At 57.7% G+C, this 57,671-nt stretch carries 51 protein-coding genes (1 of these 51 only partly in view); 32 read left to right on the top strand and 19 right to left on the bottom strand.

The window, feature by feature from the left end:
• Positions 1–33 precede the first annotated feature (33 nt).
• Positions 34–1,440 (bottom strand): helix-turn-helix domain-containing protein, encoded by a 1,407-nt coding sequence (locus tag RLO149_RS06460; protein ID WP_013961276.1) that lies wholly within the window; start codon positions 1,438–1,440, stop codon positions 34–36.
• A gap of 175 nt (positions 1,441–1,615) precedes the next feature.
• Between RLO149_RS06460 and RLO149_RS06455 the strand changes: the two genes are divergently transcribed.
• From RLO149_RS06455 to RLO149_RS06430, 6 genes are all read left to right on the top strand, one after another.
• Entirely contained in the window at positions 1,616–2,593 is a 978-nt protein-coding gene (locus tag RLO149_RS06455) for a tripartite tricarboxylate transporter substrate binding protein (protein ID WP_013961275.1), read from the top strand.
• A gap of 93 nt (positions 2,594–2,686) precedes the next feature.
• Positions 2,687–3,172, top strand: coding sequence for a tripartite tricarboxylate transporter TctB family protein (locus RLO149_RS06450; RefSeq protein ID WP_245538132.1), 486 nt, complete (start codon positions 2,687–2,689; stop codon positions 3,170–3,172).
• Positions 3,173–3,184: 12 nt separating this feature from the next.
• The gene (locus RLO149_RS06445; RefSeq protein WP_013961273.1) at positions 3,185–4,693 is read left to right on the top strand and encodes a tripartite tricarboxylate transporter permease; all 1,509 of its coding nucleotides are present in this window, start codon (positions 3,185–3,187) and stop codon (positions 4,691–4,693) included.
• 37 nt (positions 4,694–4,730) lie between these two features.
• A complete protein-coding gene (locus RLO149_RS06440) occupies positions 4,731–6,254 on the top strand; it encodes an acyl--CoA ligase (protein WP_013961272.1) in 1,524 nt (507 codons plus the stop codon).
• 115 nt (positions 6,255–6,369) lie between these two features.
• Complete coding sequence (locus RLO149_RS06435; protein ID WP_013961271.1) at positions 6,370–7,347, top strand: 2-dehydropantoate 2-reductase; 978 nt, start codon at positions 6,370–6,372, stop codon at positions 7,345–7,347.
• Between the two features lie 12 nt (positions 7,348–7,359).
• Entirely contained in the window at positions 7,360–8,193 is an 834-nt protein-coding gene (locus RLO149_RS06430) for a universal stress protein (protein WP_013961270.1), read from the top strand.
• Positions 8,194–8,249: 56 nt separating this feature from the next.
• Here RLO149_RS06430 and katG read toward each other — a convergent pair whose 3' ends face one another.
• Positions 8,250–10,430 carry a catalase/peroxidase HPI gene (katG, locus tag RLO149_RS06425; protein ID WP_013961269.1) on the bottom strand — a complete coding sequence of 727 codons (2,181 nt, stop codon included), beginning with the start codon at positions 10,428–10,430 and terminating at the stop codon, positions 8,250–8,252.
• Positions 10,431–10,535: 105 nt separating this feature from the next.
• On the opposite strand from katG, the gene RLO149_RS06420 reads away from it, so the two are divergent.
• The 6 genes from RLO149_RS06420 to RLO149_RS06395 all read left to right on the top strand — a co-directional run bounded on the left by RLO149_RS06420 (position 10,536) and on the right by RLO149_RS06395 (position 16,814).
• Positions 10,536–11,477: a hydrogen peroxide-inducible genes activator gene (locus RLO149_RS06420; protein WP_013961268.1), complete on the top strand. Its 942-nt coding sequence runs from the start codon at positions 10,536–10,538 to the stop codon at positions 11,475–11,477.
• A gap of 205 nt (positions 11,478–11,682) precedes the next feature.
• Positions 11,683–11,976, top strand: coding sequence for a ribbon-helix-helix domain-containing protein (locus RLO149_RS06415; RefSeq protein ID WP_013961267.1), 294 nt, complete (start codon positions 11,683–11,685; stop codon positions 11,974–11,976).
• Between the two features lie 107 nt (positions 11,977–12,083).
• The gene (locus RLO149_RS06410; protein WP_013961266.1) at positions 12,084–12,479 is read left to right on the top strand and encodes a VOC family protein; all 396 of its coding nucleotides are present in this window, start codon (positions 12,084–12,086) and stop codon (positions 12,477–12,479) included.
• Positions 12,480–12,496: 17 nt separating this feature from the next.
• Positions 12,497–13,021, top strand: a complete 525-nt coding sequence (locus RLO149_RS06405) for a twin-arginine translocation signal domain-containing protein (protein WP_013961265.1) — start codon at positions 12,497–12,499, stop codon at positions 13,019–13,021.
• A 15-nt stretch (positions 13,022–13,036) separates the two neighbouring features.
• Complete coding sequence (locus RLO149_RS06400; RefSeq protein ID WP_013961264.1) at positions 13,037–14,608, top strand: GMC family oxidoreductase; 1,572 nt, start codon at positions 13,037–13,039, stop codon at positions 14,606–14,608.
• Between the two features lie 160 nt (positions 14,609–14,768).
• Positions 14,769–16,814 carry an NADH:flavin oxidoreductase gene (locus tag RLO149_RS06395; RefSeq protein ID WP_013961263.1) on the top strand — a complete coding sequence of 682 codons (2,046 nt, stop codon included), beginning with the start codon at positions 14,769–14,771 and terminating at the stop codon, positions 16,812–16,814.
• Positions 16,815–16,842: 28 nt separating this feature from the next.
• Here RLO149_RS06395 and RLO149_RS06390 read toward each other — a convergent pair whose 3' ends face one another.
• From RLO149_RS06390 to RLO149_RS06360, 7 genes are all read right to left on the bottom strand, one after another.
• Entirely contained in the window at positions 16,843–17,718 is an 876-nt protein-coding gene (locus RLO149_RS06390) for an isocitrate lyase/PEP mutase family protein (protein WP_013961262.1), read from the bottom strand.
• 4 nt (positions 17,719–17,722) lie between these two features.
• Entirely contained in the window at positions 17,723–18,997 is a 1,275-nt protein-coding gene (locus RLO149_RS06385; RefSeq protein WP_013961261.1) for a TRAP transporter large permease, read from the bottom strand.
• Positions 18,994–19,437, bottom strand: coding sequence for a TRAP transporter small permease (locus RLO149_RS06380; RefSeq protein ID WP_013961260.1), 444 nt, complete (start codon positions 19,435–19,437; stop codon positions 18,994–18,996). Before RLO149_RS06380 ends, RLO149_RS06385 begins: the two co-directional genes overlap by 4 nt.
• Positions 19,438–19,550: 113 nt before the next feature.
• Positions 19,551–20,540: a TRAP transporter substrate-binding protein gene (locus RLO149_RS06375; protein ID WP_013961259.1), complete on the bottom strand. Its 990-nt coding sequence runs from the start codon at positions 20,538–20,540 to the stop codon at positions 19,551–19,553.
• Positions 20,541–20,645: 105 nt separating this feature from the next.
• Complete coding sequence (locus RLO149_RS06370) at positions 20,646–21,383, bottom strand: amino acid ABC transporter ATP-binding protein (RefSeq protein WP_013961258.1); 738 nt, start codon at positions 21,381–21,383, stop codon at positions 20,646–20,648.
• On the bottom strand, positions 21,370–22,182 hold the full coding sequence (locus RLO149_RS06365; RefSeq protein ID WP_013961257.1) for an amino acid ABC transporter permease: 813 nt from the start codon (positions 22,180–22,182) through the stop codon (positions 21,370–21,372). Before RLO149_RS06365 ends, RLO149_RS06370 begins: the two co-directional genes overlap by 14 nt.
• A gap of 4 nt (positions 22,183–22,186) precedes the next feature.
• Entirely contained in the window at positions 22,187–22,996 is an 810-nt protein-coding gene (locus RLO149_RS06360; protein ID WP_013961256.1) for an ABC transporter substrate-binding protein, read from the bottom strand.
• 197 nt (positions 22,997–23,193) lie between these two features.
• On the opposite strand from RLO149_RS06360, the gene cobO reads away from it, so the two are divergent.
• From cobO to RLO149_RS06345, 3 genes are all read left to right on the top strand, one after another.
• The gene (gene cobO, locus RLO149_RS06355) at positions 23,194–23,802 is read left to right on the top strand and encodes a cob(I)yrinic acid a,c-diamide adenosyltransferase (protein ID WP_013961255.1); all 609 of its coding nucleotides are present in this window, start codon (positions 23,194–23,196) and stop codon (positions 23,800–23,802) included.
• Positions 23,803–23,812: 10 nt separating this feature from the next.
• Positions 23,813–25,258: a cobyric acid synthase gene (locus RLO149_RS06350; protein ID WP_013961254.1), complete on the top strand. Its 1,446-nt coding sequence runs from the start codon at positions 23,813–23,815 to the stop codon at positions 25,256–25,258.
• 116 nt (positions 25,259–25,374) lie between these two features.
• A complete protein-coding gene (locus tag RLO149_RS06345; protein ID WP_013961253.1) occupies positions 25,375–26,970 on the top strand; it encodes a gamma-glutamyltransferase family protein in 1,596 nt (531 codons plus the stop codon).
• 10 nt (positions 26,971–26,980) lie between these two features.
• Here the strand turns inward: RLO149_RS06345 and RLO149_RS06340 are convergent, their stop codons facing one another.
• Entirely contained in the window at positions 26,981–27,853 is an 873-nt protein-coding gene (locus RLO149_RS06340; protein ID WP_013961252.1) for a MurR/RpiR family transcriptional regulator, read from the bottom strand.
• Positions 27,854–27,968: 115 nt separating this feature from the next.
• On the opposite strand from RLO149_RS06340, the gene RLO149_RS06335 reads away from it, so the two are divergent.
• The 14 genes from RLO149_RS06335 to RLO149_RS06265 all read left to right on the top strand — a co-directional run bounded on the left by RLO149_RS06335 (position 27,969) and on the right by RLO149_RS06265 (position 45,950).
• Positions 27,969–28,733, top strand: a complete 765-nt coding sequence (locus RLO149_RS06335; RefSeq protein WP_013961251.1) for an N-formylglutamate amidohydrolase — start codon at positions 27,969–27,971, stop codon at positions 28,731–28,733.
• Positions 28,721–29,290, top strand: coding sequence for a TRAP transporter small permease subunit (locus RLO149_RS06330; protein ID WP_013961250.1), 570 nt, complete (start codon positions 28,721–28,723; stop codon positions 29,288–29,290). Before RLO149_RS06335 ends, RLO149_RS06330 begins: the two co-directional genes overlap by 13 nt.
• The gene (locus RLO149_RS06325) at positions 29,290–30,615 is read left to right on the top strand and encodes a TRAP transporter large permease (RefSeq protein ID WP_013961249.1); all 1,326 of its coding nucleotides are present in this window, start codon (positions 29,290–29,292) and stop codon (positions 30,613–30,615) included. The genes RLO149_RS06330 and RLO149_RS06325 overlap by 1 nt, the downstream gene beginning before the upstream one ends.
• 47 nt (positions 30,616–30,662) lie before the next feature.
• Positions 30,663–31,694 (top strand): TRAP transporter substrate-binding protein, encoded by a 1,032-nt coding sequence (locus RLO149_RS06320; protein ID WP_013961248.1) that lies wholly within the window; start codon positions 30,663–30,665, stop codon positions 31,692–31,694.
• Positions 31,695–31,755: 61 nt separating this feature from the next.
• Positions 31,756–33,120, top strand: coding sequence for a glutamine synthetase family protein (locus tag RLO149_RS06315; protein ID WP_013961247.1), 1,365 nt, complete (start codon positions 31,756–31,758; stop codon positions 33,118–33,120).
• Between the two features lie 3 nt (positions 33,121–33,123).
• Positions 33,124–34,494, top strand: a complete 1,371-nt coding sequence (locus tag RLO149_RS06310) for an aldehyde dehydrogenase family protein (protein ID WP_013961246.1) — start codon at positions 33,124–33,126, stop codon at positions 34,492–34,494.
• A 4-nt stretch (positions 34,495–34,498) separates the two neighbouring features.
• Positions 34,499–35,644, top strand: a complete 1,146-nt coding sequence (locus tag RLO149_RS06305; RefSeq protein WP_013961245.1) for an iron-containing alcohol dehydrogenase — start codon at positions 34,499–34,501, stop codon at positions 35,642–35,644.
• 826 nt (positions 35,645–36,470) lie between these two features.
• Positions 36,471–37,745, top strand: coding sequence for an urea ABC transporter substrate-binding protein (gene urtA, locus RLO149_RS06295; RefSeq protein ID WP_013961243.1), 1,275 nt, complete (start codon positions 36,471–36,473; stop codon positions 37,743–37,745).
• Between the two features lie 73 nt (positions 37,746–37,818).
• Complete coding sequence (gene urtB, locus RLO149_RS06290) at positions 37,819–39,780, top strand: urea ABC transporter permease subunit UrtB (RefSeq protein ID WP_013961242.1); 1,962 nt, start codon at positions 37,819–37,821, stop codon at positions 39,778–39,780.
• 3 nt (positions 39,781–39,783) lie between these two features.
• A complete protein-coding gene (gene urtC / locus RLO149_RS06285; protein WP_013961241.1) occupies positions 39,784–41,040 on the top strand; it encodes an urea ABC transporter permease subunit UrtC in 1,257 nt (418 codons plus the stop codon).
• On the top strand, positions 41,037–41,777 hold the full coding sequence (gene urtD / locus RLO149_RS06280) for an urea ABC transporter ATP-binding protein UrtD (protein ID WP_013961240.1): 741 nt from the start codon (positions 41,037–41,039) through the stop codon (positions 41,775–41,777). Before urtC ends, urtD begins: the two co-directional genes overlap by 4 nt.
• On the top strand, positions 41,767–42,474 hold the full coding sequence (gene urtE, locus RLO149_RS06275; protein WP_013961239.1) for an urea ABC transporter ATP-binding subunit UrtE: 708 nt from the start codon (positions 41,767–41,769) through the stop codon (positions 42,472–42,474). Before urtD ends, urtE begins: the two co-directional genes overlap by 11 nt.
• Positions 42,475–42,733: 259 nt before the next feature.
• On the top strand, positions 42,734–45,277 hold the full coding sequence (locus tag RLO149_RS06270; RefSeq protein WP_245538131.1) for a methyl-accepting chemotaxis protein: 2,544 nt from the start codon (positions 42,734–42,736) through the stop codon (positions 45,275–45,277).
• 271 nt (positions 45,278–45,548) lie between these two features.
• A complete protein-coding gene (locus RLO149_RS06265) occupies positions 45,549–45,950 on the top strand; it encodes an ACT domain-containing protein (protein WP_013961237.1) in 402 nt (133 codons plus the stop codon).
• Here the strand turns inward: RLO149_RS06265 and RLO149_RS06260 are convergent.
• The 8 genes from RLO149_RS06260 to RLO149_RS06225 form a co-directional block, all read right to left on the bottom strand.
• On the bottom strand, positions 45,947–46,996 hold the full coding sequence (locus RLO149_RS06260; protein WP_013961236.1) for an AbrB family transcriptional regulator: 1,050 nt from the start codon (positions 46,994–46,996) through the stop codon (positions 45,947–45,949). The two genes, RLO149_RS06265 and RLO149_RS06260, sit on opposite strands and share 4 nt — an antisense overlap.
• 73 nt (positions 46,997–47,069) lie before the next feature.
• Positions 47,070–49,313 (bottom strand): phosphoenolpyruvate--protein phosphotransferase, encoded by a 2,244-nt coding sequence (ptsP, locus tag RLO149_RS06255; protein WP_013961235.1) that lies wholly within the window; start codon positions 49,311–49,313, stop codon positions 47,070–47,072.
• A gap of 45 nt (positions 49,314–49,358) precedes the next feature.
• Positions 49,359–50,597, bottom strand: coding sequence for an aspartate kinase (locus tag RLO149_RS06250; RefSeq protein WP_013961234.1), 1,239 nt, complete (start codon positions 50,595–50,597; stop codon positions 49,359–49,361).
• Positions 50,598–50,710: 113 nt separating this feature from the next.
• Positions 50,711–51,349, bottom strand: a complete 639-nt coding sequence (locus RLO149_RS06245; RefSeq protein WP_013961233.1) for an SDR family NAD(P)-dependent oxidoreductase — start codon at positions 51,347–51,349, stop codon at positions 50,711–50,713.
• A gap of 3 nt (positions 51,350–51,352) precedes the next feature.
• Positions 51,353–51,778, bottom strand: a complete 426-nt coding sequence (locus RLO149_RS06240; protein ID WP_013961232.1) for a DUF1178 family protein — start codon at positions 51,776–51,778, stop codon at positions 51,353–51,355.
• Between the two features lie 71 nt (positions 51,779–51,849).
• The gene (locus RLO149_RS06235) at positions 51,850–52,311 is read right to left on the bottom strand and encodes an NUDIX hydrolase (RefSeq protein ID WP_044025237.1); all 462 of its coding nucleotides are present in this window, start codon (positions 52,309–52,311) and stop codon (positions 51,850–51,852) included.
• Between the two features lie 156 nt (positions 52,312–52,467).
• Entirely contained in the window at positions 52,468–53,229 is a 762-nt protein-coding gene (locus RLO149_RS06230) for an EcsC family protein (RefSeq protein WP_013961230.1), read from the bottom strand.
• A 42-nt stretch (positions 53,230–53,271) separates the two neighbouring features.
• Positions 53,272–53,763: a GNAT family N-acetyltransferase gene (locus RLO149_RS06225; protein ID WP_044025236.1), complete on the bottom strand. Its 492-nt coding sequence runs from the start codon at positions 53,761–53,763 to the stop codon at positions 53,272–53,274.
• A 93-nt stretch (positions 53,764–53,856) separates the two neighbouring features.
• On the opposite strand from RLO149_RS06225, the gene RLO149_RS06220 reads away from it, so the two are divergent.
• Positions 53,857–54,462: a flavin reductase family protein gene (locus RLO149_RS06220; protein ID WP_013961228.1), complete on the top strand. Its 606-nt coding sequence runs from the start codon at positions 53,857–53,859 to the stop codon at positions 54,460–54,462.
• 98 nt (positions 54,463–54,560) lie between these two features.
• Here RLO149_RS06220 and RLO149_RS06215 read toward each other — a convergent pair whose 3' ends face one another.
• A complete protein-coding gene (locus RLO149_RS06215) occupies positions 54,561–56,189 on the bottom strand; it encodes a SulP family inorganic anion transporter (RefSeq protein ID WP_013961227.1) in 1,629 nt (542 codons plus the stop codon).
• Positions 56,190–56,462: 273 nt separating this feature from the next.
• On the opposite strand from RLO149_RS06215, the gene RLO149_RS06210 reads away from it, so the two are divergent.
• Positions 56,463–57,335 (top strand): S-methyl-5'-thioadenosine phosphorylase, encoded by an 873-nt coding sequence (locus RLO149_RS06210; protein WP_013961226.1) that lies wholly within the window; start codon positions 56,463–56,465, stop codon positions 57,333–57,335.
• 17 nt (positions 57,336–57,352) lie between these two features.
• Positions 57,353–57,671, top strand: partial view of a LysE family translocator gene (locus RLO149_RS06205; protein WP_013961225.1) — the 5' portion only. 317 nt of this gene lie beyond the right edge of the window; only the first 319 of its 636 coding nucleotides appear in the window; the start codon lies at positions 57,353–57,355; its stop codon lies beyond the right edge, outside the window.

Genomic DNA, 57,671 nt, shown 5'->3' with positions numbered 1-57,671 from the left:
CCGCCGGGGCTTTTTTGTGCCCACCCCGTGCAGTTAGCTTTCATAGCGGGTGGAGCCGCGCCGGTTGGCATCCACCGGCAGATTGATGTGAAGCGGCTCATGTGCGCGTTCCGAGCAAGCCTGCCGCGGACAAATGTGGCAATTGATGCCGATCTTAGCGATGTTCGTACGATCTTCGATGTTCAGCGGTGCTGCATATCCGATCTGACCCACATGCGCGCGCTCGCAGCCCAAGGTGACCACCCGCCGCCGGTCCGGGGTGTGGCGGCTGACCACGGGTCTGTCCGACGTTCGGCTGATGGTGAAAAACTGACCCGCATCCGGCAATTCCACCAGTTGCGCCACGATGCGACCGGGCGAAATAAACGCGCTGTGAATATTCCACACGGGGCATGCGCCCCCTTGCTCTGCGAGGGTAAAGGCCGTCGCGTTGAACCGTTTCGTGACATTGCCGGACGTGTCCGTGCGCAGAAAGAAAAACGGCACGCCCTGCGCGCCCTTGCGCTGCAGCGTGGTGAGCCGCTGGCAGGCTTGTTCGAATGACACACCAAAGGTTGTGGCAATACGGTCGATGTCATAATCCGTCGTCTGAGCGACCCGCAGCACTTCATCATAAGGCATCAGGAAGGCGGCGGCGAAGTAATTTGCGAGTTCAACCCGGCAGCGCGCCTGACCCATTTCGGTCGGTATCTGCGCACTGGCAGACAACTGATCCAACAGGCCCGCGCAACTGACCAGCGCCAGAACGTGGGCCAGCTGAAAGTTGCGGTTGATCTGGTCCAGCGCTTCGGACAGCTCTACGCGTCGCTGGTCTTCGGCAAAGATGCGCAGTGCCTCGGGCATTTTGTCCACGCTCATGATTTCAACATCTATGCGAAAAGCGTTTTTGAGGTGTCGTTTGAGGGTGCTGTAAAGGTCGTCCTGACGCCCGCCAACGGCACTACGCGCAGAATCCGCTGCCAGTTCAAGATCACTGAAGTAGTTGGAATGGTTGCGAAAGAAGTCATAAATCGCCGTTTCCGGCGAGGTCATCATCATTTCCGTCACCCCACCTGCCGCCGCCACATTGCGCATATTCTCGCGTAGTTTCGCGTGATTGCGGTAAAGCTGCAAAAACAGATCAACCAGCTTGGGTGCATGATCGAGGGCCGCGCGCATTTCCTGTAAATCCGGCGTATCCCCTTCAAAAATGGGATCCCGGACCGCCGTGCGCAAATCGGCCAAATGCGTGATTTCGCTATCATTGACGAGGGCACGCCAGTCAATGCCATAGCTTTCAGTCAATTCCATCAACATTTTGACGGAAAGGCTGCGTTGATTGTTTTCAAGCAGATTTATGTAAGCGGCCGAGACGCCCAACTGGCGCGCCATTTCAGCCTGTGTGTGGTTAAACGACCGCCTGAGTTGTCGCAACTGCGGGCCAACAAGTGTTTTTCTCATATTAACAACTTTACATTTTTTAATTTCGTTAATGCAATAATTAACATGGGAACACGTATTTTCGTGAAATATTATTTCGCTCACCTATCTGATTGCATCAGGAAAGGTCGGGAACTGCCTTTCGTCACGTTCATAAGGGGTGAATACCCCACTGCGGTCTTAGGGAGGACACTACATGACTAACAGCTTTACACGGCGCATCGCACTCGCCATGGCAACCACGGCGGCGCTGATGACGGCAGCACCCGCTATTGCCAGTGACTGGAAACCACAAAAACCGGTCGAGATGGTCATTATGGCCGGCCAAGGTGGTGGTGCGGACCGTCTGGCGCGCCTGTTCCAGTCGATCATTCAAAAGGAAAATCTTGCCTCCATGCCGATCCTGCCGGTGAACAAAGGTGGCGGGTCCGGCGCGGAAGCACTGCGCTATCTCAAGGATAAAGAAGGCGACAACCATGTCATTATGGCGACGCTCAACAGCTACTACACCACGCCACTGCGCACAGACATCGGCGTTAATATCGAAGAGTTCACGCCCGTTGCGCGCATGGCGCTCGACACGTTTGTTCTTTGGGTGAATGCAGACAGCGACATCAAAACGCTGGATGACTACGTTGCGGCCGTGAAAGATGCGGGCGGCACATGGAAAATGGGCGGCACAGGCACAGGTCAGGAAGACAGCCTTGTCACGGCCATGCTTGAGAACGAGTTTGGCATCGAAGTGACCTACGTGCCCTTCAAAGGCGGCGGCGACGTTGCAAAGAACCTTGTTGGCGGACACATCGACAGTTCCGTGAACAATCCGTCCGAAGCGCTCGGCTTTTACAATGCGGGCAAAGTACGCCCGATCGCAGCCTTCACGCCTGAGCGGATTTCGGTCTTCCCCGACACCCCGACGATGGGCGAACTCGGTCATGATCTGGTCTATTGGATGCAGCGTTCGTTCGTAGCCCCAAAGGGCATGGACCCGGCTGCCATCGCTTACTACACAACGATGTTTGAAAAGCTTTCCGCCTCGCAAGAGTGGCAGACATATACGCAGGAAAAGGCCCTGATGGCTGACTTCCTGACGGGCGATGACCTACAGGCCTATTTCATCGAAGAACGCTCCAAGCACGCTGACCTTCTGAATTCGATGAGCGAAGGGTCGTAACCCTTTTTATCCTCCGAAAAACGAACCAAAAAGGGGGCGCGCAAGTGTCCCCTTTTCTAACCCTCCTAAAATTCAAAGAGATACCTCATGTTGATGGCTGACAGAGTGATCGCCGGGGCCATAATGGCTCTTTCCCTTTACTTCATGTGGCACGCATCAGAGCTGTCCATTGGCTGGAACGGAATGACCGGTGGCCCGGGCGGCGGCGCCTTCCCTTTCTGGCTGTCAGCGATCATGTTTGTTTGTGCGGGTGGCATTCTGATGCGCAGCCTGCGCGGCAAAACCAACTATTCCGGCAATTTCTTTGACCCTGAGACACTCTCCTGGGTCGTGAGCGTCGCGATCGCACTCGCCGTTACGATTGCTCTTATGCCGATAGCGGGTTCCTACATCGCGCTGCCGCTGTTCATGTTCTGGTATCTCAAGATCTTTGGCAAACACAGCTGGACGCTGACTGGTGCTTTGTGCATCTGCACGCCGGTCTTTCTGTTCTTCTTTTTCGAGGTCACGCTGAAGATCCTGCTGCCCAAGGGTCTGACCGAGCCTCTCTTTTTTCCGCTTTACGCGATGTTCTTCTAGGAAAGCAGACCCATGGAACTTCTTGGTCATCTTTCGGACGGCTTTGCCACGTCCCTGTCACCGCTCAATCTCTTCATCGTCATCATCGGTGTAACGGCGGGTCTGTTCATCGGGGCGATGCCCGGCCTCGGTTCAGTCAATGGCGTGGCCATCGTGCTGCCGATGACCTTTATCGTGCCGCCCTCCTCGGCGATTATCCTGCTCTGTGCGATCTATTATGGAGCCATGTACGGCGGCGCGATCAGTTCGATCCTGCTGGGCATACCCGGCGCGTCCACGGCTGTGGCTACCACGTTCGACGGTCGGCCTATGGCGCAGCAGGGCCGTGCGGGTCTGGCGTTGATTGCGGCGGCTGTTGCCTCCTTTGTCGGTGGCACAATCTCGGTGGTCCTGTTTACTCTGTTTGCCGCCCCACTAGCCGATGTCGCACTTGCCTTTGGCCCGGCCGAAGAATTCGCGCTGGTCCTGCTGGCCTTCACGACTTTCGTGGGGTTAGGCGGCGATGATATCCTCAAGACCATCATCATGATCTGTCTTGGTCTTGCGCTCTCAACCGTTGGGCTAGACCTGATTTCCGGTGATCCGCGCCTGATTTTCTTTGACCAACCCGGCTTTTACTCAGGCATCAGTTTTCTGGTGTTGGCCATTGGCATCTACGGCGTGGGAGAGATCCTGTATACGATAGAGACGTCAAAATCCGCTCCTTCCGTCACCCCCGCGCGTCTGACCTTTCGCGACCTCTGGTTTGGCATCAAAGAGGTGAGCAAACTGTGGAAGACCCTCTGTTTTGGCTCTTCCATGGGGTTTTTCGTAGGCATGCTCCCCGCAGCCGGGGCCACGCCTGCCGCGCTGATGTCCTATGGCTTGTCCAAGCTGATGTCCAAACAACCCGAGACCTTTGGCAAAGGCAACATCGAGGGCGTCGCCTCCCCCGAAACGGCCAATAACGCCGCCTCGACCGGCTCCCTGCTGCCGATGCTGACGCTGGGCATTCCCGGCTCCCCGACCACGGCCTTGTTGCTGGGCGGGATGGTGATGTGGGGTCTGGTGCCCGGTCCGATGCTGTTCATCGAACAACCCGATTTTGTCTGGGGGCTGATTTCATCGCTCTATACCGCCAACCTTGCTGCGGTGCTGGTAAACCTCGCGTTGATCCCGGTGTTTGTCTGGGCACTGCGGATGCCTTTCACAGTGTTGTGCACGCTTGTTCTGGTGCTCTGCATTGTCGGGGGCTACGCGCCGAGTCAGAAAATGCATGACGTGTGGCTGATCATCGGTTTCGGCGTGGCGGGTTACCTTCTGCGCAAGGCGGACTACCCGATGGCGCCTCTGGTCTTGGCACTTGTGCTTGGCCCACTGATGGAAAAGAGCTTCCGTCAAACCCTCATCTCCGAACAAGGCAACATGATGGCCTTTATCGAGCGGCCTCTTTCTGGCACCTTTATCGCGATCAGTGTCGTCTTCTTCTTGCTGCCCTTGCTCAAGTACGTCAAAAAGTCGAACCGTTCGCAGAAGGCTTGATCAGAGCCGGAAGTCTAATAAACCAAGGATTATAGCGATGCATACAACAGTGTCTGGTTTCATTTCAGGTCATGCGGATACCGCGCCTGCCTTCGGCTCCCCCACAGCAGACTGGCTGAGCTATGGAGGCTTGCGCAAGCTGAGCACGAGTGTGCGCGACGCGTTGCACGGTTTTGGCATTGGCCGGGGCGACCGCGTTGCCATCGTGCTGCCAAATGGCCCCGAAATGGCCGCCGCTTTCATTACCGTGGCGCAGGTGGCGGTTACGGCCCCCTTGAATCCCGCCTATCGCGAGGATGAATATGTCTTTTACCTTGAGGATTTGAAGGCCAAAGCACTGATGGTCATGGCAGGCGACGAAGGTCCTGCTGTTAAGGCGGCACGCCGGTTGGACATCGCCATTCTGCGCGTCAGCGTCCCTGACGGTGCTGCTGCCGGCACTTTTGAGTTGTCCTCCGACGCGACCGGTCAGGCCGATACAGCAGCACCCGGCCCGGATGATGTGGCGTTGATACTGCACACCTCCGGTACGACATCGCGGCCGAAAATTGTACCACTCTTGCAATCCAATGTTGCCGCCTCGGCAGAACATATTCGCGCATCACTTGATCTGACGCCAAATGATCGCTGCATGAACGTCATGCCGCTGTTTCACATTCACGGGCTGCTTGCTGCTGTTTCTGCCACGCTGGCGGCGGGCGCGTCGGTCTGGTGCACCCCCGGTTTTGACGCCCTCAAGTTCTTTGGCTGGATGCGCGATGCCAAACCGACCTGGTACACCGCCGTTCCCACGATGCATCAGGCAATCCTGACGCGCGCGGGGCGCAACGCAGAGATCATCGAAACTGTGCCCCTGCGGTTCCTGCGTTCGTCCTCCGCCTCACTGCCTGCGCAGGTCATGCACGCACTGACCGATACCTTTGGCGCGCCGGTGATCGAAGGCTACGGCATGACAGAGGCCGCGCATCAGATGGCGTCAAACCCCCTGCCCCCGCGCGCACAAAAGCCGGGAGCCGTGGGGGTTGAGGCAGGCCCCAAGGTCCGCGTCGCCCATGAGATCGAGGATCGCTTGACCGAAGGGACCGGTGAAGTTGTGATTTCCGGCCCCAACGTCACGCCCGGATATGAGGGCAACCCCGAGGCCAACGCCAAGAGCTTTTTTGAGGCCGACGGCGACCGTTGGTTCCGCACCGGCGATCAGGGTGCTTTTGACGAGGATGGATACCTGCATCTGACCGGACGCCTCAAAGAGATCATCAACCGGGGCGGTGAAAAGATCAGCCCGCTCGAAGTGGACGGCGTTCTGCTGGATCATCCGGCAATTGCACAGGTTGTCACCTTTGCCTTGCCCCATCCGAAACTTGGCGAAGAGGTCGCAGCCGCCGTTGTGTTGAAAGAAGAAGCAACCGAGCGTGACATCCGCAACTTTGCCGCAGAGCGGATGGCCGATTTCAAAGTGCCGCGCAAAGTCATCATTCTGGATGAAATTCCCAAAGGGGCCACCGGCAAAATGCAACGGATCGGGATGGCGGAAAAGCTCGGTCTCGTCGAAAGTGCCTGATCGGTCACTTTGCAAGACGTGTTGGTCAGGTTTGCAAACCTGATTGACACAGACAAACCCTTGGCAGTGCGGTGGTATGATCTGAGCGCTGCAAGGGATCTGAAGGAAGAACACCATGAAGATTTGCATATTCGGAGCGGGCGCCATCGGCGGCTATATGGGCGTAAAACTCGCACAGGCTGGCGCGGACGTCAGCCTTGTCGCGCGGGGCCCGCACCTTGCAGCCATGCAGGACAAAGGCCTGACGCTGATCGAGGAAAGCGGCGAAAGCACCGTCAAGGTAACCGCCTCTGACAACCCGTCGGATCTTGGACCGCAGGATTACGTGATCGTCACCCTCAAGGCGCATTCTGTGCCCCCGGTAGTGGATAAAATGCAGCCGCTTATCGGTGAGAACACGACCATCGTCAGCGGCGTGAATGGCGTGCCGTGGTGGTATTTTCACAAGATCGACAGCCCGCTGGAAGGCACACGCCTCAGCAGCGTGGATCCGGGCAATGCGCAATGGGACGGGTTCGGTCCGGACCGCGTGCTCGGCTGCGTGGTCTATCCAGCCGCAGAGGTTTCTGAGCCCGGCACGATCAAGCACATCGAAGGCAATCGCTTTTCCCTCGGCGAACCGGACGGATCAAAGTCCGACCGCGCGATGGCCCTGTCAAAAGCGCTCGCATCCGCAGGACTGAAAGCCCCCGTGCGCCCCCGCCTGCGCGACGAGATCTGGGTCAAGCTTTGGGGGAACCTGTCGTTCAACCCGATTTCGGCGCTCACCCATGCAACGCTGGATGTGTTGTGCACCGACCCCGGCACCCGTGCCGTTGCGCGCGGCATGATGGTCGAAGCGCAGGAAATCGCAGAGAAACTTGGCGTTAAATTCCCGATTGATGTGGATCGCCGCATCGACGGGGGGGCGGCCGTGGGCGCGCATCGCACATCCATGCTGCAAGACCTCGCCGCAGGTCGCCCGATGGAAATCGACGCTTTGCTCGGCTCGGTCCACGAATTGGGCAAGGTGACGCAGACGCCTACGCCCACAATTGACACGGTGCTTGCGCTGACCAAATTGCGCGCGAAAACGGCCGGGCTTTACGCCTGAGGGAGGGTCGCTATGTCCATCAAGAATGTTCTTGTCGCCTATAACGGGCTGCCCGGTTCCGGTGCGGCCCTTCACGGCGCGGTCACGATGCAAAAGTTTTTCAATGCGCATTTGACCGGCCTTTTTGCACACGGTGGCTCTCAACTCTCGAGCCAGATCAAACCCTGGATGCCCAAGCGGGTCAAAGAGGCGATCATGGAGGTCGAGAACCAGTCGAATGAAGAAATAGAGAATAGTTTCAGAGAGATATGTGCCGACGTTCCAGCAGATAAACTGCATTGGATTGACAGCGACGGGCCGGTTCAGCAGACGGTCGCAAGCTATGCCCGTCTGTTCGATATTACCGTGATCGGAATGCATGAGACGTCCGATAAGCCCGGCCAGTCGCATATCGAAATTTACCCCGACCGGGTCACATTCGACAGTGGGCGGCCGGTGATGATCTTTCCTGCCGGGTATCGCGGCTCGGTTTTCAACAACAAGGCTGTGGTCGCATGGGATGGCGGGCGGGCGGCGGCGCGCGCATTGGCGGATGCCATGCAAATCCTTGAGACCGAAGTGTCGGTGGAAATCGTATCCGTGGGCCGTTCGCCGCTCGCAGGCAGCCTGCCCGGTCTGAACGTGGAAATGGTGCTGGATCGCCACGACGTGAATGTGTCCATCAAGCAGCTCGATCGCACCCGCAAAACCATCGCGGACACGCTGGTGGACTATTGTGACACGTCAGGGGCGGGATTGCTGATCATGGGGGCCTACGAACACTCGCCTCTACGCGAGGGCCTGATCGGCGGTGTGACGCATGACATCGCATTACACGCCAAGATTCCGGTTCTGATGAGCCACTGATTCATCGTAGATAGAAATGGCACCGGGCACGCATCACGCGCCCGGTGCCGTTGGTTTTAGGCCGCCAGATCGAAGCGGTCCGCGTTCATTACCTTGGTCCAGGCTGCAACGAAATCACGCGCGAATTTTTCGGCGTTGTCATCCTGTGCATAGACCTCGGCGTAGGCGCGCAGAACCGAGTTAGAACCGAACACCAGATCTGCGCTTGTCGCTGTCCACTTCACCGCACCCGTGGCCCGGTCGCGGATTTCGTAGGTGTTCTCCCCGTCCACCGGATGCCAGCTATAGGCCATATCTGTCAGGTTGGTGAAAAAGTCAGGCGTCAGCTGCCCCTCACGGTCGGTAAAGACACCATGTTTCGCGTTGCCGTGATTGACGCCCAGCACACGCATGCCACCCACCAGGACGGTCATTTCCGCAGCTGTCAACCCCAGCAATTGCGCCTTGTCCAGCATCATTTCCTCGGCACTGACTGCGTAGTCCACCTTTTGCCAATTGCGGAAACCATCGCACAGCGGCTCCAGCACATCAAAGGATGCAGCATCGGTTTGATCTGCCGTTGCATCGCCGCGTCCTTGGGCGAAAGGTACGTCAACGTCAAACCCTGCGGCTTTGATGGATTGCTCAAGCCCCACATTCCCGGCCAGAACGATCACATCCGCAACAGAGGCACCGCTTTCCGCAGCGATCGGCTCAAGAATGCCGAGCACTTTCGCCAGACGCTCAGGCTCGTTGCCGGCCCAGTCCTTTTGCGGCGCAAGACGAATGCGCGCGCCATTGGCACCGCCCCGCTTGTCAGAACCGCGGAAGGTGCGCGCGCTGTCCCACGCGGTTGCGATCATATCAGCCGCAGACAGACCGGAGTCGGCAATGTGCGCCTTGACGGCAGCGACGTCATAGTCCGTGCTGCCTGCCGGGATGGGGTCTTGCCAGATCAGGTCTTCTGCAGGCACATCCGGACCGATGTAGTTCGCCTTTGGTCCCATATCGCGGTGCGTCAGCTTGAACCATGCGCGTCCGAAGACGTCCGCGAAATACTCCGGATCGGCCATGAACTTCTGGCAGATTTCGTTGTAGATCGGGTCGACTTTCATCGCCATATCCGCATCGGTCATCATGGGCTGGTGACGTTTTAAAGGGTCGGTCGGATCGACCGGCATGTCTTCTTCCTTGATGTCGATCGGCTCCCACTGCCATGCACCGGCGGGGGATTTGGTCAACTGCCACTCATACCCGAAGAGCAGTTTGAAATAGCCCATGTCCCATTGCGTCGGATGCGTGGTCCACGCCCCTTCGATACCGGAGGTGAAGGCGTTTGTCGCCTTGCCCGAATGCCCGGGGTTTGACCAGCCAAAGCCCTGCGCTTCAAGCCCGGCCGCTTCGGGTTCAACGCCGATGCCATCGACAGCACCGCGCCCGTGTGCCTTGCCCACGGTATGCCCGCCACATGTCAGGGCTGCGGTTTCCTCGTCATCCATCGCCATGCGCGCAAAGGTCTCACGCACATGCTGTGCGGTACGTGCCGGATCAGGTTGTCCGTTCACGCCCTCAGGGTTCACATAAATCAGACCCATGTGAACCGCCGCCAGGGGGTTTTCCAGGGTGGACGCATCGTCCAGATCACCATAGCGGTTTTCGCTTGGCGCCAGCCATTCGTTTTCAGCACCCCAATAAACGTCCGTCTCCGGGCCCCAGATGTCCGCGCGGCCAAAGCCGAAGCCAAAGGTCTTCAGGCCCATGGATTCATAGGCCATGTTACCGGACAGGATGATCAGATCGGCCCAGCTGAGCGCGTTGCCGTATTTCTTTTTGACAGGCCACAACAGGCGACGCGCCTTGTCGAGGCTGGCGTTGTCAGGCCATGAATTCAGGGGCGCAAAGCGGATGTTCCCCGATCCCGCACCGCCACGGCCATCCTGCATGCGGTATGTGCCCGCCGAGTGCCACGCCAACCGGATCATCAAGCCACCGTAGTGTCCCCAATCCGCAGGCCACCAATCCTGATCCTGCGTCATCAGCGCTTTGACATCCGCCTTGACCGCTTCGAAATCAAGCGCCTTGACCGCCGCACGATGGTCGTAGTCCGCGTCCATCGGGTTGGTGCGCGCACCATGCTGGTGCAGGATGTCGAGGTTCAGCGCATTGGGCCACCATTTGGTCACGGGCTTGTCCATCGCCGTGTTACCGCCATGCATCACAGGGCATCCGCCGGTTGGATCTACGTTATTTCCGTCCATCACAGTCTCTCCAAAGTTGGTTGGGGTTTCAGTTTGGAACGGTTCTAACAACTGCGCGGCAAAGACACTAATTGATTATTCTGACCATAGTGATAAGTTTTTCTTATGATTGGCCTCACCCTGAAACAGCTCAGATATTTCGACGCCCTCGCCCGCCACAAACATTTTGGGCGGGCCGCTGACTCCTGTGCCATCACGCAGCCAGCCCTGTCCTTGCAGATCAAGGAGCTCGAAGCATTGGTGGGCGCGCCGCTGGTTGAACGGGCGACGCGCGAAATTCGCCTGACGGCCTTGGGGTCGGATTTCATCACCAGGACCCGCAAAATTCTGCTGAGTATCGATGAGCTGGACGAACTCGCCCGCGCGGCCCAAGGCCCGCTTGCGGGTCGGCTCAGGCTCGGGGTCATTCCAACCGTCGCCCCCTATCTTTTACCTGCGATCATGACGTCATTTGCAGAGCGGTTTGCCGACCTTGATGTCGAATTACGCGAATCCGTGACGCAAGCCCTGATTCAGGACCTTTTGGAGGCCCGGTTGGATCTGGCAATTGTGGCGCTGCCGATTTCGGAACCGGCGCTGCAGGAATTTGCGCTCTTTGAAGAGGATTTCGTGCTGGTCCGCCCGCCGCAGGATGCAGGAAAACCCGTCCCAAGCCCGGAAATGCTGCAGGAGATGCGCCTGTTGCTGCTTGAAGAGGGTCATTGTTTTCGCGATCAGGCCCTGTCCTTTTGCAAATCGGTCGACGCGCACCCCCGCCAGATGATGGAGGGCAGTTCGCTCTCGACGCTTGTGCAGATGGTCGGGGCGGGCATCGGTGTCACCTTGATCCCCGAAATGGCTCTGTCGCTGGAAACGCGGTCTGCGGATGTGGCGGTTGCGCGCTTTCCCAAACCCGGCCCGTCGCGCACCATTGGCATGGTCTGGCGCAAAACCAACCCCCTGTCCGACCAGCTGATGCAGATTGGGGCCATCGTGCGCGGGGTTGGGCAGCAAGCACGTGATACGCACCCCCTGCCCCCGGCCAGCGGCGCAAAAAGCATGCCCTGATGCACTACTGTGGCATGTGGCGGCACAGATTGGTAAATAATATCAGACCTCTAAGACGTCAAACACACGTCAACGTATGTGCATCGGCCAAATGGCACATCCGCAAGGCAATAGACAACAATACCCATGATGTTTAACCTTAAAACCAAACATCCGACCGCCAGAACAACATCACTGGCGCAGCGGACCAATGGGAGGGCACCTTATGTGCGACGTTTTTGCCGGACAGGATCCGGAACGATATAGCTGCACCACACGCCGGTTGCGGCTGAATGGGCAAAGCACCAGCATCAGGCTGGAGAATGCCTTCTGGGAAGTGATTGACGAAATCGCGCAGAGCGAGGGCACAACCGCCCCCTGTTTCATTTCAAAGCTGCACACCGAAGTGCTGGAAAAACGCGGGGAACCAAAGAATTTCACCTCACTGCTGCGCTGCGCCTGCCTGAAGTTCACCGAGATGAACCCGGACCGCAAAAGCCTGACGCTGGCTGCTGAATAGCGGCTGCCAGATAGGCCAAAGAAAAAATACGGGGTAGTACGGGAATACTACCCAAGCTCTGCGGCCCTCCTGCACGATGTTTATAGTGAACAACGGGAGGGACCACTTTGGCCAAAGCCATTCATTCCATGATCCGGGTGCGTGACGAAGCTGCATCCGTTCGCTTTTACGATACCGCATTCGGGTTGAAAGTCGCAGACCGGCTGGATTTCACCAATTTCACGCTGCTTTATCTCAGCAATCCGGAAACCAGTTTCGAACTTGAACTGACAGTAAACAAAGACCGCACAGAACCTTACGACCTTGGCGATGGCTATGGCCATTTGGCGGTGTCGGTCACGGATATCGAAAGCGAACACGCCCGATTTGAGGCGGCAGGCTTGTCACCGCGAAAGATCGTGGAATTTGCGCCCGATGGGGAAGTCATCGCGCACTTTTTCTTTGTGGCCGATCCGGATGGCTACGAGATCGAAGTGCTTGAGCGCGGTGGGCGCTATCTGTAATTCAAAGGGAGGATAACATGACAACCACAACCGGCCCGAAAGGGCTTACCCGACGCCAGCTTTTGTCACGTGCGACAGCTGCGGGGGCTTCATTTGTTGTCGGCGCGGGGTTTCTTGCCGCACCCGATGGGGCATGGGCGATGGAAACGACCGAGCTGCAACCGGAAACCTTTGCGACACTGGTGCAAATGGCGCGCGATATCTATCCGCATGACAAGGTGGGAGATGCCTTTTACGTGGTGGCCGTGAAAGGCTATGACACCGCCGAGGCCGCACAGGCGGTTGAAGACGGCATTGCCGCGCTGAATGCGGCGGCGGCAGGCAAAGGGCATGCCAGTTACCTCGACATTGGCTGGGAACGCGACCGGGTCGACATCCTGCGCGGCATGGAGGACAGCGCGTTCTTTCAGCAGGTCCGCGGCGGCCTTGTGACCGGGCTTTATAATCAGAAAGCGGTCTGGCCGATCTTTGGCTACGAGGGCTCTTCTTATGAATTCGGCGGCTATATCGACCGCGGATTCAATGACATCAACTGGCTATAAAGGAGATTAGGCACCATGACGGCACCTTTTGATCTCACCGACGACAGCGTTATTGTCGTCATCGGAACAGGCGCGGGCGGCGGCGTTCTGGCAAATGAACTGGCGCAAAAAGGCATCAGCGTTGTCGCGCTGGAAGCTGGCGGGCGCTACCTGCCCGAGGACTATGTCAACGACGAATGGGAAAGCTTTGGGCAACTGGCCTGGCTGGACCCGCGCACGACATCGGGCGACTGGCGCGTGGCCAAGGATTTTTCCGGCCTGCCTGCGTGGATCGTCAAAGCGGTGGGCGGCGCGACGACCCATTGGGCGGGGGCAAGCCTGCGCTTTCAGGAACACGAATGGAAGGCTGCGACCACCTATGGCAACGTGCAGGGCGCAAGCCTGCTGGATTGGCCGATTGATGCGGCGGAAATGGCGCCATGGTATGCGCTGGCCGAGGAAAAGCTGGGCGTGACACGCACCGGCGACCGACCGGGCCTGCCGGGCAACAACAACTACCTTGTGTTCGAAAAGGGCGCCAAGGCGCTGGGATACACCGAAGTGAGTACAGGGCGCATGGCGATCCAGTCGACAGATGGTGGCGAACGCAGCGCGTGTCAGCAAACCGGGTTTTGCTTTCAAGGCTGCAAATGGGGGGCCAAATGGTCAACGGCCTATGCCGATATCCCGCAAGGTGAAGCGACCGGCAACCTCGAAGTGCGCGAACGGGCCCATGTGGCGCGCATCCTGCACGATGACGCAGGCAAAGTCTCGGGCGTTGAATATTTCGACGCGGACGGCAACCTGCAAATGCAAAAGGCGCGCGCCGTCTGTGTTGCAGGCAACTCGTTCGAAAGCCCGCGCATGTTGTTGAACTCGGCGACGTCGATGTTCCCGGATGGGCTGGCCAATTCCTCCGGTCAGGTGGGGCGCAATTACATGCGTCACATGACAGGGTCGGTCTATGCAACCTTTGATCAGCCGGTCAAGATGTGGCGCGGCACGACCATGGCAGGCATCATTCAGGACGAAGCCCGCCATGACCCAAGCCGCGGTTTCGTCGGCGGCTATGAGCTTGAGACGCTCGCGCTCGGCCTGCCGTTCATGGCCGCCTTCCTTGATCCCGGCGCATGGGGCCGCGAGTTTACCTCCGCGCTTGATGCCTATGAGAATATGGCAGGCATGTGGATTGTGGGCGAAGACATGCCGCAGGAAACCAACCGCGTGACACTCAACCACGACGTCACGGATCAATACGGCCTGCCGGTGGCAAATGTGCACTTTGATGACCACCCCAATGATATCGCGATGCGCAATCACGCCTATCAGCAGGGGCAGGCCGTCTATGATGCGGTCGGGGCCACGCGCACCTTCCCGACGCCGCCATATCCGTCAACGCATAACCTTGGCACCAACCGGATGTCGGAAAATGCCCGCGACGGGGTGGTGAACAAATGGGGTCAGACCCATGACATCCCGAACCTGTTCATCTCTGATGGCTCGCAGTTCACGACGGGGGCGGCCGAAAACCCCACGCTGACCATCGTGGCACTGGCCATCCGGCAGGCCGATCACATGGCGCGCGAGATGTCCGCCGGAAACCTGTAACACCACATCGCCGCATCTAATGGGTGCGGCGATACACCCGCTGATCTGATCCCCCGTTATCCAGCGTTTTTGATCTGGCCAAGCCTCTAGATATGCGGCTTACTGCGCGTTGAAACGTCGCCATGATGTGACGCAACAGGACAGGTGGAGCGTGCAGCCGATGTCAAAAGATCCGTTGATGCAACCCTTTCAACTCAAACATCTGACGTTGAAGAACCGCATCATGACAACCAGCCATGAACCTGCCTATCCCGAAGACGGCATGCCCAAGGAACGCTACCGCGCCTATCACGAAGAACGCGCCAAGGCCGGGCTTGCCCTTGCGATGACCGCAGGTTCGGCGGCGGTGTCCAAAGACAGCCCGCCGGTGTTCAACAACGTTCTGGCCTATAAGGATGAGGTGGTGCCATGGATCACCGATCTGACCGATGCCTGCCATGCGCATGGCTGTGCTGTGATGATCCAGCTAACCCATCTTGGACGGCGCACGACGTGGAACAAAGGCGACTGGTTGCCCTCCCTTTCATCCTCGCGCCACCGCGAACCTGCGCATCGTGCCTTTCCCAAACTGATCGAAGACTGGGATATTGACCGGGTGATCACCGATTTCGCCGACGCAGCCGAGCGGATGCAGGCCGGTGGCATGGATGGGATCGAATTGCAGGTCTATGGCCATCTGATGGACCAGTTCTGGTCACCGCTCACGAACGATCTGTCCGGTCCCTACGGTGCCGACACGTTGGAAAACCGGATGCGGTTTCCGCTGGATGTCTTGGGGGCCATTCGAAAACGCGTGGGTGAAGATTTCATCATTGGCTTTCGTTTTACCGCCGATGAGGTGCAAAAAGATGGAATTACCCCCGAAGAGGGCCTGCGCATTTCAAAAATCCTCGCCGATGATGGGCGTCTCGATTTCCTGAATGTGATCCGGGGGCGCATACACACGGACCCTGCGATGGTCGACGTGATCCCGGTGCAGGGCATGAGCAATGCGCCACATCTTGATTTCGCCGGGGCGGTCAAAAAGGCGACCGGCCTGCCCACATTCCACGCCGCCAAAATCCCCGATGTGGCGACTGCGCGACATGCGGTGGCAAACGGGCTGCTCGATATGGTCGGGATGACGCGGGCGCATATGGCTGACCCGCATATTGTCCAGAAGATCCGCGAGGGACGCGAGGACGATATACGCCCTTGCGTCGGGGCCACCTTTTGTCTGGATCGGATTTATCAGGGCGGCGAGGCGCTGTGCATTCACAACGCAGCCACCGGGCGCGAACTCTCCATGCCGCACGTCATAGCCCCGGCCCCTGGCCCACGCCATATTGTGATTGTCGGCGCAGGCCCGGCAGGGCTTGAGGCCGCCCGTGTCGCCGCCGAGCGCGGGCACGTTGTCACGGTCTTTGAGGCGCAAGCCGATCCCGGTGGGCAAATCCGGCTGACCATCCAGAACCCGCGCCGCCGCGATATGATTTCAATCATCGACTGGCGCATGGCCCAATGTGCCGCGCGCGATGTGCGTTTTCATTTCAACACATGGGCCGAACCTGAAACCATCACCGACCTGAATCCGGATGTGGTGATCGTGGCGACGGGCGGCCTGCCAAACACCGAACTTTTCGAGGCTGGCCGCGACACACCCCATGTGATCAGCAGTTGGGAGATGATCGCAGGCGATGTGAAACCGGCCGATCACGTTTTGATCTATGATGAAAGCGGCGACCATCCGGGGCTGCAAGCCGCCGAAACAGCCGCCTTAGCGGGCGCAAAAGTCGAGGTAATGACGCCTGATCGCGTGTTTGCGCCCGACATCATGGCGATGAACCTGACGCCTTATATGCGCGCGCTGCAGGACAAGGACGTCACCTTTACCGTGACGCGCCGCCTGCTGGATGTGGCGCGCAATGGCAACAAGTTACGTGCCACAATCGGGACGGATTACAGCGATCACAGCTATCAGACCGATTACGACCAGATCGTTGTGAACTATGGGACCTTCCCGCTGGATGAGCTTTACCACGCGCTGAAACCAAACAGCAGCAACCTTGGCGCGGTGGATTATGACGCGCTGATCGCGGGCGGGGTGCAGAATGTGAACACCAACCCCGATGGCGCGTTTCAGCTTTTCCGGATCGGGGATGCGGTTTCGGCCCGCAACACACATGCGGCGATTTACGACGCCCTACGGCTGGTCAAGGACTTGTGAGCACGCATCCGGCGACCCCGACGCACACTCAGTCGCGCTTTGAGGACGCATAGGCTTGCGACGCTGCATAGTAATCGTCAAACCCGATCCGGCTGCGCAGCTCGCCAAAATCCATCAATCCGGGCCGCTGATCCGCGCGCATTGCGCGCAACGATGTGACCATCGCCTGCATCGCCGCCGCCATCAGCGACAGCGGATAGGCCGCGATGGAATAGCCGATGTCATGCAGGGCCGCATTTGGCAAATCCGGTGTTTCCCCACCTTCGACGATATTCGCCATCTTGGGACCGGGCAGGTTTGAGCAGATCTCCTGCATCTCTGTGGTGGATTTAGGGGCCTCCACGAACAGGATATCCGCGCCAAGTTCGGCAAAGACCGCCGCCCGTTCGATCGCCTCTGACAGCCCGTGTTCATGACGCGCATCCGTGCGGGCAAGGATCAGTATGTCGCCGCCGTCTTCGCGCAAGGCATCGCGCGCATCCACCGCCGCCTTGATCCTGTCATATGCCTCCTGGCGCGCCACGACGGCCTTACCCGGCGTGTGCCCGCATCTTTTCGGGGCAAGCTGGTCTTCGATCATCACCGACGCACAACCGGCTTGCGCAAACCCCGTCACCGTGCGGCGCACGTTCATCGCATTGCCATAGCCCGTATCGCCATCCCCGATCAGCGGAATGTCGATGGCATTGGCGATGTTGCGGGCCTGATCCACGACTTCGCCATAGCTCATCAAGCCCAGATCCGGCGCGCCGATCCGGCTGGCGGAGGCGGCAAAGCCGGACATGAAGGTCAGATCATACCCCTCCTGCGCGATCAGCTTGGCCGAGAGCGCGTCAAAACAACACGGCATCACATGGCATTTATCCTGCGCCAGCAAGGTACGGAGCGTTTTCGCAGCATTCATGACTTCACCATTTGAAAGGGATATAAAGCGCCAGATCCGGCACCACATAAAGGATGCCAACCGTGAACAACATCAGCATCAGGAACGGCCAGACCCCGCGTGCAACATCCGCCAAGGTGGCGCGCGCAACCGATTGTATGACATAGAGGTTTAGACCCACCGGCGGCGTGATCAGGGCACATTCCACCATGATCACCATGTAGATGCCGAACCAGATCGGATCGAATCCCAGACCCATCGCCGCGGGCAGCAGCACCGGCGTCATGATCAGGATCATCGACAGGGCTTCAAACACCAGCCCCATCAACAACAGCACGACCGAGACGACCAGAATGAACATGATCGGCCCGTCTATGGTCTGGGCAAGGAATGCCGAAATATCCTGCGGGATGCGATACAGGGCGATGGCCTTGCCAAAGATTTTCGCCCCCGCCACGATCAACAGGATCGCCGCTGTGGTGATCGCGGATTCGCGCACCGCTTCCCAGAATTTGGCCAGCGTCATGGTGCGCAACCAGAATACGGTGATCAACAGGGCCGCAGCAAAGCCAATCGCAGCCGCTTCTGTGGGGGTGAACGCCCCGGAATAGAGACCCACGATGACAAGAGCCGCAAGCGCCACAGACGGCAGGGCGCGCTTTGAGGCTGTCGCGCGTTCGCGCATCGACGCCTTGGGCACCGGCGTGTACCCGCCCCACAGGCGCGCATGCAACATGGCAAAAAGGACAAAGAGTGTGACCAGCACAGCCCCCGGCCCGATGCCTGCCAGAAACAGCGCAATCACCGATTGCTCGGTCACAAAACCATAGACGATCATCGGAATGGAGGGCGGTATGAGAATGCCCAGCGTGCCGCCCGCCGCCAGCAACCCGTAGACAAAGCGTTTTTCATATCCGCGGTTTATCATTTCCGGAATGGCCACCGTGCCAATCGTGGCAGCCGTCGCAACTGAAGAACCGGAAATGGCGGCAAAGAGCGCGCAGCTTAGGATCGTGGCGACCGCAAGGCCACCGGGCCAGTGCCCGACCCAAGCCTGAACGGCGGCGAATAGATCACGCCCGACGCCGCCCTTGAGCAGCAGGTTCGACATCAGCAGAAACAGCGGCACCGCCAGAAGGATGAAGCCATCCAAGGTCGAGAGCAGCGATTGCGGCGCCATGAGCGGTGAAAAGCCGCCCAGCAGCAGCATGCCAAGCCCCATGCCACCCAGCGCAAAGGCGACCGGCACCCCGACCAGCAAGAGCCCGAAAAGGCACCCCAGAATAAGCAGGATCGTCATTCGTGCGTCGCTCCAAGGCTTGTGGTGCCAGCACCCGGCAGACGGATCAACTCAACAAGGCCTTGCAAGGCGAGCATGCCGAACCCGACGGGTACGGACAGTTCGGCAATCCAGACCGGCAAGTTCAGCAGCGACCCTGTCGTGCGCCCACGTGAAAAGCTCTCGTAGAATATATGCCAGCCGTAAATCGCGACGATCGAGGAAAACACAATAACCGCCACCAGCGCGAAAGCGGCGCAGAGCTTCTGCGCGCCCTCGGGCAAGAGGTTGGTGACAGCGTTCACCGTAATATGGCGACGCAAAACCAACAGATGCGGCAGCGCCAGAAAACACCCCCAGATCAGGCAAAGCTGACTGAGTTCAGCGGCCCAGATCGTCGGTTTGACAAAGAAGTATCTGGCGATCACCTCATAGGTGAGCATGGCACCCGTGGCAGCCATCAAAATGGCCCCAATGGCACAAAACGCCCATGATATTTTATTTATGACTGACATTTTTTTGCAGAGACGGATGGCCGGTAAGCCATCCGCTTTTCCCTTATTTTACAGAGACGTCAGGAGCCACCTGCACCTAAAGAATCAAGGATCTTCTGACCTGCTTCACCCGTCGCCTCAAGGTAGGAATCATAAACAGGCTGTGCGACCTCCTGCCATGCGGCCAGTTCAGCATCTGACAGGTCCACAATGGTCATCCCGTTCTCCTCAGCGGCTTTATAGGCTGCCGCTTCGATGCCGCTCATGCGGTCGCGTACATCGTCTTGCGCCACTTGTGCTGCTGCCTTGATATGGCCCTGCAACTCGGGTGACAGGCCGTCCCACCAGTCGTTGTTCACGACAACCACAAATTCGATGTTTGCGTGGTTGGTTTTGGTAATTGTATCCATCACTTCCCAAAGCTTGCGGGATTTGACACCGGATATGCCGGTCATACCAACATCAACCGTCCCACGCTGGTAGGCCAGATATTGCTCCGAGCCGGAAATCAATGTGGGCGCCCCGCCCGCTGCGGTAACAAAGTCACCAAGCGTTTTGCCAAACACCCGCGCTTTTTTGCCCTTCATGTCTTCGGGAGTGCGGATCGGGCCACCTTGTGACAGCAAGATCGCACCACCATAGGCCTGCCAATAGAGAACCTGACCGCCGGTTTTGGCGATTTCCTCTTCAAGCACAGCCCGCACGGGCGACCCTTCGGCCACGGCGGCACGCACCTTGTCCTCAGTGTTGAACAGGAACGGCATATAGAAAACGTCAACAACAGGCGCATCGCCGACATAGCGCGTCAGGGACGCAACCCCAGCTTCAATAGCACCAGAACCGACAGCGGCTGGAACTTCCTTGTCTTTGTAGAGTGTCGCGCTGTCGTAGATTTCCACGTCAATCGCGCCGCCGGTTCTTTCCTCAACCTCTTTTTCGAACAGAACGAGGTTCTCACCCAGGTGGCTGGTCAGTGGCAGCTGCAACGAGATGCGCATTTTCTCCTGCGCAATGGCGGCACCGCTCACGGCGCTCAACGCAACAGCGCCCAATATTGCATTTCTGAACATTTGTTTCCTCCCTTGAAATCTTCTTTTTGGAGTTGCGACGTTAACGGCGCTTCCGGAACTTGCAACCGTTTATTCGGCCGAACCTCTGCACGGCAGCGCAAAGGGTTATCGCAGCACTGCTTTCAGAAACGCTTGGGTCCGTGGTTTTTGCGGTGCCGTGAATATCTGCTCCGGTTTCCCCTGCTCAAGGATACGCCCGCCATCCATAAAGCAGATGCGATCCGCCACCTCGCGAGCAAAGCCCATTTCATGGGTCGCAAGCAACATCGTCATACCTTCGGCGCGCAGATGGCGCAAAACGCTGAGCACCTCGCCCACGAGTTCAGGATCAAGGGCCGCCGTAATTTCATCAAACAGCATGATTTCGGGTTCCATGGCCAGCGCACGGATCACGGCGACACGCTGCTGTTGCCCCCCTGACAACTGGTCGGGATACTTATGCATATGCTGCGCGAGGCCAAAGCGGTTAAACAACGCCTCGGCCTTGTCGGTTCGGGCATCCGCCGATTGTTTCAGCACCCGGCGCGGCGCCAGTTGCACATTCTCAATCGCGCTCATATGCGGAAACAGGTTGTATGATTGAAAGACGATGCCAATGCGCCGTCGGATCGGGGCCAGATCAATCCCCGGTTCCGAGATATCCACACCGTCAAGCCAGATTGACCCTTCATCAATTGCTTCAAGCTGGTTGATGCAGCGCAGGAGCGTCGATTTACCCGACCCCGACGCGCCAATCAGGCAGATCATTTCGCCCGCATGCACATCCAGATCAATACCGGACAGAACCTGATTGTCCGCAAAGGATTTCTGCACGCCGCGCAGCGACAGTTTAGCTTCGGGCATTGCGGTCTCGGTTCAACAGATAGTCGGCGTAGCGCGTGGCGGGCACGGTCACCATCAAAAAGATCACTGCAGCCACCAGATAAGGCGTGAAATTGGCCAGCAGGCTTTTGTAGATGCCCGCCTGACGCAATATTTCGACCGGGCCGATAAAGCTGAGCAATGCCACATCCTTCTGAAGGGCCACCAGCATGTTCATATTGGCAGGCACCACGCGGCGGATGGCCTGCGGCAGCACGACATAGCGCATGGTGTCCCGCTCCGACAGGCCCAGACAGATGGCGGCGTTGCGCTGACTGGCATGCACGCTCTCGATGCCGGAGCGCAGCACCTCGGCCACATAGGCCGAGTAGGTCAGCACCAGCGCCACCGTTCCCCAGATGTAGGGCGAATTCCAAGGGCGCGGCAGACCAAGCCCCGGAATACCAAACCCGATCAGATAGATGGTCAGGATTACCGGCACGCCGCGAAACACATCCACATAGACGGCACCGAATATCCGCAGCGGGAAAAGGGCGGGCGCGCGTGCGCCGCGCGCCAGCGCAATGGCAAGCCCCAGTCCGAGGATCAGCGGCACCGACCACGCGAAAATCATGACATCAATCATGAAAGCCTGCAAAAGCGTCGGGAAGGTTTCGGCAAACACGGCGGCGTCAAAAAAGCTGGCCTTGACAGCTTGCCAGCCCGGCGCAAGCGGCACAAGCAGGATCATTGCGACCAGCACAAGCGCCGTACTCACGCCCGCAATGCTCAGCGACCGACGCCGCTGGTGGGCCTCGTATGCCTGTCTGCGGTTCACCACCGGCTCACTGGATCAGTGGCACACCGGTCGCTTCCTGCAACCATTGCGCCTCGATAGCGGCAAGGCTGCCATCGGCCTTCATCTCCGTAAGTGCCGCATCAACACATTCCTTCAGCGGATTGCCTTCGGTCATAAGCGCGCCGAAATGATCAGGGTTCTTGGTTTCATCCGCGGTAAACTGGCCAAGCACTTGCCCACCCTCCAACACAACCGCCCCCAGATAAAGCGCGGTGGGCAGATCAAAGAGTGCTGCATCTATCTGACCCGCTTTCATGGCCTCGACCACATTGACATTGTCGTCATAAATCAGCGGAGGGCTTTCAGGCGCGATCTTTTCCATGACCACCGGCAGCGCGGTCGTGGTCGCGACGACACCCCATTTCAACCGTTTCAATGTTGCCATATCAGCGGTCAGCCCGTCCGCGCCACGCACCAGCACTGCCATCGGTGCGGTGTAGTAAGGCAGTGAAAAATCCACGACTTTATCGCGCTGTTCCGTGATGGAAAACTGCTGCATGTTCAGATCGAAGTCTTTTGCCCCCGGCTGGATCGCCTGATCAAATGACGTGCGGGTCCAGATCACGTCGCCCTGCATAAACCCCATCTTGCCCGCCAGCGCATAGGCCACTGCCGCCTCGAACCCCTGCCCGCTTTCCGGTGCATCATCCAGCACCCAAGGGTAATAGGCCGGGTTGCCGGTGGCGATGGTCAGCTTGCCCGCGCTGATGGTCTTGCCCTCGTGGCAGCTTTGCGCCTGCGCGCCGCCCACGGCAATCATTGACGCAATGATGGAAATGGCCAGGACCTTATGCATTTCGACTTCTCCCCACTTGGTTGTGATGCTTGGTACTTTTATTGCGGCCCTCATGGTGTCGCGCAAGGGGCAAGACATGACGGAGCGGCCGACATCGGAATTATCCCGCCCGGTGCTGCGAATTCGATCCGGTGGTGGTTGACGCTGCTCAGTGGGAATGCACTAACTGCGCCAACACCAGCACGGGGAATTTCAGCATGTCTGAAGAAAACGAACGTCACAACGCCAAGATGCGTAAGATCAAAGCGGCACGCGACAAGATGATGGAGCAAAAGACCGAACAAAAGGGTCTCATCATGGTGCATACCGGGAAGGGCAAAGGGAAATCATCGTCTGGTTTCGGGATGATCATGCGCTGTATTTCGCACAAGATTCCCTGCGCCGTGGTCCAGTTCATCAAGGGCAACTGGGACACGGGCGAGAAGTCGTTCCTGCGTGACAATTATGCGGATGAATGCCGGTTTTTCGTTTCCGGCGAAGGCTTTACATGGGAAACACAGGACCGTGCGCGCGACATTGCGGCGGCGGAAAATGGCTGGCGGATCGCGAAAGAACAAATCCTCGATCCCGACATTCAATTCGTGCTGCTGGATGAGATAAACATCGCGCTGCGCTATGACTATCTGAACATCGACGAGGTGGTCGATTTCCTGCTGACGCAAAAGCCTCACATGACCCACGTCTGCCTGACCGGGCGCAATGCCAAGCCTGAACTGATTGAGGCCGCAGATCTCGTGACCGAGATGACTTTGGTGAAACACCCTTTCAAAGATGGTGTCGTTGCCCAAAAAGGCATCGAGTTCTAGGGGAACGCGCATGGGTCGCGCGATCATGCTGCAGGGCACAGGCTCTGATGTAGGCAAGTCGCTTTTGGTGGCAGGGCTTTGCCGCGCCGCCAAGCGTCGCGGAATATCTGTCGCGCCGTTCAAGCCGCAAAACATGTCCAACAACGCAGCAGCCACGACAGACGGGGGCGAGATCGGCCGCGCGCAGGCTTTGCAGGCTTTTGCCTGCGGGCTTGACCCGACGGTGGACATGAACCCGATCCTGCTCAAGCCTGAAACCGAAACCGGCTCGCAGGTGATTGTTCAGGGCCAGCGCATGACCTCCGTTGCGGCGGGCGATTATGCAAAGCTGAAACCGAAATTGCTCGGCCCTGTGCTCGACAGCTTCAACCGGCTCAAGGCGCAATATGATCTGATCATCGTCGAAGGCGCGGGCAGCCCGGCAGAGGTGAATCTGCGCAGCAATGATATCGCCAATATGGGCTTTTCTGAGGCGGCGCAGGTTCCCGTGCTGCTTTGTGGAGACATCAACCGAGGCGGTGTGATCGCGCAGGTGGTAGGTACGCAAGCAGTGATATCGCGCGCTGACGCAGGAATGATAAAAGGGTTTTTTATCAACAAGTTTCGCGGCGATCCGAAACTTTTTGATGAAGGCTATGAGATCATAAAAAACCATACTGGCTGGCCCGGCTTTGGCGTGCTGCCGTGGTTTGCTGATGCCTGGAAGCTCCCGGCTGAAGACGCCTATGATATCAAAACGCCAACTCGCAAAGACGGCCTACACATCGTGTGTCTGCACCTGTCTCGCATCGCAAATTTCGATGACTTGGACCCGCTGAGCCATGAACCGGACGTACAGATGACCATGCTGCGCGCCGGTGAGGTTTTGCCTGCGGATGCGGATATCGTGATCTTGCCGGGCAGCAAATCAACGCGGGGTGATCTGGCCTTCCTGCGTGCGCAAGGATGGGACATTGATCTGGCCGCGCATCTGCGCCGTGGCGGCCATGTGCTGGGCTTGTGCGGCGGGTATCAGATGCTGGGGCAGTCCATTGTCGACCCTGATGGCATAGAAGGCCCCCCCGGCACGACGGAGGGTTTGGGGTTTCTGGACATCACCACGGTCATGACGCCGCAAAAACGGGTCGCCCGGATCACAGCGAAACACGCGCAGAGCGGCGCGATGTTCCCCGCCTATGAAATTCACGTTGGCCGCACAGAAGGGCCCGACTGCGCCCGCCCCTTTGCTTATGTTGACGGGAAACCCGATGGTGCGATCAGTCAGAACGCGCGGGTCATGGGCACCTATCTGCACGGTATGTTCACGGATGATGCGTTCAGGGCGCAATGGCTTGCACAGTTCGATGTGACGCAGAACGCATCCTACACGGCGACGGTTGAAACCACCCTTGACGCTCTGGCGACGCATCTTGAAACCCATGCGGATGTTGACGGTATACTGGGGCTGGCGCTTTAGACAGGGCCATTCAAGACCAGCACGGCATCACTGGAAACACAACCACCCCGATTGACTCCGCGCGCGTCAGGCCACAGACCTTGGTACAATGACCAACACGCAGGACAGACCACCCCATGGAACTCAGCGCACATCACCCCTATCCCTCGCGACGCTCTGCTGTTGCGGCAGATAACATCGTGTCATCCTCGCATCCTTTGGCCACGCAAGCCGGGGTGTCCATGATGGCGCAGGGCGGAAATGCGGTGGATGCCGCCCTTGCCACCGCGATTGCGCTGACCGTCGTTGAGCCAACAGGCAATGGCATCGGCTCAGATGCCTTTGCCATTTTGTGGGATGGGCAGGACTTGCATGGGTTAAACGCATCCGGCCGTGCGCCGGCCGATTATACACCTGAGCGGTTTGCCGGGCTTGATCAGATACCGATGCACGGCTGGGGCTCTGTCACTGTACCGGGGGCGGTGTCGGCCTGGGTTGCGCTGTCGGACCGCTTTGGCAAATTGCCCTTTCCGGCCTTGTTTGAACCAGCGATCCGCTATGCGGAACACGGATTTCCTGTCTCGCCCGTCATTGCAAAATTATGGCAGCGCGCGGCAGAGCAACTGGCCGCTCAGCCCGGCTTTGCCGATGCTTTCCTTCCCGGTGGCCGCGCCCCGCGCGCAGGCGATTATTTCCAAAGTGCCGGTCACGCCCGTTCATTGCGACTGATCGCCGAAACCAAGGGGAAAGCGTTCTATGAAGGTGTGCTGGCCGAGGAAATCGCGGCGCATGCGCAGGCCCATGGCGGCGCGCTGACGGCGGCGGATCTGGCGGCGCACAAGGCAGATTGGTGCGGCACAATCGCGCGCGATTTTGACGCGGTAACGCTGCATGAAATCCCGCCAAACGGTCAGGGCATCGCGGCGCTTATGGGCTTGGGTATCCTGTCCCAGACCAACATCCGTGACCTTGACCCTGACAGCGCGCAGGCTTTCCATTTACAGGTTGAGGCCATGAAACTTGCCCTGCGCGACGCCGAAGGCTTCGTGGCGGATGCGGATCACATGACATCCGTCACCGCACAGGACTTGCTGGACGATGCGTATCTCGCAACGCGGGCGGCGGAAATCAATGTGAACACCGCAAGCGACTTTAAATCAGGCGCGCCGAAACGCGGCGGCACCGTGTATCTGAGCGCAGCAGATGCAAGTGGGATGATGGTTTCATTCATTCAATCTAATTATATGGGTTTTGGGTCCGGCGTGGTTGTGCCGAATACCGGAATATCAATGCAAAACAGGGGTTTCGGGTTTTCTCTTGACCCATCACATCAAAATCACATCGCCCCCGGCAAACGCCCGTTTCATACGATTATCCCCGGCTTCCTCATGCGCGACGGCGCGCCCCTGATGAGCTTTGGGGTCATGGGGGGCCCCATGCAGGCGCAAGGGCATGTTCAGATGGTGTTGCGTACGCAACTCTGGGGTCAGGACCCACAGATGGCGGTGGATGCCCCCCGCTGGCGCGTGACGCAAGGTCTCGGCGTCGCATGCGAAACGACCATGGCCCCCGATACGATTTCGACCCTGCGCGCGATGGGGCATGACATCACGCTGGAAACCCCGGACAATGCCTTTGGTTTTGGCGGCGCGCAGCTCATTCACCGCCAGCCGGGGCGCGGGTATGTCGCCGGCTCCGACCCACGCAAAGACGGCTGCGCCATTGGCTTTTAATCCCGCAGCGTCAGGTAAATTTTCGGAACAGCTTGGTGCTGTCAAAGATGTCTTCCAGCTCTTGCATGCGCTCTTTGGTCTCGTCCCAATGCAGCCCCTGCACGGCGGCAATCATCGTTTCGACCAACAGTAATGTGGTGGCGGCTGAATCCCACGCCGAGGGCACAACGATACGACTGCTGAGCGTGATATCGGCCAGCGGATGCACCGGCGATCGCCACTGATCGGTAAAGAGCACGATCCGCGCGCCGCGCGCATGGGCCAGTTCCGCCAGTTTCAGCGTGTTGTTTTCATAGCGCCGCACGTCAAAGATCACAAAGACATCCCCCTTGCCCGCATTCAACAAATAGTGCGGCCAGCTGTTTGATGTGGACTGCACATGCGTCAGGTTCGGGCGGATCACCTGCATGTGCAGAAAAAGATATTCCGCCATTGTATGCGTGATCCGCCCCCCCACGATATAGAGATGCCGCGCGGGATCGGCGACCAGCGCACAGGCCTCATCAAAGCCTGCCGGATCAATGTGGCCCAGCGTATGACGGATGTTGTCGATCACCGCATCGGTAAAACGGTTGAGGATATGACCCGAGGGCGCAGCCTCCGCCCATGTTTCATGCTTGGCGATGGGGCTTTTGACCTTGGCGCGCAATTCCTCGCGCAGTTCGGCCTGAAAGTCGGGGTAGCCTTTGTACCCCAGCTTTTGCACCATCCGCGCCACCGTCGGCACCGACACATTGGCATCCTTGGCCAGCGCGGTCAAAGGACCAAGACCAGAGGCCGGGTAATTTTCGAGAATCGAGAGGGCCAACTGCCGCTCGGCACGCGTGAGGTCTTCCAGCTTTTGCTGGATACGATCCGATATGGTCTGCGCGGCTTCTGCCATACGCCCCTCCAAATTGTTCACAAAATTACCAGCAGCGGCACGACTGTGATATTTTTTTCACAATTTTGTTGACATATCTTCGCTGTGGCAAGCACTTTATCGAACAGGGGTGTAGATGAATCAGACGCAACAGATGAACAATGACGCGGTGGTCGAGGTGCTGAATGCCTCGGGCGCTTCGGATATTGTGTTGGTTTGCGAACATGCCAGTGCGTTCATTCCGACTGCGCTCAATGATCTTGGCCTGTCCGCCGAGGCGCGGCACAGCCATGCGGCCTGGGACCCCGGTGCCAAGGCCGTGGCCTGTGAAATGGCCCGGCAATTAGACGCACCATTGGTGGCGTCAAAGGTGTCGCGGCTGGTCTATGACTGCAACCGCCCGCCCGATGCGCCCAGCGCCATGCCGGAGCGTAGCGAAGTTTTCGACATCCCCGGCAACAAAAAACTGACACGAAATGACCGCGAAACCCGGGTGGCCAGATACTACACCCCCTTTCATGACCGGCTGAAGCAGGTTTTGTCCACAAAGCCTGATCCCGTTGTGGTGACGATCCACAGTTTCACCCCGATCTACCAAGGCATCCAAAGAGAGGTTGAGGTCGGCATCCTGTATGATCAGGATACACGGCTTGCCGACGCGATGTTGGAGGTCGAAACCGGCACGTTTGTGACCCGGCGCAATGATCCTTACGGGCCTGCCGATGGAGTCACACATACCTTGAAAGAACACGCGCTGCCGCAGGGCCGCCGCAATGTGATGATCGAAATTCGCAACGATCTGATCGAAACAGCGGACGCGCAGACCTCTTTGGCGATACAGATGTCACGTTGGGTCGCGGACGCAGTCACGCAAAGCAAGGACATCTCATGCAGGGTCTGATGCGGGGATATATTCGCGGCGTTGATGCGGTCAACTATCGCCTTGGGCGCGTGGCGATGTACGGGATATTCGTGTTGATGGCGATCCTGCTGTGGTCTTCGGTCAGCAAGACGTTCTTTCTGCCCACGCTCTGGACGCTGGAAATGGCGCAGTTCGTGATGGTCGGCTATTATGTCCTAGGCGGGCCCTATTCGATCCAACTGGGGGCGAATGTGCGGATGGACCTGCTTTATAGTGAATGGTCGATCCGGCGCAAAGCGTGGTTTGACCTGATAACCGTGTGTTTCCTGATCTTTTACCTCAGCGTGTTGCTTTATGGCGCGGTCAGTTCCACGGCCTATTCACTGGGCTATTGGAAAGACGCGCCGTTTTCCTATCTGTTTGGCGTCGTGATCGGCACCGAGGAAGTCGGCCGGATGGAACGATCATCGTCGGCCTGGCGACCCTATATGTGGCCGATCAAGGCGGTGATGATCGTGGGGTTTTTCCTGATGCTGCTGCAATGCGTCTCTGAGCTGTTCAAGGACGTGCTGCGTCTGAAAGGTCAGACCATCTAATGCCTTATGAATTGATCGCCACGCTGATGTTTTCGACCATGATGCTGATGCTGCTGACGGGTCAGCGGGTCTTTGGCGCGATTGGGTTTGTTGCGGTGATTGCCGCCTTGCTCCTTTGGGGGGACCGGGGCGGGTATGATCTTGGTTTTGCTGCCGCGATGAAGCTGATGAAGTGGTATCCGCTGCTGACCCTGCCGATGTTCATTTTCATGGGCTATGTGCTGTCAGAGAGCAAGATCGCCGATGATCTCTACCGGATGTTCCACGTCTGGATGGGCGGCGTGCGGGGCGGGCTTGCCATCGGGACCATCGGGTTGATGGTTCTGATTTCCGCCATGAACGGTTTGAGCGTTGCAGGCATGGCCATCGGGGCGACGATCGCCCTGCCTGAGTTGCTGAAACGGGGGTATGACAAGCGGATGGTGACGGGCGTGATACAGGCGGGGTCCTCCTTAGGGATCCTGGTGCCCCCGTCCGTTGTGCTGGTCCTTTATGCCATGATCGCGCGTCAACCTGTGGGGCAGTTATGGCTGGCGGGGGTCATTCCGGGGCTGATGATGGCAGCGATGTTTGTGATCTACATTGCACTGCGCTGTCGGTTGAACCCCGCCTTGGGCCCTGCCCTCAGCGCCGAGGATCGCGACATGCCCCGCGCGGAAAAGATGGCGCTCTTGCGCGCAGGCCTGCTGCCGCTCACGATCTTTGCCGTCATGATGGTGCCTTTTGTAAACGGCTGGACCTCGCTGGTCGAAAGCTCGGCCATCGGCGCGCTGGCCGCCTTTTTCGCCGCTGTGTCCAAGGGCCGCATGACCCGGGAAGTGTTCGAGAACTCGGTGCGCAATACCCTTGGCATCACCTGTATGTTCATGTGGATCATCCTCGCGGCCCTTGCCTTTGGCGCGGTGTTTGACGGCCTCGGCGCTGTCAAAGCCATCGAGAGTCTCTTCACAGAGCAACTCAGCCTCAGCCCCTGGACGATCCTCATTCTGATGCAGCTGAGCTTTATCCTGATGGGCACGTTTCTGGATGATACGGCCATGCTGGTGATTGTCGCCCCGCTTTATGTGCCGCTGGTGGGCGAATTGGGGTTTGATCTGATCTGGTATGGTATCCTCTATACGATCACCACACAGATCGCTTACATGACGCCGCCCTTTGGCTATAACCTATTTTTAATGCGTGCCATGGCACCGCCTGAGATTACGCTCCGCGACATCTATGCCTCCATCACGCCCTTTGTGATGGTCATGGTGGTGGCCCTTGCCCTGGTGATGGTGTTTCCGGGCCTTGCCCTTTGGTTGCCCGAAACCGTTTACGGAAAATGAAAAGCAAGATCAGGATAACCTGACATAACCCAATAAGGAGAGTGAAGATGACAACGAGACGTAAGTTTATCCAAGGGGCCGCCGTGGCCGCCCCGGCGGCGCTGGCGACACCCGCGCTGGCACAAAGCACCATAACATGGCGCATGCAGACCTATGCCGGTGCGGCACTGGCAGAGCATGTGATTGACCCCGCAATTGAGATGTTCAACAAGATTGCGGGCGACCGCATGCAGATTGAGCTTTTCTACGCGGATCAGATCGTGCCCACGGGCGAGTTGTTCCAGGCTTTGCAACGCGGCACCATCGACGCTGTGCAATCGGATGACGACAGCATGGCGTCGCCCACCGAGGTTACGGTGTTTGGCGGCTATTTCCCGTTCGGGTCGCGCTATAGCCTCGACGTGCCGGTGCTGTTCAACCAGTATGGACTGAACGAGATCTGGGACGAGGAATATTCCGCCGTCGGTGTGAAACATATTTCAGCTGGCGCATGGGACCCGTGTCATTTCGCGACCAAAGACCCCATTCGCAGCCTCGAAGACCTCAAGGGCAAGCGCGTCTTTACCTTCCCTACGGCGGGCCGCTTCATGTCGCAGTTCGGCGTGGTCCCTGTGAACCTGCCGTGGGAAGACATCGAGGTCGCCATGCAAACGGGCGAGCTGGATGGCATCGCATGGTCCGGCATCACCGAGGATTACACCGTCGGCTGGGCGGATGTGACCAACTACTTCCTGACCAACAACATCTCCGGTGCCTGGGCCGGGTCGTTCTTTGCAAATATGGACCGCTGGAACGAGTTGCCCGAAGACCTGCAAACGCTGTTCCGGGTGTGCTGTGACCAGTCGCATTATTACCGCCAGTGGTGGTACTGGGGCGGCGAGGCGAACCTGCGCGTCAACGGCAGCAAGCTGGAACTGACCACCATCCCGGACGAAGAATGGGCCACCGTCGAAAACGCAGCATTGGAGTTCTGGGAAGAGATCGCCGCGGAATCCGACGTCAAACGCCGCGTCGTGGATATCTTCAAACAGTATAATTCCGACATGTTGAAAGCGGGTCGTCCGTACCGCTATACCTGATTTCGTGCGGGGCGGCTTTGCGGTCGCCCCCACCTCCCCCTGATGACGAAAGAACACACCCATGCCCGGCACCCTCAGCTTTGATGATCTGAAATCGCGCGTTACCGACGGCAGCATCGACACGGTGCTGGCCTGTTTTCCCGACATGCAGGGCCGCCTGATGGGCAAGCGCTTTCACGCGGTCAACTTCGTGGAGACGTCCTTTAAGGAAACCCATTGCTGCAACTACCTGCTGGCCACGGACCTTGAGATGGCAACGCCCGAAGGCTATGCCGCCAGCAGCTGGCAGGGCGGCTATGGCGATTATGTCATGCAGCCCGATCTGGACACGATCCGGCCCGTGCCATGGCTGGAGGGCACCGCGATGGTGCTCTGTGATATCCTTGATCACCACACCCACGCCGAGGTGCCCCATTCGCCGCGCGCGATGCTGAAAAAGCAGATCGCCCGGCTGAAAGCGCTCGGATTTGACGCGATGATGGCCACCGAGCTTGAATTTTTCCTGTTTGAGAAATCCTTTGACGATATTCGAAAGAGCGGTTTTCGCGATATGGCGCCAATCAGCGGCTATAACGAGGATTACCACATCTTCCAGACCACCAAGGAAGAAGGGGTCATGCGGCCCATCCGCAACCATCTATATGCAGCTGGCCTGCCGATCGAGAACTCCAAGGGCGAGGCCGAGGCAGGACAGGAAGAGCTGAACATCCGCTATTCAGAGGCGCTGCTGTGTGCCGATCACCACACCATCGCCAAAAACGCCATCAAGGAAATCGCATGGGCGCAGGGTCATGCCGCGACCTTCCTGCCCAAGTGGCACCATGACCGCGTGGGCAGTTCCAGCCATGTGCATCAATCGCTTTGGCAGGATGACACGCCGGTCTTTGTTGACGACGCCGACCCGCTGGGCATGTCGGGGCTGATGAAAAACTATATGGCGGGGCTGATTGCCTATGCACCCGATTACACGTTCTTTTTGGCCCCCTACATCAACAGCTACAAACGCTTTGCCAAAGGGACGTTTGCGCCCACGAAAACCGTCTGGTCCGTGGACAACCGGACCGCCGGGTTCCGCCTGTGCGGCGAGGGCACCAAAGGCGTGCGGGTGGAATGTCGCATCGGTGGCTCGGATCTGAACCCTTACCTTGCGCAAGCGGCGATGCTGGCTGCAGGGATCAAGGGGATTGAAGACAGGATGCCCCTGCCCGCCCCCACCACTGGCGACGTCTATGAAGACGCCAAAGCCGCCGATATCCCGCAAACCCTGCGCGCGGCCACGCAAACTCTGCGCGACTCCGCCATGCTGCGCGCGGCCATGGGCGACGATGTGGTCGACCACTACACCCGCTGCGCGGCGTGGGAACAAGAAGAATTTGACCGCATCGTGACCGACTGGGAAGTCGCACGCGGTTTTGAAAGGGCCTGAAGCATGATCACCTGTATCTCCCCCATTGATGGCAGCGTCTATGCCCAGCGACCGACCCTGAGCACGGAGGACGCACAAGCCGCCGTGGCCTGCGCACGAGAGGCACAACGCGACTGGGCCACGCGCCCGCTCAGCGAGCGCATCGCGCTTGTCCAAAAGGCGGTGGCCAATGTGGGCGCCATGAACGATGAGATCGTGCCCGAACTGGCGCATCAAATGGGCCGCCCCATCCGCTACGGCGGTGAATTCGGCGGTTTCAACGAACGCGCGAGTTACATGGCCGAAATCGCAAAGGACGCGCTGGCCGATATCGTGATCGAAGACAGCGCCGCCTTTCGCCGGGTCATCAAACGCGTCCCCCACGGCGTTGTTCTGGTCGTGGCCCCGTGGAATTATCCCTATATGACCGCAATTAATACCGTGGCCCCTGCCCTGATCGCGGGCAATGCGGTGATGCTCAAACACGCGAGCCAGACCCCACTGGTGGGCGAACGCCTCGCGCAGGCCTTTCACGCGGCAGGCATCCCCGGGGATGTGTTTCAAAACGTGTTTCTCGATCATCAGACGACATCTGACCTGATCGCCGCAAAATCCTTTGGCTTTGTGAACTTCACAGGCTCGGTCGGCGGTGGGCAGGCGATTGAACGCGCGGCGGCGGGCACCTTTACCGGAGTCGGACTGGAACTGGGCGGCAAGGATCCGGGGTACGTCTGTGATGATGCCGATATCGACGCGGCGGTGGATACGCTGATCGACGGGGCAATGTTCAACTCCGGGCAATGCTGCTGCGGGATCGAACGGATTTACGTCGCCGAGCAGCATTTTGACGCCTTTGTCGAAAAGGCGGTGGCCATCGTCAGCGGCTACACGCTGGGCAACCCGCTGGACCCCGAAACGACGCTTGGCCCCATGGCGCATGCACGTTTTGCCGAGGAGGTCCGCGCCCAGACCCGCGAGGCGATCGCTGCCGGTGCCAAGGCGCATATCGACCCCGCGCTGTTCCCGCAGGACGCGGGCGCATATCTCATGCCGCAAATCCTCACCAATGTGAGGCACGACATGCGCGTGATGCGCGACGAAAGCTTTGGCCCCGTCGTAGGCATCATGCCCGTCAAGGACGATACTGAGGCCATCCGCCTGATGAATGACAGCAATTTCGGCCTCACCGCGTCCATCTGGACCCGCGATGCAACCCGCGCCGAGGAAATCGCCGACCAGATCGAAACCGGCACGGCATTCTTGAACCGGGCCGATTACCTCGACCCCGGCCTGTGCTGGACCGGCTGCAAAGACACCGGGCGCGGCGGTGGCCTGTCGGTGATCGGCTATCACAATCTGACGCGCCCCAAATCCTACCACCTCAAGAAAGCCTGAGCCCATGACCCTTTCAGCAAACTGGTCCTATCCAACCGCCATCCGCTTCGGTGCAGGCCGTATTTCAGAGATCGGGGAGGCCTGTGCGGCTGCCGGGATCAAAAAACCCCTACTCATCACGGACCGTGGCCTTGCAGAGATGGACATCACCACCCGCACGCTCGACCTGATGGAGGCGGCGGGCCTTGGCCGCGCGATCTTTGCCGATGTGGACCCGAACCCCAACGAAAAGAACGCCGCCGCTGGTGTTCAGGCTTTCAAAGAGGGCGGCTATGACGGTGTGATTGCTTTCGGCGGTGGCTCCGGCCTTGATCTGGGCAAGCTGGTCGCTTTTCTGGCAGGCCAAACCCGACCGCTGTGGGATTTTGAGGACATCGGCGATTACTGGACGCGCGCGGATGCCGATGCCATCGCGCCGATCATCGCCGTGCCCACCACAGCGGGGACCGGTTCAGAGGTGGGCCGTGCCTCCGTCATCACCAATTCTGAAACCGAAGAGAAAAAGATCATATTCCATCCGAAATTCCTGCCCAGCGTTGTGATCTGCGACCCTGAGCTGACGGTTGGCATGCCGAAATTCATCACGGCAGGCACGGGGCTTGATGCCTTCGCCCATTGTGTGGAGGCATTCTGCTCACCGCATTACCACCCCATGTCACAGGGCATCGCGCTTGAGGGCATGCGGCTGGTCAAAGACTACCTGCCACGCGCCTATGCCGACGGCAGCGATCTGGAGGCGCGCGCGCAGATGATGTCAGCCGCAGCCATGGGGGCCACCGCGTTTCAAAAGGGGCTTGGAGCCATTCATGCCTTGTCCCACCCGATTGGCGCCATCCATCATACGCACCACGGAACCACCAATGCCGTATGCATGCCAGCGGTGTTGCAGTTCAACAAATCAGCGATTGCCACCCCACTTGCCGGTGCTGCGGCCTATCTGGGTATCGAGGGTGGTTTCGTTGGTTTCTGTGATTTCGTGAATGAGTTGAATGCGGCACTCGGCATCCCCAAATCTCTCGCTGAGCTTGGCGTGACGTCCCCCGATGTCGAACGGATCGTTGATGGCGCGCTCAATGACCCTAGCACAGGCGGCAATCCGGTTGAGATGACAAAGGCCAACACGACCACTTTGCTTGAAAGCATCCTTTAAGCCGCAACTCTATCCAGGTTTTCAGGCAGCTGCGGCGCGCGATCCAATAGCCGCGCTGCGCTGTCTGCTTTGCGCACAAACGATGTGGTAAGACTGTATTATTGGGTTTGCGTTATGCTTGACGGACGCAAACCAAACAGTGATGCTTAAAATATGGGCAGTTTAAGAACTTGTTTACTGATCGCCTTGGTCGCGCTACCTCTCGCGCGGCCGAGTGCTGCCGATGACGCGCTGTTTCGGGTATTTGCGGAATGCGCCGGGCGGTTTTCTGCTGAGCGAGAACACGCTTGGCTGGTCGGTGACCCTGACGCTGACCTTTATGATGACCAACGCCTCGTGTTTTTATCGCTGCTCGATGCAACCCTGCCGAGGGCACGGGCGCGTGATGCCCTGGCCCACCGGGTCGATGTAAAAATGGCCCATGCCTCATTGCTGAGACGGGCCACCTTTTCTCAGCATCCTGAACACGTCACCAGAGCCAGACACCTCGCCGCCGCATACAGAAAAACCTGTCTGGAACTGCTTTTGGACAGCTAACGCCGCGCGGTTTACCGCTCGCCTTATTTTTAGGCACTTTTTGACGCAGCGGTCAAAAAACAGGCAGTCGGCCACAGTGTCTTTGCATTATCACACGCGACGACTCCATCCCACCCCCGTTATCGACATAGCTTCTGGACTGACTGAACAAGTCATTCAAAACCGTGCGACGGCAATGGCCTAGGAACCAATACTGCCGCCGCACGCCGCAATAAATTGCGTGTGTAGGATATGGGGAAGGTCAACAGACTTCACAAGCCTGCCGCGCATCGTAAGAGAGGAATTTACGATGTCACGAAAAATGCTTGGCGCGACAACCGCCCTTGTGATGGCAGGAACGCTGCCCGCTCTGGCCGATTGCCCCATCAAGGTTGGTGTGCTGCACTCCCTGTCCGGAACCATGGCGATTTCCGAGACGACCCTCAAAGACACGATGGAAATGCTGGTGGAGCAACAAAACGACAAAGGCGGTCTGCTGGGGTGCGAGATTGAAGCGGTCGTTGTGGATCCCGCGTCCGATTGGCCGCTGTTTGCCGAGAAGGCGCGCGAGTTGTTGACGGTGCAGAACGTCGATGTGATTTTCGGATCATGGACATCGGTGTCGCGCAAATCCGCCCTGCCTGTTCTTGAAGAACTGAACGGCCTGATGTTCTACCCCGTGCAATATGAGGGCGAAGAAAGCTCAAAGAATGTCTTTTACACGGGTGCCGCGCCAAACCAACAGGCGATCCCGGCAACCGACTACTTTCTTGAGGAACTGGGCGTCGAAAAGTTTGCGCTGCTGGGAACCGACTACGTTTATCCGCGCACGACAAACAACATCCTCGAAGCCTATCTGAAAGACAAGGGCATCGCTGCTGAAGACATCTTTGTGAACTACACGCCCTTTGGCCACTCTGATTGGTCCAAGATCGTGGCAGATGTTGTGGCACTGGGCGCAGACGGCAAAAAGGTCGGCGTAATTTCGACCATCAATGGCGATGCAAACGTGGGCTTTTACAAGGAGTTGGCAGCGGCTGGCATCTCAGCGGATGACATCCCCGTGGTTGCCTTTTCCGTTGGTGAAGAAGAGCTTGCGGGTCTCGACACCTCAAACCTTGTGGGTCATCTGGCGGCGTGGAATTACTTCCAATCGGCAGAATCCGATGCCAATGATGCATGGGTCACCGCCTGGAAAGCCCGCATGGGTGATGAGCGCGTGACAAACGATCCGATGGAAGCGCATTACATCGGCTTCAATATGTGGGTGAACGCAGTGACAGCGGCCAGCTCTACGGATGTTGATGCGGTACGCGCGGCGATGTACGGGCAGGAATTTCCGAACCTGACCGGTGGGACAGCCGTGATGTTGCCCAACCATCACCTCGCAAAACCAGTTCTGATTGGCGAAATTCAGGCGGATGGTCAGTTTGATATCATCTCGCAGACCGAAGAAGTCCCCGGCGATGCCTGGACGGATTTCCTGCCTGAATCCGCCGTGTTGAAGTCCGACTGGCAGGAGCTTGGCTGCGGTATGTACAACACCGAAACCAGTTCCTGTGTACAGATTAAATCCAATTACTGATCTGTCCTGAACGTTGAAACAGACGCGTGCCACAAGGCGCGCGTCACCTTCCAAATCCGAAGGATTTCCCCCCATGATTTCTGTTGTTCTGCGGTGCTGTGCGAGCATCCTTCTGTTCGCTTCACTCATGGGTCCTGTTCAGGCGCAGGACACCGAAGCACCGATCCAGCAATTGCTGCAGACCCACGCTGAGATCATCCAGAAGTCGTCGCGTCGCACCATCGGCCCGGCAATTGATGCGCTCGCAAACAGCGGTATGGCGGATGCCAAGAGCATACTGGAACGCTGGCAAAACAAGGAAATGTGGTACAACGAAACGACGGGCATCTTTGTCTTTGCACAACCGGGTGACGGCGATGTGCTGTTGCGGTTTGACGTGGCGGGCGGTGCGGCTTTGGCGGACGGCAACGAGGGCAATTATAAGCAACTCAAGCCAAATTCCGGCATCCGTGGGATGATTGGCGCAGCACTTGTGCAATTTCAACTGAACAGCCCTGATCCTGCGGAACGTGCTGTTGCCGTAAGCGCGATCGAACGCGATGCGGACCCGTCTCATCTGGCCGCCTTGCGCGGCGCTGCGGGTACGGAAACCGACCCGGCCCTCAAACAGCGCAAAGAACGTCTGGAACGCCTCCTGACCATCCGGTTCGAAACAGACGATGCAACACGGATCGCAGCGATCCAAAGCTTTTCCGGCGATCTGGGTGTGGATCTGCGCGCCGCCCTGAACCCGTTGGTCGCCACCCGCATCGAGGTCGCAGAGACACTGCCCGACGGCGCGATGCTGCTCGAAATTGGTCCCGATGCCCTGCCCCGTGACAGCGCTTATGACATCCTGATCGCTCAAGACCTCGCACCACCGCGCGTGTCACATGCAAACATCCGCGACGCCTTGATCGCGAATATTGACGATGGCCGCGTCGCCGGGGTGCGGGTCGCGTCCCTCGACACGGATGACGCGCGCGCATCGGCCTATGCAATGCTCGCTGCAAGCGGGGTGGCGCAACCGCTTGTGACACAGGCCGATATCGATGCGGCGCTGGAGACATTCACGTTCTTCGAGGTGTTCACCGGCGCGCCATTGCCGGTGGCGCAGGCCGCGCAGATCGCACTTGAGCAGATTGAGACGCGCGTCGCCGTCAACCAGACCGCTGATCTGGCGCTGGATGCTCTGTCACTCGCGTCGATCTACTTTCTGGCCGCCATAGGTCTGGCCATCACCTTTGGTGTGATGGGCGTGATCAACATGGCGCATGGGGAATTCATCATGATGGGGGCCTATACAGGCTATGTGGTGCAGCTGTTCATCCCCGACTACACGCTGTCGATCCTGCTGGCCATTCCGCTCGCCTTCATGGTGACCTTTGGTGCTGGTGTCGCGATGGAGCGTTTGGTGATCCGCTGGCTCTACCATCGCCCGCTGGAGACGTTGCTGGCGACTTTCGGGGTCTCGATTGCGCTGCAACAACTGGCCAAGAACATCTTTGGCACCCAAGCACGCCCCCTGACCGCCCCCGGCTGGCTGGATGGGTCATGGGTGATCAACGATATCGTGTCGATCAGCTATATCCGCATCGCTATCTTTTTCCTCGCTTTGCTATTTCTGGCTCTGTTTCTCTTTGTGATGAAACGCACTCGATTGGGGCTTGAGGTGCGCGCGGTCACACAAAACCCGCGCATGGCGGCCTCCATGGGCATTAACCCGGACAAGATCAACATGCTGACCTTTGGCTTTGGCTCAGGCATCGCGGGCATCGCGGGCGTGGCCATCGGGCTTTATTCCAAGGTCACCTCTGAGATGGGCAGCGAATATATCGTGCAAAGCTTCATGACCGTTGTTGTGGGTGGCGTTGGCAACATCTGGGGCACGCTGCTCGGGGCCACGATGGTGGGCACGCTGCAAAAGGGCATTGAGTGGCTGAACCCCTCGAACACCCTTGCAGCGCAGACCTATATGATCCTGTTTATCATCCTCTTTATTCAGTTCCGGCCCCGCGGCATCATCGCGCTCAAAGGCCGGGCGGCGGAGGCCTGAATCATGGCAGACATCGCCCTCGCCCCCCCGCGCAAACCCTTTGTAGCGCGCCATCCTTCGGTCCTGATTTTCCTCGGGCTTCTGGCGCTCTTCACCCTCGGCGTGACCATATTGGCCGAAGGCTTTGGCGTCGGGGTGATCAGCACCAGTTTTGTCAAAACCCTCGGCAAGACACTGTGCCTGTGCCTTGTGGCGCTGGCGATGGACCTCGTCTGGGGCTATTGCGGTATCCTCTCACTTGGTCATATGGCATTTTTCGGCATCGGTGGCTACGCCATCGGGATGTGGCTGATGTATGCGCGCACCGAAATTATCGTGCGCGAAAGCCTCGCGAACGCGCCCCTGCCACCCACCCCGCAAGAAGTTTCAGACGGGATCGCGACCCAGATTTTCGGTGTAGTGGGCGCATCCGAATTTCCGCCCATCTGGGCCGTGGCGCATTCCTTGCCGCTGCAACTGGCCGCAGTGGTTGTAGTGCCGGGTCTGATCGCTCTGATATTTGGCTGGCTGGCATTCCGCAGCCGCGTCACGGGCGTCTACCTGTCCATCCTGACTCAGGCGATGACATTGGCCCTCGCGCTCTATCTCTTTCAGAACGACAGCGGGTTGCGCGGCAATAACGGCCTGTCTGGTCTGCAAAACCTGCCCGGGCTCAGCAATGTGCCGCAATCGACTGTTTCTATGTGGTTTTTCTGGGCCTCGGCCCTCGCGCTTGGACTTGGCTATCTGCTTTGCGCGGCGGTCGTATCGGGTAAGTTCGGATCCGTCATTCGGGCCATCCGCGATGATGAGGCGCGCGTTCGGTTTCTGGGCTATTCGGTAGAGGCCTACAAACTCTTTATCTTTACCTTCACCGCTATTCTGGCCGCGATCGCGGGCGCGCTCTACTACCCGCAGGCGGGCATCATCAACCCGGCGGAAATTGCCCCGATCGCTTCGATATATCTGGCCGTCTGGGTGGCAATCGGCGGGCGTGGCAGGCTCTATGGTGCTGTGATTGGCGCCGCTTTCGTGTCACTGCTCTCGACCTGGTTCACCGGCGGACAAGCGCCCGACATCAATCTCGGGTTCTATACCATCCAATGGGTGAATTGGTGGACGATCCTGCTCGGACTTTCCTTTGTGGCGGTCACGCTGTTTGCACCGCGTGGGATCGGTGGCCTGATCGATCTGATCTCAGACCGGCGCAGCCCCAAACGGCATGGGGCAGACCTTGGCCCGGATGCGGGTGCCCTGCAGGAAAGGGAAGCGGACAAATGAGTACATTGCTTGAGGTTTCCGGCGTCTCCGTCTCATTTGACGGGTTCAGGGCGATCAACAATCTGACGTTCAAGATCGCGGAGGCCGAAATGCGCGCGGTCATCGGGCCGAATGGCGCGGGCAAGACCACTTTCATGGACATCATTACCGGCAAAACGAAACCCGACAGTGGCCACGTGCTCTGGGGCGAGAAATCCGTCTCATTGCTGGCCATGTCGGAAAGCAAGATCGCGCAGGCGGGGATCGGGCGCAAATTTCAGCGCCCAACCGTTTTTGAGGATCAGTCCGTCGCGGACAATCTGATGATGGCGTTGAAAAAACCCCGCAGCCCTTTCGCTGTTTTGCGGTTCAAACCAACGTCGCAAGACCATGAAAAAGTTGCGGATCTCGCTGATCAGATCGGGTTGTCCGCAGCACTTCACCGAAAATCGGGGGAGCTGTCGCACGGCCAGAAACAATGGCTTGAGATTGGCATGTTGCTCGCACAGGACCCGCGCCTGCTGCTGGTGGATGAGCCCGCCGCCGGCATGACCCCTGCCGAGCGGGAGCACACCACGGAACTTCTGGTGCAGGCTGCGAAAACCCGCGCCGTCGTTGTTGTCGAGCATGACATGGAGTTTGTGCGCCGGTTGAATTGCAAGGTCACGGTGCTCCACGAAGGGTCCGTTCTGGCCGAAGGGTCGCTGGATCATGTGACGTCGGATGAAAAAGTAATTGAGGTGTATCTTGGCCGCTGATCTGCTGGAAATCAAAGACCTGACGCTGCATTACGGCGGCAGCCAGATCCTCAACGGTATCTCCGTGTCAGCCGCGAAGGGCGAGGTTACCTGCGTGATGGGCACCAATGGTGTCGGCAAAACCAGCCTCCTCAAGGCAATTTCCGGCACCCATCCACGCAGTACCGGCACATATACGCTTGAGGGGCAGGACATCGGCAAAACCAACGCCCAGATGCTTGCTCAGATGGGTGTCGCCTATGTGCCGCAGGGACGCGAGATCTTTCCCTTCCTCACCGTGCGGGAAAATCTTGAAACAGGTTTTGCCTGCCTGCCCAAGCAGCATCATAAAATCCCGGACGAGGTTTTCGACCTTTTCCCGATCCTTAAGGATTTTCTGTCCCGGCGTGGCGGAGACCTGTCCGGCGGGCAACAACAGCAATTGGCCATCGCCCGTGCCTTGATAACGCAACCCAAGCTGTTGCTGCTGGATGAGCCGACCGAAGGCATTCAGCCCAATATCATCAAACAAATTGGCGAAGTCATCAAACTGCTGCGCACCAGAGGCGACATGGCAATCATCCTTGTGGAGCAGTTTTTTGACTTTGCCTTTGAGCTTGGGGACAAGTTCATCGTGCTCGAACGCGGGCAGGTCAAGCTGAGCGAAACCGCAGGTCAGATTGACCGTGACCTTTTACACGCAGCCGTCTCTGTCTAGACGTCTCTGCGAGATCCCCACCCAATTTTTGGTCAATCCCCACCGTTAAACGACGATTGACGTGCCACGTTTCAGTGCAGCCTTGGGCTACGCAAAATGTTCTGAGCAGATATTTACGATCTGCAAAGACCTTCCTGATAATGACTGGTCAGATTAGAACTTTCGACGGCCGTACGTCAAAACCCTTTGTGTCGGGCTTTCGAAAAAACACAGTGCGCATCATAGCGGGTAAATCAATATGACAATGTCTCTTCGAAATGTGAAAATTGGCGTGAAACTTCCAGTTGTAATGGGATTGCTCGTCGCATTCACCATTGCAATCATGTCTTTAGTCAACGCCGTCTTTACATCAAATTTGATTTTGGACTCTGCAACAAACAAGCTGGAGAGTATAACTGCCCTGAAGGCAAAGCGCGTTGAACACTTCCTGAATGATATAGAACGAGACATTCGTTTACGCTCAGCCTCACCAGAGACAGCGACTGCCCTGATTGCCCTCGCTGATGGCTACAATTCACTGGAAAATGCACCAGAAGTGCTGCGCAGGGTTTACATCGAAGACAACGAGCATCCCTTAGGTGAAAAAGATCAATTGGTAAAAGCCGATACCGGATCAAGCTATGGTTTTATTCACGCTGTCTATCACCCCGGGTTTGATGCCCTTCAGGACCAAATGGGGTACTATGATGTCTTTCTCTTCGATAACGAAGGCAATCTTGTCTATAGCGTCTTCAAAGAGAACGATTATGCCACCAACATGATTGACGGCCCATGGGCTTCGTCAGGATTGGCGGAAGCTTACCGTCAGGCTGCACTGCGCGATGCAGATTCTCAATCCGTTTTTGTCGACTTTGAACCATACGGACCAAGTGCAGACGCACCAGCGGCCTTCATCGCAAGACCAATTTTCAACGATCAGGGTACGCGACTTGGCGTCTTGGCTTACCAGATGCCAATCGATGAGTTGAGCCATGTCGCCAGCACCCTTGGCGGACTTGGCGAAACTGCAGACGGATTTCTGATTGGGACGGATGGGCTGATGCGGTCGGACTCAATCCAGTCAGAGATCGACGATGTTCTTACGACAAAAGTCGAATCTAAAGAGATACAAGACGGTCTGCTGGCAAACGCGACAAGCAGCTTTGAAACAACGGGCCAAAGAGGGCAAGACGTCATTGGCTCCATGATGCCCATCAATATTCTTGGCACGCAATGGGCGACGGTCATTCTACTGGACAAAGCAGAAGTATACGCTGGGCTGTTCTCGGCAGTGCTTCGCGCGCTCGCCATTGCAGGTATGGTACTCGCTGGTGTGCTTGTCGTTGCAGTTATGTTTTCGCGCAGCATTTCCCAACCGGTGCAACACCTGACAAAAGCCGTCAAAGAAGTCGCGGAAGGTTCTTTGGACACGGTGGTTCCCGGCACCGACAGAACGGACGAAATTGGCGAGTTAGCTCAAAAGACAGAGGTCTTTCGGCAAAATGCGCTGAAAATGGAAGAGATGAGTAAGGAACAGAAAAAAGCCGCCGAAAAGATGGCAGAACTCAGTGATGAGCGGGAAAAATCGGCGCAGCGCGAAATCGAACTGGCAAAAGAGAAAGAACAATCCGACCTCGAAGCAAAGGAAATGCGAGATGAGATGATGCGCAACCTTGGCGCGTCCTTCGGAGAGGTTGTACGCGCGGCACGCAACGGGAACTTTAAGAACAGAATCAACGCACAGTTTGACGATCAGATTCTCATGGAACTGTCAGAAAACATTAACCAGTTGATGTCAGCGGTCGACGACGGGCTTTCACAAACAGGTGCCGTGTTGAGCCGCGTCGCGGAGGGAGACTTGACCCATCGGATGGAGGGGGAATTCAAAGGATCCTTTCAGGAGTTGCAAACAAATGTGAACAACATGTTGGGCGCGCTAACAGGGCTGATCACGGAGATTTCGGAAAGTGGTCAAACGCTGTCCGGCTCAGCCTCGGAATTGCGTCAGACCGCCGATGTTCTGTCACGTCAAGCCGAACAAAACGCTGCGTCCGTAGAGGAAACCTCCGCAGCATTGGAAGAATTGAGCGCCAGCATTTCCCAGGTCAACGACAGCATTTCCGACGTGAGCAACAATGCGCATGAAGCGAAAGAAACCGCGACATCCAGTGAAAAAGTTGCACAAACAGCAACAGAATCAATGGATAAGATCGCAAATGGCTCAAAAGAAATAATGCGGGTCACTGAGGTCATAAATGACATCTCGTTCCAGATTAATCTGCTTGCTTTGAACGCAGGCGTCGAGGCGGCCCGCGCGGGAGACGCCGGTCGCGGCTTCTCTGTCGTTGCCTCCGAAGTAAGGCAGTTGGCCCAACGCGCCAGTGAAGCGTCCAAGGAAATCTCGGTCGTTTTGGTTCAAAGCGATGCAGCTGTCACAGAAGGCGTCGCAAACGTATCAAACGCCAAGGCCTCGTTGGACGATATCGCAAGGACTGTGATCAAGATCTCGCAGAGCGTCGATGATGTTACACGCGCCGTGTCCGAACAGGCAGCCGGCATCAAGGAAATTTCAACGGCCGTATCACAAGTCGATGGCAACACCCAAAAGCAAGCCGCAGCATTCGAAGAGGTCACTGCGTCCAGTCATGTCTTGGCCAAGGAAGCAAACGATCTGTTAGCTTCCACAGCCAGGTTTCGTGTGTCGCAGAACACACATCAATCCACACCCCGCGATTCTGGTCAAACCGAAACGAATGACAGAAATCTCAATACGCCTGCGACAGCGGTTGGCGCCGAAAACTTCAGTGACTGGGATGCATTTTAACGCACGTTCAAAATAGCATGCGGTGCCAGACGCGCTGGACAGATTGAGCTGATTTCTCAGTCTGCTGCTGCAACATCACGGCAAGAAAGCTGAAAACAACAGATTTGCAACGTTTCACTCAAATGGTGGCACCAAATGCGGAAACACAACTCCACCTGTACAAATGACCCGGCAAGCTTTCTATATGCTTTATCAAACGAGACGGTAAGGGCGAGCGCGGTGGGCTGGAGTTGAAGAGACCCACCTGTTTTGGACACGAAATGAGCGGAATATGAGCGGCGAGACTGACCTAAAGACTTTGATGCAAACGATGACGGCTCGCTTGGATGCTTCTGTTTACGTATTCGCAACACTTGTCTCTGACACAATCCCGGCAGACATTACGCCGCGCATGATGTTTGAGGAAAACGAAGGTACCACTTACATTCTGAAACAGAGTGACGCGAAACGTCACAATCTGCCACATGAGTTTCCGTGCAAGATGATCACGCTTGACGTCCATTCATCTCTCGAAGCAGTGGGGTTCATCGCGCAGATTTCCGGCGCTTTGGCCGAAGAGGGCATGGGCGTCAATCCCGTTTCAGGGTTTTATCACGATCACTTGTTTGTACCTCTGGGCAAAGAAGCCGATGCAATGCGCATACTTGCGCAGCTGTCCGAGCCTCAAATCTAGTCGGTTTTCACCTCCGCGAAGAGGCGCGCAAAAAGTGGTGCGCCGATGATAATCACAACGATCCGGAACACATGGTGTGCAATGACAAAAGCCATGTCAGCACCTACGATCAGCGCGAGAACCGCCATTTCAGCCTGCCCCCCCGGCGCAAAGGCCAACAGCGCTTCGCGACCTGGTGCGAGACCTGTGACATATACAATCTCTACAAAGACAAAGGTCATAAGCAATAGAATAACGCAGTAGCCCAAACCCGCAGCAAGATCACGCCGCACCTCGTTGACTGTAATACCGCTGTATTTGACGCCAACTGTCATGCCGATAAAAAACTGTGCAGCCCAGATTGCCTCAGCCGGTGGGCGCACAACCAGAATTCCCGTCACGGCCGCAAGCCCCGCACATATCATCGGGCCAAGGATTGACGCACCAAGCAGTCCAACAAGGTTTGCCAGATACCACCCCAACGCCGCACAAATGACCATTACCAGCAATTGCCCCGGGTCAATGGCCGTCAGCGGCGCGCCGGGTGGCGTTGACAAATCTGCCGACCAAAAAGACTGTAAAAGAAAGGGCAAAGCGGTAATGATCACCAGAATGCGCGTCGCGTGTATCAACGACAATGTTCTGGGGTTACCACCCGCCTCCTCTCCAAAGACGAGCATATCTTGCAGCCCACCGGGCATAGCTGAGTAATAGCTGGTCGGAAAATCATACCCCCAGACCTTCTGGAAATACGGCACACCTATCGCTGCGACACAACATATCATCACCGGAACCAACAGCAGTGTGAGCCACATACCTGCCATTGAAGACAAGATAGCAGGCGTGAAAGTTGCGCCGACGGCGACGCCTAAAATGGTGCGCATCGCAGCATTGACCGGCGCGATCGCGCGCATTCGGAAACCAAGCAGGGCCGCCGCCAGGCAGGCTGCGATCGGCCCAATCAGCCAGGGCAAAGGCAATTCGAAAACATGGAAGACCCAAACACCGCTCAAGGCAAAGGCAAAGGGGGTTATATACCGCAGCACGCCATCGCCCAGAAAACCCACCTTGTCTTACCGCCTCTTGTAGCTTCGCCAGTGGCTTACTTTTCCGCTCGTTCCGTGCAAACCTTCCAATAGATCAACCCTGTCCGCGCAACCATTCCATGACCGCGGGTCGCACCGACATCTCACCACGATGACGCGAGTCTGCGATTACCTTACGCACCTCACCAAGATCACAGCGCCTCAAAAGGTTTTTCACAGGACCGATGGAGGCAGGCCTCATAGACAGGCTACGCAAGCCCATGGCCGCAAAGCACAAAGCCTCAACCGGGCGCCCCGCATCCTCTCCACAAAAAGAGACAGGAGTTCCCGTCGCATCGCAGCGTTCCACGATCCGCTCCACAAAGGTCAAAAACGAGATGTTCAATGTGTCATAGCGCCGGCGGACACGCTCGTTTTCACGATCCGCTGCAAAGAAAAACTGTTTGAGATCATTCCCCCCGATCGACAGGAAATCCACGTCTTCAAAGAACTTGTTGGGGGCAAACGCAAGGCTCGGGGTTTCAAGCATTGCGCCGATTTCAATCGTTTCAGGCAATACGTGACCCAAACGCGCTTCGGCTGCCACTGTTTTATCCATCAGGCGACGCGCTTCGGTGTATTCCTCCATCTGCGCGACAAAGGGAAACATCACGGTGAGCGGGCGTCCATTTGCAGCCCGAATAAGCGCTTGCAACTGCATACGCATGATACCCGGTTTATCCAGACCGACACGTATGGCCCGCCATCCGAGCGCCGGGTTCGGCTCATCGTTCGGTTTCATATAGGGCAGCACTTTGTCTGAGCCGATATCGAGTGTCCGAAAGACGACGCGTTTGCCTTGTGCGGCATCGAGAACGCGGTCGTAAAGGGCGACAAGTTCGGATCGTCGTGGCATCTGATTTCGCACGAGGAACTGCAGTTCGGTCCGGAAAAGCCCGACGCCTTCTGCCCCCGAGGACACCAAGGAGGGCAAATCAGCCATCAACCCAGCATTCATGTGGAGCGTCACGGTGCACCCGTCCTGCGTGATCGCGGATTTATCCCGAATTGACGCATACCGCTCCTGCGCCGCCGCGAGCATCGCAATTTTATCCCTAAACGCAGAGACAACGGATTCGTCTGGCCGCAGGTGTGCGATGCCCTGCTCACCATCGACCATGATATGATCGCCGTTCAGGGCTTCGGTAGTGATCCGTTGGGCATGTACGATCAGCGGGATGGCAAGCGCACGCGCGACGACCGCCGCATGGCTGCCGACAGAGCCTTCTTCAAGAACGATTCCCTTGAGCTTGCGCCCATATTCCAAAAGTTCAGCCGGTCCGATGTTGCGTGCAATCAGGATCGGGTCAGCTGGCATCTCGGCTCCCGTGTCGGCCCCCTGCCCGGTCAGTATGCGCAAAAGTCGGTTGGACAGATCATCAAGGTCACTCAAGCGTTCGCGCAAATATCCATCCGTGATCTGTGACATACGCGCCCGTGCGGTCGACTGCTCTTTTTCGACCGCCGCCTCTGCGGACAGCCCGTTGGAGATGTCCTCCTGCATGCGCCGCATCCACCCTTTGGAATTGGCAAACATGCGGTAGGCTTCCAGCACCTGACGCTGGTCCTTGTCCTGCCCTCCGGCAATCTGCATCATCTTGTCCACGCCAACACGCAGCTCTTCGACAGCTTCGCCAAGACGCTCCGCCTCGCGCACAGGATCATCCGCGATCGGGTTTGTCACCACAACACGGGGTTCATGCAGCCAGACATGGCCCTCAGCGGCGCCTTCCTGCCCAACGGTTCCGGGAAACATCGCAGGCTGCGAATGCCGCGCCGACATTGCAGCCCCCTCGCCCACGAAAGCGCCCAGTTCGGTCATTTCGGCCAGCACCATCGCGACAACTTCAAGCGCATAGACTTCGTCCGCAGAAAACTCCCGTGCCGCGCGCGACTGAACCACAAGCACACCGAGCGCTTCGCCAAGGCGCTGAATTGGAATGCCGAGGAAACTGGAAAACACCTCTTCGCCCGTTTCCGGCATATAGCGGAAACCCTTCGCCTGCGGCGCATCCGGCGTGTTCACAATGGCGCGTCGTTTTGCGACACGCCCCACGAGGCCCTCACCGAGCTTCATGCGGGTTTTATGCACAGCCTCTTTGTTGAGGCCTTTGGTTGCGCATAGTTCCAGCGTTTCAGCATCCCGGAACAGATAGATTGAGCAGACTTCGCAGTCCATGCTGTCTGCGATCAGCGATGTGATCTCGTCGAGCCGTTCCTGCCCGGCAGCAAGACCGGCCATCGCATCGCGCAATCGCCCCAGTAATTTGCGCGACTCACTTTCGAGACGTTCAGCCACGTATGCTTCCTTCCCATATGCGCGACGCCATTTTGCGTGTGACGGTCAGGCGGCCTTTTCCAATTCGAAGGCATCATGCAGGGCTTGCACGGCAAGTTCCATGTATTTCCGGTCAATCAGCACAGAAATCTTGATTTCCGAGGTGGTGATAACCTTGATGTTGATACCTTCAGCACTCAGTACCTGAAACATCTTGGCGGCAACACCCGTATGGCTGCGCATGCCAATGCCAACCACAGAAACCTTGGCAACATCAAGGTCCGCGATGGCCTCGTGATAGTTGATAACGCCTTCAGACTTTGCATTTTCCACGGCTTTTTGGGCGCGCGCCACATGATCGGTGGGGCAGGACCATGTCATATCGGTGCGCCCCTCTTCGGCGATATTCTGCACAATCATGTCGACGTTGACACCTGCATCGCTCAGCGCGCTGAAAATATTCGCCGCGATACCGGGGCGGTCCGCCACGCTGACGAGGGTCATTTTGGCCTCATCGCGGCTGAAGGCGACACCGGCGACTACATTGCTTTCCATGATTTCCTCCTCATCACAAACCAGCGTTCCCGCTGTGTCAGATTGTTCCTCAAAACTGCTCAGCACGCGCAGTTTCACTTTGTAGCGCATTGCCAGTTCAACCGAACGGGTTTGCAGGACTTTCGCCCCCAAGGACGCCAGTTCGAGCATTTCTTCAAAGGCGATCTTATCGAGTTTTCGCGCTTTGGCGCTGACCCGCGGATCCGTCGTATATACCCCATCCACATCCGTGTAGATATCGCAACGCTCAGCCTCAAAGGCGGCGGCAAAGGCCACAGCCGTGGTGTCCGAACCACCCCGACCGAGCGTGGTGATGCGCCCCTCCGGGCTAATCCCCTGAAAACCTGCGACAACGGCGACCCGCATACCTTCAGCGAATTTTGCACGTATGTTTTCGGTCGGGATCTCTTCGATGCGGGCGGAGGAATGCGCGTTGGTGGTCTTGACCGGCACCTGCCAGCCTTGCCAACTGCGCGCGGGCACGTCCATTTCCTGCAGGGTCAACGCCATGAGGCCTGCTGTCACATTCTCGCCCGAGGACACAACAGCATCAAACTCGCGTGCATCACAGAGCGGCGAGATTTCATTGACCCACCCGACCAGTTCATTGGTTTTCCCCGACATGGCCGATACGATCACGATGACATCATAGCCATTTGCAACCTCGACTCCGACCCGTTTGGCCACGCGCCGGATACGGTCCAGCGTCGCGACCGAAGTCCCCCCGAATTTCATTACCAGAACAGGCATTTGTGTGTCCCTTGCGTCAGTCGCGGCGGGTTTACGCGCAACGCCCATAACACACAAGCACTTTGCCTCTTCCGCAGTCGCCACCGATGGGATGCAAGTTAGCAATTTTGCGCTTAATAGGCGTGCGGACGACCATCCCAGGTTTCAAAAACGCCCGTCTTGTTGACGTTCAAATCATCAAACCGAGCGACAAGACCCGATACAGCCTCGTCAATGGAGATATCCGCAGCCGCCCCGCCCATGTCCGTCACCACCCAGCCGGGGTGATAAATACCAACGGCGATACCCTGACCTGCAAGGTCAGTTGCAAGGTTGCGCCCGAGGTTCAGTACCGCCGCCTTGGACGCCCGGTAGATGTAACTGCCGCCGGGCGCACGTTCACTTGACGCCATCGTTGAGGAAATAATTGCAACCCGTGCGGCATTTGCGGATTTGAGGTTCGGCAACAGGCTTTGAATGGTTAGAAAAACGCCCGTGACATTGGCAGCAAAGGTATCCGCCCAAAGCTCAGCGGCAAAGCCACCGTCAAGCGTTTCAGCCTTGTCCAGATAAACCCCTGCATTGCACACCAGCAAATCAATCGGTCGGCCACTTAACTGCTGTGCCAGTGCCGCATGGCTGGCGGGATTTGTGACATCCAGCGGCCAGTCACCCTCGCGCGTTGTGCCCACAACCTCATCCCCGCGCGCCCTGTAGGCCGCCGCCAATCCTGCGCCAATCCCACGACTGGTGCCGGTAATCAAAACTGTCATTTTTCAGTTCGCCTTTCGATTAGGCAAAAAAGGAAGCGGCGCAACGGGCACCCCATCTTCAATCAGTGCTTTTGCTTCTGCACCATTCGCCTCGCCGTAGATCGCACGCTCTGGTGTTGCGCCCAGATACATGGAACGCGCTTCTTCGGCAAAATTACCACCGACATAATCTGCGTTTTCCTCAACATGCTTTCGCAGTGCTGTGAGCGCTTTTTCGTTGTCCGTCTCAGGCTTGCTCAAGCTCGGCGTTTTCGGTGCCTCCGCATTGCTGGACACACGCGGCGACATAATCGCCTTGGCCACGTCGGTGCTACCGCACTGCACGCAGGACAAATGCCCGGACCCGACAAGCGCATCAAAGGCCGATGCCGATTGAAACCAGCTTTCGAACTGATGACCGTTATCACATTTCAAAGCGTATTGAATCATGCTGCGCAGGGTACTCCGCATTCCATTGTTGCATAGAAAGTGGCGACTGCAGACGCGAAGGTCAAGCCGCGCTAGCGATACATGCGCGGATCAAAATCAAGGAGAATGCGCGCCAATTCCGGCTCTTCGACCATTTTCGCGGCCTTCTTGCGCGACACCCAGGTTCTTTTGCGTTGAGAGACTTCGGGAAACACATCAGCCAGCGACGTGACCTCTACGGCGAAAACCATTGCAAGACAGGGCAGTTCGCCTTGGGTATCGGTTTCCTTACTATACGAAAATATACCGATGCAGCGCCCATCGCTCTGTCCGCGCACGCCAGCCTCTTCCCATGCTTCGATTGCCGCCGATTCCGCAGGCGTCTTGCCGTCCATGGGCCAACCCTTGGGCACAATCCAGCGTTTGGTATTGCGCGATGTAATCAGCAAAACCTGCACTTTATCCTTGCGTATCCGATAGCAAAGCGCGGCAAACTGCGATCTCACATCTGATTTTCTACCATCTGGCAGAGAAATAGGGAGTTGCTTTATCATATTTCGCTGATGTGTGCTCATAAACCCGAAAAAACCAAACGGTTAATATACATATGCCACAACATAAGGCCTGTTTCTAACAATTTCATACAGCCTACCACTAGGTGAGCTTGGTTAAAAGCGCGTTAATACCACATTTTGAGAGAACAGGCGCATCTACACCAAGGCCCTCTTCTCCAGCCGAAGGCGCAAACGTTCCACCAGATCCTCAACGGGAACGTCGGCGTCAATGGCCAGTCTGCGCAACCCAAAATGGACATGCGCCATTTCCTGATAATAACTGGTGTAGGCGTAATTGGTCGCAGCCCCGGCCACAGCCCCCAATATGGGCACAGTCTGTGCAGCAAGTTTTTGACCCAAAACAGTCGCCAGCCGTGGCGACACCCGGCCAATAAGCCCTTGCACCGCGGCCCCCGTCAGGGTCACGCGCGCGGAAATGAACGCAAGATCAGCCCCGTCGTCCGCCTCCAGAGGACCAGCCGATGAAAAGACACGGATGCAATCAAACTGAACGCTTTCTGAAGCGGCATCAAAACCCTGCTCTTGTGCGGCACCCTGAATGACGCGCAACAAAAGCGTCGTGGTCACCGGCAGTTCTGCCAGGGCAGTCGGCAACCCACCCATCCCGCCAACAGCCCCCATCGCCGCGCCAACAGCGGAGTTCAGCCATCCCTTTTGATCCGGCACAACGCCGCGACTGCCATGTGCTGCTTTCATGGCCTGCTCCAGCGCGCGGGTCGTGGCCTGTTCCAAACCACCCCGCACGGGCGATGGCAACCGGTCGAGCAACCCTTCGGCACGCCCGCCAATCAGGTTCAGGACTTCAACCCCAAAGCCGCCAGCGCGCCGATAGCGTTCCGCCAGAGCGTCCAGTCGTGCCTCAGTATCCGGCAAATCGTTGACGTTAATCAGGTCCATATGCTCTCCTACGTCCCAAGATGGGATCTGCGCGGTGCGATTTCAATCCGCGCGCCAGCGCGTCACTTCACCAACCACCCCGTCCCAGGCACCCGGCACAAGCGCACGCCCCAGCACACGATCGGGGTTTGTCGGTGGGGGCATGTTCACATCGCTCAGGCGCGTAAATTGATACCGCTGATAATAGGGCGCGTCCCCAACCAGCATGACCCGCTGCCATCCCGCCTCTGCGGCCAAATCAAGTGTGCTGCGGATCAACAGCGATGCCAGCCCTTCGCCCTGTCGGGTGGGGTGTACCGCAACCGGCCCCAAAAGCAGCGCACTCACCTCGCCAATCCGCACCGGCCAATAGCGGATGGCCCCACCAAGGATCCCGTCCCGGTCGCGCGCAACATGGCTGAGGTTTTCAACTGGCGGCACATCATCGCGCAACCGATAAGACGACAATGCCTCACGGCCCGGCGCAAAGCAAAGATCATAAAGCGCTTCGACCTCGTGATGGTCCTGCTCGGTTTCATGGGTCAGGGTATACACAGGAATAAAGCGCCGTTTGAGGGATGCGTCGTGTTTCAGGTGGTCCGGCCCTATCACATGGGATATGCCGCCTGCAAACCATCAGGAGTGACTATGTTCTACCGTCCGCAAGAAGGCCACGGCCTGCCGCATAACCCCTTCAACGCAATCGTGTCGCCGCGCCCCATCGGATGGATTTCAACGCGCGATGCGGCGGGGGCGAACAACCTTGCGCCCTATTCCTTTTTTAACGCGGTGGCCTATGTGCCCCCTCAGGTAATGTTCGCCTCCACTTCGGCCAAGCCAGATCGGGACGACACCAAAGACTCCGTCGCCAATATTCGCGAAACCGGTGTCTTCTGCGTCAATATCGTCGAATATGAAATGCGCAACGTGATGAATGCCTCATCAGAGGGACTCGCGCGCGAGGTTGATGAATTCGAACACGCCGGTATCGCACCAACGCCCTGCCGCGAAATCGACTGCGCGCGGGTCACTGGCGCACCGGCAGCGCTGGAATGCCGCATGACGCAGATCGTCAAGATCGAAGGCGCGCATAATTTCGTCGTGTTCGGTGAGGTCGTCGGCGTCCACATGCGCGATGATACGCTGATTAACGGCCGGTTCGATGTGACAACCTTCAATCCGCTCAGCAGGATGGGCTACCGGGATTACACCAAAGTAAGTGAGGTTTTCGAACTTTCGCGGCCTGACGACTAAGCACCATCGCCATGGGATTCACGCACATTCCCGCGCTCCGCGGCAATGGGACGGTGGGTGGGGCGCATTGGCCAAAGGCCAACAGCGCCGCCAAACCGTCAGTGCCCGCCCAAAACCCCCGTGCGCACACTGTAATTTACCGCCAGCGCATAGTCCGGATCGTCATCGCTATCCACCATGAGATGCCCCGCTTTATTCAGCAGTTTGTGGCAGTCATGGCTCAGGTGACGCAGTTGGATACGCTTCCCTTGCGCCTCATATTTCCCGGCAATCGCCTCAATGGCCTGCAGCGCGGATTGATCCACCACACGGCTGTCCGCAAAATCAACGATTACTTCCGATGGGTCGCCCTCAACATCAAACAGCTCAGTAAAACCGTCTGAGGACCCGAAAAACAAAGGTCCCTGCACCTGATAAACCCGAGCACCTTCAGGGGTGCTGTAGACCTTGGCATGAATCCGGCGCGCATTATTCCACGCATAGGCCAGCGCACTCACGATCACGCCGACCACCACGGCAACCGCCAGATCTTCCATCACGGTCACCACCGTCACCAGCAATATGACAAAGGCATCGGTCAGCGGTACTTTGCGCAGGATGGTCAGGGAGTTCCAAGCGAATGTGCCGATCACTACCATGAACATCACACCCACCAAGGCCGCGAGCGGGATTAGCTCAATAATCGAACTGCCAACAAGAATAAACAACAGCAAAAACACTGCAGCAGCAATGCCCGCGACGCGCGTACGACCGCCGGATTTCACGTTGATCATCGACTGACCAATCATCGCACAGCCGCCCATACCACCAAAGAAACCGGTGACCGTATTGGCGAGCCCCTGAGCGATACACTCCTGTGAGGCCCCGCCGCGCTTACCCGTCATATCACCCACAAGGTTCAGCGTCAGCAGGCTTTCGATCAATCCAATCGCCGCCAGAATGATCGCATAGGGCAGAATAATTTCCAGCGTCTCCAGATTCAAAGGCACCATGGGAATATGCAAACTCGGGAAACCACCCTGAATGGATGCAAGATCGCCGACACGCGGCACATCCAACCCGAAAAAGATCACAACCGCGGCAACAATACCGATGCCCGCCAAAGGTGCCGGGATTGCACGCGTGATGCGGGGCATCACCCAGATTATCGCCATGGTCGCCGCGACAAGCAGCAACATCAGCGCGAGCGGCTGTCCCGACAACCACTCTCCTCCACCCATACCATGCCCTGAATTCTCAAGAGTTCCCGGCACTTTGAACTGGCTGAGTTGCGCCAGAAAAATCACGATTGCCAACCCGTTGACAAAGCCCAGCATCACGGGATGCGGCACCAGCCGGATGAACTTGCCCCATTGCATGACACCGGCAAACACCTGCAAAAACCCCATCAGAACGACCGTCGCGAACAGATATTCCACACCATGTTCGGCCACCAAAGCCACCATCACAACCGCCAGCGCACCTGTCGCACCGGAAATCATGCCCGGACGGCCCCCGATCAAAGCTGTAATCAAACCGACAATAAACGCCGCATACAGACCAACAAGCGGATGCACACCGGCGACAAAGGCAAAGGCCACAGCCTCGGGCACCAAAGCCAGCGCAACCGTCAGGCCCGACAACAGCTCGATGCGCAACCGCCCCAGTGAAAAACCTTCATCAGGCATCCACCGCAGATCTGTCACATCCAAATTCTTTGCAAAGGTGCGAAACGATGCGCGCGCCATAATGTCATTTTCCTGAGTTTGAGTCGTCTGAACCCGCGTCCTGCGCGCGCTAACATGGTGGCTCCCTAGACCTATTCGGTACAAATGAAAACCCCGCCCTTTGTCGTTGATCATGGTAAATCAATGATGAACGACACCTGCCCGCTCTGACATCAGCCTGATGTCAGGGCGCACGCACCCTTCACAACCCCTTAATCAAAGACGGCGATTTGTGCCTTTTCAACCTGCGTCTCAGCGGGCAGACTGCCAGCAACGCACAAAAGGACAGCTTCAATGACCCAAACGAAAATAGCCGTGATTGGTGGATCTGGTCTTTATGATATTGATGGGCTGAAAGAAGCAAAATGGACGCGTGTTGCAACGCCTTGGGGCGCGCCGTCCGATGACATTCTGACCGGGGAACTTGATGGTGTTCCGATGGCCTTTTTACCGCGCCACGGACGCGGCCATGTGCATAGCCCCACCACCGTGCCCTACCGTGCAAATATCGACGCGCTCAAGCGGCTTGGCGTGACAGATGTCATTTCGGTGTCGGCCTGCGGTTCCTTTCGCGAAGAGATGGCACCGGGTGATTTCGTCATCGTCGATCAATTCATAGACCGCACCTTCGCGCGGGAAAAATCGTTTTTCGGCACGGGCTGCGTAGCACACGTCAGCGTCGCCCATCCGACCTGTCTCCGTCTGTCCAAAGCCTGTCATACGGCGGCCACCGATTCGGGCATCACGGTGCATGACGGTGGGACTTATTTGGCGATGGAAGGCCCGCAGTTTTCGACCCTTGCGGAGTCCAAAATGTACCGCACGAGCTGGGGCGCGGATGTGATCGGCATGACCAACATGCCCGAAGCGAAACTCGCCCGCGAAGCCGAACTGTGTTACGCCTCGGTCGCGATGATCACCGATTACGACAGCTGGCACCCCGATCACGGCGAGGTCGATGTCACGCAGATCATCAAGACGTTGATGGGCAACGCAGACAAGGGCCGCGATCTGGTGCGCCGCCTGCCCGCCATGCTCGGGCCCGAGCGTGCACCCTGCCCCCACGGCTGCGACCGCGCGCTGGAATATGCCATCCTGACCCAACCCGACGCACGCGATCCGGCGGTCATGGCCAAGTTGGATGCCGTGGCCGGGCGCGTACTCTGATCTAAGGAACACATAAAATGCCTCTCGACCTCTGGCTGACCTTTGTTGCAGCCTCCACCGCGCTCCTGCTGATCCCCGGCCCGACTGTGCTTTTGGTACTCAGCTATGCGCTGTCCAAAGGGCGGTCGGTCGCGGTGGCCTCGGCAGCAGGCGTTGCTTTCGGCGACCTCATTGCGATGACTGCTTCTCTGCTGGGTCTTGGCGCGCTCGTGCTGGCCTCTGCGACGGCTTTTACGATCCTTAAATGGGTCGGTGCCGCCTATCTGGTCTGGCTGGGTATCAAGCTGATCCGCTCTGCCCCCACAGACGGATTGACCCCCGCACGCGATGTGACCG

It is taken from the genome of Roseobacter litoralis Och 149 (genome assembly GCF_000154785.2).
GTDB lineage: Bacteria > Pseudomonadota > Alphaproteobacteria > Rhodobacterales > Rhodobacteraceae > Roseobacter > Roseobacter litoralis.
The sequence above is the reverse complement of the archived record's forward strand: the minus strand, read 5'-3'. Positions and strand labels throughout refer to the sequence as shown.

Bases quoted from the DNA above. Each gene is read 5' to 3' on its own strand.
- RLO149_RS06240 (WP_013961232.1), bottom strand. From the start codon at position 51,778: ATGATTCAATACGCTTTGAAATGTGATAACGGTCATCAGTTCGAAAGC.
- RLO149_RS06445 (WP_013961273.1), top strand. From the start codon at position 3,185: ATGGAACTTCTTGGTCATCTTTCGGACGGCTTTGCCACGTCCCTGTCA.
- RLO149_RS06395 (WP_013961263.1), top strand. From the start codon at position 14,769: ATGTCAAAAGATCCGTTGATGCAACCCTTTCAACTCAAACATCTGACG.
- cobO (WP_013961255.1), top strand. From the start codon at position 23,194: ATGTCTGAAGAAAACGAACGTCACAACGCCAAGATGCGTAAGATCAAA.
- RLO149_RS06440 (WP_013961272.1), top strand. From the start codon at position 4,731: ATGCATACAACAGTGTCTGGTTTCATTTCAGGTCATGCGGATACCGCG.
- RLO149_RS06455 (WP_013961275.1), top strand. From the start codon at position 1,616: ATGACTAACAGCTTTACACGGCGCATCGCACTCGCCATGGCAACCACG.
- RLO149_RS06380 (WP_013961260.1), bottom strand. From the start codon at position 19,437: ATGGCTGCCACGGGTGCCATGCTCACCTATGAGGTGATCGCCAGATAC.
- RLO149_RS06265 (WP_013961237.1), top strand. From the start codon at position 45,549: ATGAGCGGCGAGACTGACCTAAAGACTTTGATGCAAACGATGACGGCT.
- urtA (WP_013961243.1), top strand. From the start codon at position 36,471: ATGTCACGAAAAATGCTTGGCGCGACAACCGCCCTTGTGATGGCAGGA.
- RLO149_RS06335 (WP_013961251.1), top strand. From the start codon at position 27,969: ATGAATCAGACGCAACAGATGAACAATGACGCGGTGGTCGAGGTGCTG.
- RLO149_RS06250 (WP_013961234.1), bottom strand. From the start codon at position 50,597: ATGCCTGTTCTGGTAATGAAATTCGGGGGGACTTCGGTCGCGACGCTG.
- RLO149_RS06235 (WP_044025237.1), bottom strand. From the start codon at position 52,311: ATGATAAAGCAACTCCCTATTTCTCTGCCAGATGGTAGAAAATCAGAT.
- RLO149_RS06420 (WP_013961268.1), top strand. From the start codon at position 10,536: ATGATTGGCCTCACCCTGAAACAGCTCAGATATTTCGACGCCCTCGCC.
- RLO149_RS06245 (WP_013961233.1), bottom strand. From the start codon at position 51,349: ATGACAGTTTTGATTACCGGCACCAGTCGTGGGATTGGCGCAGGATTG.
- RLO149_RS06460 (WP_013961276.1), bottom strand. From the start codon at position 1,440: ATGAGAAAAACACTTGTTGGCCCGCAGTTGCGACAACTCAGGCGGTCG.
- urtB (WP_013961242.1), top strand. From the start codon at position 37,819: ATGATTTCTGTTGTTCTGCGGTGCTGTGCGAGCATCCTTCTGTTCGCT.
- RLO149_RS06310 (WP_013961246.1), top strand. From the start codon at position 33,124: ATGATCACCTGTATCTCCCCCATTGATGGCAGCGTCTATGCCCAGCGA.
- RLO149_RS06305 (WP_013961245.1), top strand. From the start codon at position 34,499: ATGACCCTTTCAGCAAACTGGTCCTATCCAACCGCCATCCGCTTCGGT.
- RLO149_RS06330 (WP_013961250.1), top strand. From the start codon at position 28,721: ATGCAGGGTCTGATGCGGGGATATATTCGCGGCGTTGATGCGGTCAAC.
- RLO149_RS06370 (WP_013961258.1), bottom strand. From the start codon at position 21,383: ATGCCCGAAGCTAAACTGTCGCTGCGCGGCGTGCAGAAATCCTTTGCG.
- urtC (WP_013961241.1), top strand. From the start codon at position 39,784: ATGGCAGACATCGCCCTCGCCCCCCCGCGCAAACCCTTTGTAGCGCGC.
- urtD (WP_013961240.1), top strand. From the start codon at position 41,037: ATGAGTACATTGCTTGAGGTTTCCGGCGTCTCCGTCTCATTTGACGGG.
- RLO149_RS06375 (WP_013961259.1), bottom strand. From the start codon at position 20,540: ATGTTCAGAAATGCAATATTGGGCGCTGTTGCGTTGAGCGCCGTGAGC.
- RLO149_RS06350 (WP_013961254.1), top strand. From the start codon at position 23,813: ATGGGTCGCGCGATCATGCTGCAGGGCACAGGCTCTGATGTAGGCAAG.
- RLO149_RS06405 (WP_013961265.1), top strand. From the start codon at position 12,497: ATGACAACCACAACCGGCCCGAAAGGGCTTACCCGACGCCAGCTTTTG.
- RLO149_RS06340 (WP_013961252.1), bottom strand. From the start codon at position 27,853: ATGGCAGAAGCCGCGCAGACCATATCGGATCGTATCCAGCAAAAGCTG.
- RLO149_RS06220 (WP_013961228.1), top strand. From the start codon at position 53,857: ATGTTCTACCGTCCGCAAGAAGGCCACGGCCTGCCGCATAACCCCTTC.
- RLO149_RS06210 (WP_013961226.1), top strand. From the start codon at position 56,463: ATGACCCAAACGAAAATAGCCGTGATTGGTGGATCTGGTCTTTATGAT.
- RLO149_RS06400 (WP_013961264.1), top strand. From the start codon at position 13,037: ATGACGGCACCTTTTGATCTCACCGACGACAGCGTTATTGTCGTCATC.
- RLO149_RS06450 (WP_245538132.1), top strand. From the start codon at position 2,687: ATGGCTGACAGAGTGATCGCCGGGGCCATAATGGCTCTTTCCCTTTAC.
- RLO149_RS06390 (WP_013961262.1), bottom strand. From the start codon at position 17,718: ATGAATGCTGCGAAAACGCTCCGTACCTTGCTGGCGCAGGATAAATGC.
- RLO149_RS06435 (WP_013961271.1), top strand. From the start codon at position 6,370: ATGAAGATTTGCATATTCGGAGCGGGCGCCATCGGCGGCTATATGGGC.
- RLO149_RS06215 (WP_013961227.1), bottom strand. From the start codon at position 56,189: ATGGCGCGCGCATCGTTTCGCACCTTTGCAAAGAATTTGGATGTGACA.
- katG (WP_013961269.1), bottom strand. From the start codon at position 10,430: ATGGACGGAAATAACGTAGATCCAACCGGCGGATGCCCTGTGATGCAT.
- RLO149_RS06325 (WP_013961249.1), top strand. From the start codon at position 29,290: ATGCCTTATGAATTGATCGCCACGCTGATGTTTTCGACCATGATGCTG.
- RLO149_RS06385 (WP_013961261.1), bottom strand. From the start codon at position 18,997: ATGACGATCCTGCTTATTCTGGGGTGCCTTTTCGGGCTCTTGCTGGTC.
- RLO149_RS06230 (WP_013961230.1), bottom strand. From the start codon at position 53,229: ATGGACCTGATTAACGTCAACGATTTGCCGGATACTGAGGCACGACTG.
- RLO149_RS06430 (WP_013961270.1), top strand. From the start codon at position 7,360: ATGTCCATCAAGAATGTTCTTGTCGCCTATAACGGGCTGCCCGGTTCC.
- RLO149_RS06415 (WP_013961267.1), top strand. From the start codon at position 11,683: ATGTGCGACGTTTTTGCCGGACAGGATCCGGAACGATATAGCTGCACC.
- RLO149_RS06320 (WP_013961248.1), top strand. From the start codon at position 30,663: ATGACAACGAGACGTAAGTTTATCCAAGGGGCCGCCGTGGCCGCCCCG.
- RLO149_RS06315 (WP_013961247.1), top strand. From the start codon at position 31,756: ATGCCCGGCACCCTCAGCTTTGATGATCTGAAATCGCGCGTTACCGAC.
- RLO149_RS06360 (WP_013961256.1), bottom strand. From the start codon at position 22,996: ATGCATAAGGTCCTGGCCATTTCCATCATTGCGTCAATGATTGCCGTG.
- RLO149_RS06345 (WP_013961253.1), top strand. From the start codon at position 25,375: ATGGAACTCAGCGCACATCACCCCTATCCCTCGCGACGCTCTGCTGTT.